This window comes from Paenibacillus sp. 7541 (assembly GCF_002276395.1).
Taxonomy (GTDB): domain Bacteria; phylum Bacillota; class Bacilli; order Paenibacillales; family Paenibacillaceae; genus Paenibacillus_AQ; species Paenibacillus_AQ campinasensis.
The window spans coordinates 169,610-227,280 of sequence record NZ_NQLZ01000016.1; the positions used below are offsets into that span (position 1 = coordinate 169,610).

The 57,671-nt window shown below is 48.2% G+C and carries 50 protein-coding genes and 2 pseudogenes (2 of these 52 running past the window's edge); 27 read left to right on the forward strand and 25 right to left on the reverse strand.

Annotated elements, in window-relative coordinates; translation table 11 throughout:
• The 7 genes and pseudogenes from CHH75_RS11395 to CHH75_RS11425 form a co-directional block, all read right to left on the reverse strand.
• Positions 1-915, reverse strand: partial view of an ABC transporter substrate-binding protein gene (locus tag CHH75_RS11395; protein ID WP_095398174.1) — the 5' portion only. 375 nt of this gene lie to the left of the window's left edge; 915 of the gene's 1,290 nt are visible here — the first part of the coding sequence; the start codon lies at positions 913-915; its stop codon lies off the left edge, out of view.
• 39 nt (positions 916-954) lie between these two features.
• Complete coding sequence (locus tag CHH75_RS11400; protein WP_095398175.1) at positions 955-2,121, reverse strand: efflux RND transporter periplasmic adaptor subunit; 1,167 nt, start codon at positions 2,119-2,121, stop codon at positions 955-957.
• Positions 2,122-2,159: 38 nt separating this feature from the next.
• Positions 2,160-2,990, reverse strand: coding sequence for a carbohydrate ABC transporter permease (locus CHH75_RS11405; protein ID WP_095264754.1), 831 nt, complete (start codon positions 2,988-2,990; stop codon positions 2,160-2,162).
• Positions 2,991-3,049: 59 nt separating this feature from the next.
• The gene (locus CHH75_RS11410) at positions 3,050-3,958 is read right to left on the reverse strand and encodes a carbohydrate ABC transporter permease (RefSeq protein WP_155618014.1); all 909 of its coding nucleotides are present in this window, start codon (positions 3,956-3,958) and stop codon (positions 3,050-3,052) included.
• A gap of 101 nt (positions 3,959-4,059) precedes the next feature.
• A complete protein-coding gene (locus CHH75_RS11415) occupies positions 4,060-5,166 on the reverse strand; it encodes a sensor histidine kinase (RefSeq protein WP_095398176.1) in 1,107 nt (368 codons plus the stop codon).
• A complete protein-coding gene (locus CHH75_RS11420; protein ID WP_095264753.1) occupies positions 5,156-5,854 on the reverse strand; it encodes a response regulator transcription factor in 699 nt (232 codons plus the stop codon). Before CHH75_RS11420 ends, CHH75_RS11415 begins: the two co-directional genes overlap by 11 nt.
• A gap of 238 nt (positions 5,855-6,092) precedes the next feature.
• A pseudogene (locus CHH75_RS11425) lies at positions 6,093-6,965 on the reverse strand (M15 family metallopeptidase); the annotation flags it as partial.
• Between the two features lie 404 nt (positions 6,966-7,369).
• On the opposite strand from CHH75_RS11425, the gene CHH75_RS11430 reads away from it, so the two are divergent.
• The 8 genes from CHH75_RS11430 (at position 7,370) to CHH75_RS11465 (ending at position 15,077) form a co-directional block, all read left to right on the forward strand.
• Positions 7,370-8,107, forward strand: coding sequence for an HAD family hydrolase (locus tag CHH75_RS11430; protein WP_176475529.1), 738 nt, complete (start codon positions 7,370-7,372; stop codon positions 8,105-8,107).
• On the forward strand, positions 8,088-8,957 hold the full coding sequence (locus tag CHH75_RS11435) for a MurR/RpiR family transcriptional regulator (protein WP_095398178.1): 870 nt from the start codon (positions 8,088-8,090) through the stop codon (positions 8,955-8,957). The genes CHH75_RS11430 and CHH75_RS11435 overlap by 20 nt, the downstream gene beginning before the upstream one ends.
• Positions 8,958-8,998: 41 nt before the next feature.
• A complete protein-coding gene (locus tag CHH75_RS11440; RefSeq protein WP_095398179.1) occupies positions 8,999-10,582 on the forward strand; it encodes an ABC transporter substrate-binding protein in 1,584 nt (527 codons plus the stop codon).
• A 12-nt stretch (positions 10,583-10,594) separates the two neighbouring features.
• Positions 10,595-11,557: an ABC transporter permease gene (locus CHH75_RS11445; RefSeq protein ID WP_176475530.1), complete on the forward strand. Its 963-nt coding sequence runs from the start codon at positions 10,595-10,597 to the stop codon at positions 11,555-11,557.
• The gene (locus tag CHH75_RS11450) at positions 11,554-12,351 is read left to right on the forward strand and encodes an ABC transporter permease (RefSeq protein ID WP_095264602.1); all 798 of its coding nucleotides are present in this window, start codon (positions 11,554-11,556) and stop codon (positions 12,349-12,351) included. Before CHH75_RS11445 ends, CHH75_RS11450 begins: the two co-directional genes overlap by 4 nt.
• Complete coding sequence (locus CHH75_RS11455) at positions 12,351-13,421, forward strand: ABC transporter ATP-binding protein (RefSeq protein ID WP_095264601.1); 1,071 nt, start codon at positions 12,351-12,353, stop codon at positions 13,419-13,421. The genes CHH75_RS11450 and CHH75_RS11455 overlap by 1 nt, the downstream gene beginning before the upstream one ends.
• Positions 13,396-14,187, forward strand: coding sequence for an ABC transporter ATP-binding protein (locus tag CHH75_RS11460; protein ID WP_095398180.1), 792 nt, complete (start codon positions 13,396-13,398; stop codon positions 14,185-14,187). The genes CHH75_RS11455 and CHH75_RS11460 overlap by 26 nt, the downstream gene beginning before the upstream one ends.
• Before the next feature lie 155 nt (positions 14,188-14,342).
• Positions 14,343-15,077 carry an MBL fold metallo-hydrolase gene (locus tag CHH75_RS11465; RefSeq protein WP_095398181.1) on the forward strand — a complete coding sequence of 245 codons (735 nt, stop codon included), beginning with the start codon at positions 14,343-14,345 and terminating at the stop codon, positions 15,075-15,077.
• A gap of 141 nt (positions 15,078-15,218) precedes the next feature.
• Here CHH75_RS11465 and CHH75_RS11470 read toward each other — a convergent pair whose 3' ends face one another.
• Positions 15,219-16,019, reverse strand: coding sequence for an SDR family NAD(P)-dependent oxidoreductase (locus CHH75_RS11470; RefSeq protein ID WP_095398182.1), 801 nt, complete (start codon positions 16,017-16,019; stop codon positions 15,219-15,221).
• 242 nt (positions 16,020-16,261) lie between these two features.
• On the opposite strand from CHH75_RS11470, the gene CHH75_RS11475 reads away from it, so the two are divergent.
• Together CHH75_RS11475 and CHH75_RS11480 are read left to right on the forward strand one after the other, a co-directional pair.
• The gene (locus CHH75_RS11475) at positions 16,262-17,113 is read left to right on the forward strand and encodes a helix-turn-helix transcriptional regulator (protein WP_255223018.1); all 852 of its coding nucleotides are present in this window, start codon (positions 16,262-16,264) and stop codon (positions 17,111-17,113) included.
• 96 nt (positions 17,114-17,209) lie between these two features.
• Positions 17,210-18,082, forward strand: coding sequence for an SDR family oxidoreductase (locus CHH75_RS11480; protein ID WP_095398184.1), 873 nt, complete (start codon positions 17,210-17,212; stop codon positions 18,080-18,082).
• A gap of 240 nt (positions 18,083-18,322) precedes the next feature.
• Here the strand turns inward: CHH75_RS11480 and CHH75_RS11485 are convergent, their stop codons facing one another.
• The 3 genes from CHH75_RS11485 to CHH75_RS11495 form a co-directional block, all read right to left on the reverse strand.
• Entirely contained in the window at positions 18,323-19,246 is a 924-nt protein-coding gene (locus CHH75_RS11485) for an alpha/beta hydrolase (RefSeq protein WP_095398185.1), read from the reverse strand.
• 581 nt (positions 19,247-19,827) lie between these two features.
• On the reverse strand, positions 19,828-21,012 hold the full coding sequence (locus tag CHH75_RS11490; protein ID WP_095264582.1) for an MFS transporter: 1,185 nt from the start codon (positions 21,010-21,012) through the stop codon (positions 19,828-19,830).
• A gap of 129 nt (positions 21,013-21,141) precedes the next feature.
• Positions 21,142-21,444: an ArsR/SmtB family transcription factor gene (locus tag CHH75_RS11495; protein WP_095264581.1), complete on the reverse strand. Its 303-nt coding sequence runs from the start codon at positions 21,442-21,444 to the stop codon at positions 21,142-21,144.
• A 587-nt stretch (positions 21,445-22,031) separates the two neighbouring features.
• Here CHH75_RS11495 and CHH75_RS11500 point away from each other — a divergent pair.
• Genes CHH75_RS11500 through CHH75_RS25595 form a run of 4 tightly spaced genes read left to right on the forward strand, consistent with a single transcriptional unit; the run spans position 22,032 to position 30,901 of the window.
• The gene (locus CHH75_RS11500; protein WP_095398186.1) at positions 22,032-22,823 is read left to right on the forward strand and encodes a ParA family protein; all 792 of its coding nucleotides are present in this window, start codon (positions 22,032-22,034) and stop codon (positions 22,821-22,823) included.
• Entirely contained in the window at positions 22,813-23,862 is a 1,050-nt protein-coding gene (locus CHH75_RS11505) for a ParB N-terminal domain-containing protein (RefSeq protein WP_095398187.1), read from the forward strand. Before CHH75_RS11500 ends, CHH75_RS11505 begins: the two co-directional genes overlap by 11 nt.
• Complete coding sequence (locus tag CHH75_RS11510) at positions 23,846-24,292, forward strand: DUF6075 family protein (protein ID WP_176475531.1); 447 nt, start codon at positions 23,846-23,848, stop codon at positions 24,290-24,292. The genes CHH75_RS11505 and CHH75_RS11510 overlap by 17 nt, the downstream gene beginning before the upstream one ends.
• A gap of 33 nt (positions 24,293-24,325) precedes the next feature.
• Positions 24,326-30,901 (forward strand): helicase-related protein, encoded by a 6,576-nt coding sequence (locus CHH75_RS25595; RefSeq protein ID WP_483310925.1) that lies wholly within the window; start codon positions 24,326-24,328, stop codon positions 30,899-30,901.
• A 54-nt stretch (positions 30,902-30,955) separates the two neighbouring features.
• On the opposite strand, the gene CHH75_RS11535 is transcribed toward CHH75_RS25595, so the two are convergent.
• Complete coding sequence (locus CHH75_RS11535; RefSeq protein WP_095398192.1) at positions 30,956-31,900, reverse strand: Rpn family recombination-promoting nuclease/putative transposase; 945 nt, start codon at positions 31,898-31,900, stop codon at positions 30,956-30,958.
• Between the two features lie 197 nt (positions 31,901-32,097).
• Here CHH75_RS11535 and CHH75_RS11540 point away from each other — a divergent pair, with 197 nt between their 5' ends.
• The gene (locus CHH75_RS11540) at positions 32,098-33,078 is read left to right on the forward strand and encodes a DUF3991 and TOPRIM domain-containing protein (RefSeq protein WP_176475532.1); all 981 of its coding nucleotides are present in this window, start codon (positions 32,098-32,100) and stop codon (positions 33,076-33,078) included.
• A gap of 97 nt (positions 33,079-33,175) precedes the next feature.
• On the opposite strand, the gene CHH75_RS11545 is transcribed toward CHH75_RS11540, so the two are convergent.
• The gene (locus CHH75_RS11545) at positions 33,176-33,880 is read right to left on the reverse strand and encodes a hypothetical protein (RefSeq protein WP_141235831.1); all 705 of its coding nucleotides are present in this window, start codon (positions 33,878-33,880) and stop codon (positions 33,176-33,178) included.
• A 39-nt stretch (positions 33,881-33,919) separates the two neighbouring features.
• Between CHH75_RS11545 and CHH75_RS25600 the strand changes: the two genes are divergently transcribed.
• The 5 genes from CHH75_RS25600 (at position 33,920) to CHH75_RS11570 (ending at position 38,583) form a co-directional block, all read left to right on the forward strand.
• Positions 33,920-34,135: a DUF8195 domain-containing protein gene (locus CHH75_RS25600; RefSeq protein ID WP_483310926.1), complete on the forward strand. Its 216-nt coding sequence runs from the start codon at positions 33,920-33,922 to the stop codon at positions 34,133-34,135.
• A gap of 21 nt (positions 34,136-34,156) precedes the next feature.
• A complete protein-coding gene (locus tag CHH75_RS11555; RefSeq protein ID WP_095398195.1) occupies positions 34,157-34,837 on the forward strand; it encodes a hypothetical protein in 681 nt (226 codons plus the stop codon).
• Between the two features lie 3 nt (positions 34,838-34,840).
• Positions 34,841-35,662 carry a C39 family peptidase gene (locus CHH75_RS11560; RefSeq protein ID WP_176475533.1) on the forward strand — a complete coding sequence of 274 codons (822 nt, stop codon included), beginning with the start codon at positions 34,841-34,843 and terminating at the stop codon, positions 35,660-35,662.
• Positions 35,663-35,680: 18 nt separating this feature from the next.
• Positions 35,681-37,492: a VirB4 family type IV secretion system protein gene (locus CHH75_RS11565; RefSeq protein WP_095398196.1), complete on the forward strand. Its 1,812-nt coding sequence runs from the start codon at positions 35,681-35,683 to the stop codon at positions 37,490-37,492.
• Between the two features lie 95 nt (positions 37,493-37,587).
• Positions 37,588-38,583, forward strand: a complete 996-nt coding sequence (locus CHH75_RS11570) for a hypothetical protein (RefSeq protein WP_255223019.1) — start codon at positions 37,588-37,590, stop codon at positions 38,581-38,583.
• A gap of 129 nt (positions 38,584-38,712) precedes the next feature.
• Here the strand turns inward: CHH75_RS11570 and CHH75_RS11575 are convergent, their stop codons facing one another.
• Both CHH75_RS11575 and CHH75_RS11580 read right to left on the reverse strand, forming a co-directional pair.
• Entirely contained in the window at positions 38,713-39,630 is a 918-nt protein-coding gene (locus CHH75_RS11575) for a helix-turn-helix domain-containing protein (RefSeq protein WP_095398197.1), read from the reverse strand.
• A gap of 344 nt (positions 39,631-39,974) precedes the next feature.
• The gene (locus tag CHH75_RS11580; protein ID WP_176475534.1) at positions 39,975-40,979 is read right to left on the reverse strand and encodes an alpha/beta hydrolase; all 1,005 of its coding nucleotides are present in this window, start codon (positions 40,977-40,979) and stop codon (positions 39,975-39,977) included.
• Between the two features lie 164 nt (positions 40,980-41,143).
• Between CHH75_RS11580 and CHH75_RS11585 the strand changes: the two genes are divergently transcribed.
• From CHH75_RS11585 to CHH75_RS11600, 4 genes are all read left to right on the forward strand, one after another.
• The gene (locus tag CHH75_RS11585; protein WP_095398199.1) at positions 41,144-41,695 is read left to right on the forward strand and encodes a helix-turn-helix domain-containing protein; all 552 of its coding nucleotides are present in this window, start codon (positions 41,144-41,146) and stop codon (positions 41,693-41,695) included.
• Between the two features lie 2 nt (positions 41,696-41,697).
• Complete coding sequence (locus tag CHH75_RS11590) at positions 41,698-42,054, forward strand: PH domain-containing protein (protein WP_095398200.1); 357 nt, start codon at positions 41,698-41,700, stop codon at positions 42,052-42,054.
• Positions 42,055-42,187: 133 nt separating this feature from the next.
• Complete coding sequence (locus CHH75_RS11595) at positions 42,188-42,622, forward strand: hypothetical protein (RefSeq protein ID WP_141235832.1); 435 nt, start codon at positions 42,188-42,190, stop codon at positions 42,620-42,622.
• Between the two features lie 122 nt (positions 42,623-42,744).
• The gene (locus CHH75_RS11600; protein ID WP_095398202.1) at positions 42,745-43,455 is read left to right on the forward strand and encodes a DNA alkylation repair protein; all 711 of its coding nucleotides are present in this window, start codon (positions 42,745-42,747) and stop codon (positions 43,453-43,455) included.
• A 119-nt stretch (positions 43,456-43,574) separates the two neighbouring features.
• On the opposite strand, the gene CHH75_RS11605 is transcribed toward CHH75_RS11600, so the two are convergent.
• From CHH75_RS11605 to CHH75_RS11625, 5 genes are all read right to left on the reverse strand, one after another.
• Positions 43,575-44,720, reverse strand: a complete 1,146-nt coding sequence (locus CHH75_RS11605) for an ABC transporter permease (protein ID WP_095398203.1) — start codon at positions 44,718-44,720, stop codon at positions 43,575-43,577.
• A 1-nt stretch (position 44,721) separates the two neighbouring features.
• Positions 44,722-45,843 carry an ABC transporter permease gene (locus CHH75_RS11610; protein WP_095398204.1) on the reverse strand — a complete coding sequence of 374 codons (1,122 nt, stop codon included), beginning with the start codon at positions 45,841-45,843 and terminating at the stop codon, positions 44,722-44,724.
• Positions 45,844-45,876: 33 nt separating this feature from the next.
• The gene (locus CHH75_RS11615; protein ID WP_095398205.1) at positions 45,877-46,812 is read right to left on the reverse strand and encodes an ABC transporter ATP-binding protein; all 936 of its coding nucleotides are present in this window, start codon (positions 46,810-46,812) and stop codon (positions 45,877-45,879) included.
• Positions 46,813-46,880: 68 nt separating this feature from the next.
• Positions 46,881-48,023 (reverse strand): sensor histidine kinase, encoded by a 1,143-nt coding sequence (locus CHH75_RS11620; RefSeq protein ID WP_095398206.1) that lies wholly within the window; start codon positions 48,021-48,023, stop codon positions 46,881-46,883.
• Entirely contained in the window at positions 48,024-48,698 is a 675-nt protein-coding gene (locus CHH75_RS11625) for a response regulator transcription factor (RefSeq protein ID WP_095398227.1), read from the reverse strand.
• Between the two features lie 532 nt (positions 48,699-49,230).
• Between CHH75_RS11625 and CHH75_RS11630 the strand changes: the two are divergent.
• The 3 genes and pseudogenes from CHH75_RS11630 to CHH75_RS11640 all read left to right on the forward strand — a co-directional run bounded on the left by CHH75_RS11630 (position 49,231) and on the right by CHH75_RS11640 (position 52,166).
• Positions 49,231-50,141 (forward strand): annotated as a pseudogene (locus CHH75_RS11630) (SDR family oxidoreductase).
• Positions 50,142-50,408: 267 nt separating this feature from the next.
• Positions 50,409-51,686 carry a serine--tRNA ligase gene (gene serS, locus CHH75_RS11635; protein WP_095398207.1) on the forward strand — a complete coding sequence of 426 codons (1,278 nt, stop codon included), beginning with the start codon at positions 50,409-50,411 and terminating at the stop codon, positions 51,684-51,686.
• Positions 51,687-51,761: 75 nt separating this feature from the next.
• Positions 51,762-52,166: a DUF2268 domain-containing putative Zn-dependent protease gene (locus CHH75_RS11640; RefSeq protein ID WP_155618008.1), complete on the forward strand. Its 405-nt coding sequence runs from the start codon at positions 51,762-51,764 to the stop codon at positions 52,164-52,166.
• 275 nt (positions 52,167-52,441) lie between these two features.
• Here the strand turns inward: CHH75_RS11640 and CHH75_RS11645 are convergent, their stop codons facing one another.
• The 5 genes in view from CHH75_RS11645 to CHH75_RS11665 are tightly spaced (at most 37 nt apart) and all read right to left on the reverse strand, a layout consistent with a single transcriptional unit that may run on beyond the window.
• Positions 52,442-52,759, reverse strand: coding sequence for a Fur family transcriptional regulator (locus tag CHH75_RS11645; RefSeq protein WP_095398209.1), 318 nt, complete (start codon positions 52,757-52,759; stop codon positions 52,442-52,444).
• A gap of 14 nt (positions 52,760-52,773) precedes the next feature.
• On the reverse strand, positions 52,774-54,171 hold the full coding sequence (gene sufB, locus CHH75_RS11650) for a Fe-S cluster assembly protein SufB (RefSeq protein WP_095398210.1): 1,398 nt from the start codon (positions 54,169-54,171) through the stop codon (positions 52,774-52,776).
• A gap of 21 nt (positions 54,172-54,192) precedes the next feature.
• Positions 54,193-55,533, reverse strand: a complete 1,341-nt coding sequence (sufD, locus tag CHH75_RS11655; protein WP_095398228.1) for a Fe-S cluster assembly protein SufD — start codon at positions 55,531-55,533, stop codon at positions 54,193-54,195.
• Between the two features lie 26 nt (positions 55,534-55,559).
• Positions 55,560-56,339 carry a Fe-S cluster assembly ATPase SufC gene (sufC, locus tag CHH75_RS11660; RefSeq protein WP_095398211.1) on the reverse strand — a complete coding sequence of 260 codons (780 nt, stop codon included), beginning with the start codon at positions 56,337-56,339 and terminating at the stop codon, positions 55,560-55,562.
• 37 nt (positions 56,340-56,376) lie between these two features.
• Positions 56,377-57,671 carry the 3' portion of an ABC transporter ATP-binding protein gene (locus CHH75_RS11665; protein WP_095398212.1) on the reverse strand. The gene runs 451 nt beyond the window's last position, so only the last 1,295 of its 1,746 coding nucleotides appear in the window; its start codon lies off the right edge, out of view — the gene reads right to left on this strand; its stop codon occupies positions 56,377-56,379.

Below are 57,671 nucleotides of genomic sequence, written 5' to 3' on the forward strand. Positions count from 1 at the left end.
AATGGCGAACTGGGATGAGAGAACAATTCTTGTTCCGCCGGTTTGTTCCGGTTTTTGCAGTAACCTCGGATTGGGGAAGTATGCATGCAGATCATTGATAAAATCTGCTGGTGATCCCAAAACCGTCGAATAGAACATTTGCTTGCCTACATCCGCCGATTCGGAAGTCATGACCTTATGATCATACATCTCTTTAATTTGTTTCATCGCATCCAGGAATAACGGTGAGTCGAATATGGCCGTCTTCCCTTCGGTATCCACAAACTCGGCATACCTGTCCACCATCAATTCTTGCATGCGGAAATCAGGCGCTTCATTCGCCATGGCATACCGACGTTCTGCACCGTTCGCCCCCAGCTCCTTCGATATCTCCTCAAACTCCTTCCAAGTCCAATGCTTATCGTCGATACTTGTCATCTCAAGAATATCTCCATCACCTACAAACGCTCGCAGTCTAAATCCGAAAGGCATGGCGTACAGACCATCATCTGACTTAATGGCATCCATAATGTTTATTTGCCACTCGCTTTTGTTTAGCGTTTCGTCCTGCTCTATGAAACCATCCATATTCAGGAGAAGGTTCTTATTCACATAATCTTTAACAGGCAAACCGTTTGTTTCAAAAATATCCGGACCCTTGCCCGATAGTATTTCTGTACTTGTTGCCTTCTGGTATTGCTCATAATCTTCTATAACCTTAATTTGCAAATCGATGTCCGGATACTTCTCCTCGAACTTTTTTTCTGCTGTCTCGTATAGGGGGCTGGCCTGCTGCACAGATAAAGTAACGACGGTCTTTCCCTCCTGATTCACGGGGCGCTCCGGGCTTTCCGCTTGTTCGCCGCCTCCGGAACTGCATGCTGTCATCAGCACAATTAACATTATGGTAGTGATTATATATAGCCGCTTCTTCATCGAATGAATTCCTCCTGTCATTTTCGGATCGTTACTGCCTTATTGCAGGCGAACTCGGTTTCCATCCTGCAAAGGCTCACTGCTTTCCAGTATCACAAGATCGCCCTCATAGAGGCGATCGGATTGAATCACCGTTAGATTGTCATTCCTTTCAGTAGACTGAACATGCACTTTGCGGGCAACAAACTCATTTCCCAATGGACCTCTCTGCTCGTCGATTGTATATATAAACAGCCCGTCACGATCCCGATGAATGGCCTCGCCCGAAACGACCAGTCCTTCCAGGCGGGAGCGTTTCTCGATGTTGACCCATGCTTGCTCACCCCCTTTCAGTTCAGGATCGATGACCTTGATCCGAAGCAGCGTCCGAGGAACCGTTCGGGTCAAGTCCGCTACTTCTCCGAACTCGGATGTGCTCTCTATTCTCGGCTCAGCGTCCTTCATCTCGGTAATCGTACCCTCGATGATGCGGCGCTGTTGTTCCTGAACGGTGTGTATTTCAACCTCTGCCTTCGCTCCGACCATGATTCCCAATTGATTCAACAGCGCGGAGTCGGCCGGAATATCCAACCTATAGCCCTGACTGTTATTAGTGATCACAACATCCGCTTCTCCCGATGATGCCATTCCTTCGATGGCATTCAATTGTGTTACGATGCCGTCGAACGGTGCGGTCAGTTCTTGTCCGCTTCTCAAATCGTCTCTCAGCTGGTTGATTTTTCGTTCCTGCATTTCCAGATCAAGCTTAAGCGATTCAATTGCCCGTTCTGTGCTGCGAATGCCAAGCTCATCCTCTTCCCATGTCGATTGAATGAACTGATCATGTAGATTTTCCAGCTCTATATTCATCTTCTTCAAGTTGACGATTTCATTATCTAATTCTCGTTGGGCGGCTTTGCTGTCGTACTCAATAAGCCTTTGTCCCTTCTTCACGAGGTCTCCTTCATTGACCACAATCTTTCGAACGCTCCAGCCGGCGGGATTCGTTAAACGCTCTTCGGTGATCGGCTGCAACATGCCACTGCCCTCGACCGTAAACATAAGACTCCCGTTTGCCAGCGCCTCCGTTCTCACTTTCGGCAAAGTCAAGGATTGGAGTGTGTTGCTGAAAAACGTAAGGAATACGAGCACTCCCATAAAGATCATGGACACGATTTGAATCATTCGTTTGCGATTTCGATCATCCTGCCTGTTTACGAACTCCATATCCGCTCGTTCTCCTCCTAATCACTTTCTCATTTAAATCAGCCCTTGATGCCGGACAATTGAACACCTTTAATGAAATAGGTTTCCGCATACAAAAATAACAGCACCATCGGAGTCATGTAGAGCACGGACGCGGCGAAGGCAATCCCCGGTTCATCATTGATTCTCGATAAATACACGGATAGCGGCTGTCTGAATGGATCGTCCAAAAAAATGAGAGGCTGCTCCACCATGTTCCAATAATCGACAAATAAGAGAACAACAAGCGAGGCCAAACCCGATTTCACCATGGGGACGATGATGGTGAAGAAAATCCGCAAATGGCCTGCTCCGTCAATCTTCGCCGCTTCGATGTAGGCATACGGAATATGCAGCATGAATTGCCGCAGCATAAATACACCGAAAGCTGAGAAAATGCCGGGCCATATAATGGCACTGGCACTATGCAACAATCCCAACTTGTCCGCCATAATGTAGTTCGGTACGAGTGTCACCTGAAACGGCATGAGCATCGTTATGACATAGACAAGAAACCACTGGTCCCGACCGGGGAACCTCAGTTTGGAGAATGCATAAGCGGCAAGCGCCGCTACCAGGATTTGTCCTGCAATGATCGGTACCACTAAAAATACCGAATTCCAGAACATCTTCAGATATCTCGGGCTGCCTATCAGGACTTTCCCATACTGCTCCATGGTTACTTGGTCCGGCAGCAATTTTAGATTCGCAAAAGCATTTTTATCCCTTGATGCCGGTTCATTCATCTGCCCGATGGGCCCATAATTTATTGCGATCTCCTGTGCTGTCATGAACGAATTGATGAACGTAATTACAATCGGAAATAAGAATAGAACCGCAACTGTGACCATGAGGACCGTAAGTCCGATTTTTTTGCAATACCTAAAAACAATGTTCAATGACTCCACCTCTATTCCATGAACTGCCGATATCGGCGTTCAAGCGCAAACAATCCCATGACGATCAGAAGAATACAACTGGCCATGATCGTCGCGGCGGCAGTCAGCTTCTGAATATCCAATGACGTGAACATGTTGTTCATATAATGCTGCATCATGTAGATACTGTCATGCGGATAATCACCCGCGATCAAATACGTTTCCCGAAATACTTTGAACGAGTTCATGATCGACAGGATAACAACAAAGAACATCGTCGGTGTGAGATAGACAAGGGTTATGCTGCGGAACTGTCGCAAACGCCCCGCTCCTTCCATTTGGGCGGTTTCATAGTAATCCTTCGGTATTAGCTGCAACCCTGCCAAAAATAAAATGACGTTATAGCCGATGTTCTTCCATAAATACACAACAATGATGACGTACCGGGCTGCCTCGGTCTTCATCCAGTCCACGCGGTGCATTCCGAAGCCACTCATCCATGCGTTCACAGATCCGTTCCAATCAAACAGCATCTGCCAGATGAACACAATCGAGGCGACGGGAACGACAAGCGGCAGAACATAGGCGGTCCGCAACCATTTTCGCAGATATAGGTTCGAATTCAGCATCCATGCCAGACCTAACGATAGTACGAGATTAAGCGGAACACTCACCGCGCTGAAATAAAGCGTATTGAATGCCGCCTTACGGAAGGAGCCGCTGGCAAACAATTCGCGGTAATTGTCCCATCCCGTAAAATGGCGATCTAACGAGCTGTCCGCAAAGGAATAGAACACTCCCATAACAAACGGAATCAGGTAGAACAGTGCGAATCCGACCGCGCTCGGTGCAAGAAATAACCATGCAACTGGTGCATCCTTGCGCATCCAGTTCATGATCTTCGTGACAGCGCCAACAAGCGCAAAAACCCACTTATTCATTCTCAGTTTCCTCCATCTATCCATATCTCTAGAATGGCGAAGACTGTTTAAAGAATAAGTGGGGTAAAAATAAAGTTTTTATTAAATGATGGATATTCTAGTTAACCAGATTCTGAAGGTAAGAATTGCGGGAGATGGACTTCAAAGAGCGTACGAATGGAGTCGCTTTGAGCCGAGATCGCGCCTTGATGCTGCTCTACAATATTCTTCACAATGAACAGGCCGATGCCTGAGCTGCCCTCCCGTTGCGTCCGCGCTTTATCGCCCGTGTAAAACATATCGAAGATATACGGAAGCTCTTCCGGGGGAATGCTGTGACCATAATTGATCACCTGGACTACTGCATTTTCCGAATCCGGACGGCATTGAATATCGATATATCGGCCGTCTTTGCCATAGCGGATCGCGTTCGTCAGAAGATTCTCAAATACGCGCGCCAACAACTCTCCGTCTCCCCAAATCATCACATGCGGAGCCACATGCAATCGGGTAGTCAAGCTGTTTTTTTCTAATGCAGGGTATAGCTCTTCATTTAATTGGATGAGCAGCTCGCTAAGATCGATGGGTTGTTTGTCCATCTTCAGCTTGCCGTAATTCATGCGGGCGATTTCAAACAGCTCGTCCACTAACTTCTCCAGCCGTTGCGACTTGGAAAAAGCAATGCCCGTATAGTGCTTGATTTGTTCCGGTGTCAGCTTTTCTCCCTGAAGAATGAAGTCCAGGTAGCCCAAAACGGAAGTAAGTGGCGTGCGCAAATCATGTGCCAAATTCAACACCAATTGTTCTTTGCTGTTCTCCGCAAAGTCCCCCCTCTCCAGCGCTTGCTGCAACTTTTCACTTGCCAGATTAATATCACGTGCAATGTCTTCGAACTCGTCATTAGAACGAATGTTTATTTTACTGTTGAAATCGCCGTTGGCCAACAGGTTGATCCCTCGTGATATCTCCTGAAAATAAAGCGAATACCGTTTCGTAAGGAGAAAGAAGAAATAAAATGAGAGGGGTATAAAAATAATCAAAAAAACGTTGAGGTCCCCGACTTCTCTCATGAAGTAACGGAATTTCGTCAACGGATCTTCAAACCTCGTTGTGTGATAATAGAACTGGAGAACCTTATAAATCAGAAAGGTGATCGTACCGGAGCAAAGTAAGCTTAAGACAAATAGCTGAATCATTTTAAACCGGAAACTTCGGATCTTATTCGCCATTGAACGTATATCCCACTCCCCAGACCGTCTTGATCCATTGGTTTTTATGCCTGTCTTCCTTGAGCTTCTTCCGCAATGTTCGTATATGCACCATAACTGTGTTACCGCCTTCGTAATAGGTCTCTCCCCATACATGTTCAAAAATATTTTCAGAGCTGAAGACCTTCTTGGGGTGGCTCGCCAACAGGTACAATATATCAAACTCTTTAGGGGTCAGTTCAATGGGAGTATTATACAGGAAAACCGTTCGTTGTTCGGGATTGATGACCAGGCCACGCGCTTCCAAAACGGATGTGTTGGATGAAGCCGATGGATTAAACTGCGTCGCGCGTCGCAATTGCGCATTTACGCGGGCGACCAGTTCCATCGGGTTGAACGGTTTGGTCACATAATCGTCCGCTCCTCTGACGAGTCCTGTAATTTTATCGAGATCGGTCGCTTTAGCGCTTAAAAAAATAATAGGCAAATGGTGGTGCTCCCGGATCAATTCCGTCGCTTCGTAGCCATCCAGATTGGGCATCATAATATCGAGAATCGCCAAATCGACCGACTGCGTCCGAATGACCTGAACAGCCTCTAGCCCGTCAGAAACTTTGATGCAGCGATAGCCCTCTTTAATTAAATGCAGTTCAATCAAGTCCGCAATTTCCCGCTCGTCGTCCGCTATTAAAATGGTGCTCGGTTTCATCATCCACCTCAGGCAAATAAAGATAATAATTTCTATATTGTATCAGATTTCCCACGACACAGGCGTATCCGGTTTCTCACCCGTCCTCTGGAGCCGCACTCGACGGCTTCTGAACTTGCGGCTTCTCGTCCGCCGGAACCGTATCGGCCGGATTTTCAACCGCCGGAACGGTGTCCGCTGGAGATTCATCTGTGGAAGCATCCTTGTTCAGGTCCTCGTTTGTTGAGGCATCGTCCTCACCGGAATATACCGTCACAATTAATCCGTCTATATTGTTGCCTGAAATCTCATAGTGAAGATTCACCGGCACCCGGATCGTTGTATCCTCGATGATAGGATAGTAATCAATTGTATATTTTTGGCGGTTTACAGTGATCGTCATGGACTTCTGTTCTCTCAAATAATCCAAGTATTCCTCCAGCACAAAATGGTTCTCATACATAATAGCGCTGTGTGGCAAACCGACATAGCGAAAGTGCCACGGTTCAAACTGTATACCCGTGATGGCTGTTTTGTCCTCCGGGTAACGCAAAACAAAACCGTATCTCCAGGCGTTGTCCATCAACCACTTGCCTTCGGCGGCGTATTCCATCTTCCCTTCCGTTGACCCAATATCCAGCGCCAATCCGAGATTGTGCTCGCTGTAGCCTCCTGGCAGCGCGTAGTCAGGGCCCATTTCCTCGTATAGCTCGGTTTGTTTCTTCTTGTCCCGATAGCCGCTGGTAATCATAAACCGGTTAACGTCGTCTTTTTGTGCCGCCTTAGTCATTGTTGAAAATTTTTGTACCAAGAAGGGCGTCAACCGGATCGAATTATCCAGCAGTACGAAGCCGTTTATCAGCTCCGGATGTTTAGACAAATTCACTGCATCGGACGCTTCAGCCACCGGTGACACAGGATGATCCTTATTGACCAATACCAAATTTCCTTTGTAGACCTGATCCTTTGTTACCTGAATTGAATGCATGTTCGTTCTATCGTTCCCATCCTGCACTTGGTGGTTTTCTTCCGACAATTTCTCGTTATCGGTTTTCTCCTTATACTGAATAACGCCATAGCTTAGAATTAATAGTATTACAAGCGCAACAACCCCATACAGCCGTTTCTTCATACTCCGTTATCTCCTTACCCTTCATTCACTTTAGAATAAGGAACAATATTTAAAAAGAAATGGGGGTAAATATAAATTTTTTCTTAAAACGAGATGAGCAACCCACCGAGCCGCTCCTATTCATCAGCACCGCCCTCGGGAATGACTCAGCTGGAATTTCGCTCACGAAGCTTCATAGATGAACTGTCGTACTTCGCTTGATAATCCGTCGTAAACAAGAAACCCGCCTCGACTGATTCTTTACAAAAGCTTATTCCCCTATTAACTCTCCCCTTACATATGGCCGGTACAATGGTTTTGTAATGAAATATTTCAAATGATCCATTTCTGAAATTCTCATTACAACAAGTTGTTTGATTAGAAAAAGCTTGGCCGAGCTTTCTATCCACCAAAGGAGTGAGCATGTGAATTGGAGCAACAAAACCATCATCGCTTTTGACCTGGGTTACACGTTGGTTACCAATGATCGAGTAAAGCATTATCACCAATATTTGAAGGAAAAGAACATCGATATGAACGTCAGTGAAGTGGAACAAGCTTTCCATCTCATTGACAAGAAGTTTATGCGCGAGTATCCGAAAGTGATCTCTACCGGCTGGAATGCGTATTTCCCTTGGTTCCTCGGGCTTGTCAATTTCCACTTAAAGCTGACTTTCGACCTGGTGGAGCAATGTGATTTCATCAAGCAAGCGGCGGTCAAGCAAGGCCCGCCATTCTGGAAGCCGTTCCCGTGGACGTTCGAAGTGTTGGCGGCATTGCAGGCAAGATCGTATCAGCTCGCTCTGCTGTCCAATTGGGATCACAGCGCGCGTCCCATCCTCGGAAAGCTGGGGCTGACGGATTATTTTGAAACGATCATTATCTCTGACGAATTCGGCTGCGAGAAACCGGACGTGGAAATATTCCGCGAACTGCTGCGGCAGACCGGCAGTCCACCGGAGAACATCTTATATGTGGGCGACAATTATTACGATGACGCTGTCGGCGCGCTGCAGGCCGGGATTGATACGGTCATTCTGAACCCTTACGAGCGGATCGGGATCGAAGAAACAGATCATCCGCATGTGGTGAACAGCATCCGTGACCTGCTGACACTTTTGCCAGCCCGGGAGGAAGAAGGACATGTCCACCAGCATCGGTAATCTTTCTGCGGACAACCATGTCAAAGCCAGAATTGATCGGCAGTTTGAGAACATGAGCCCGGCTCTGCAAAAGGCGGCAGCGTGGCTGCGCAAAAACACGTACAAGGCCGTGTTCATGTCGATCAAGGACATCGCGCTTGCGGCGGAAGTGAGTGACGCGACAGTACACCGGCTCTGCTCGGTATTAGGCTACTCCGGCTTTAATGAACTGAAGAAGGACCTCAAGGCGGATGAACTCTCGCTTCGAACGCTCAGAAGATTGGAGAAGAATCTTGAGGCACCTCCCTCTTCCTTCATGCAAAAAGCCATCGAGATCGAGCTGCAGAACCTTCAGCAGACCTTCACACCCGAGCTGGAGTCATCGCTTCACGAAGCAGCCGATATGCTGATCAGCGCGCGCAGAGTCTATGTTGTCGGGTGGCGCATGACATTATCCGTCGCTCATTCACTGTACTACCAGCTCCATCTTGTGTTTGGCAATGCGGTGCTCATTCCATCGGCAACGGAGATCACCGAGCATCTGGCATTTATCGGGGAAGACGATGTGCTGCTGGCCATGCATTTCCCCCGCTATTCACGCATCATTACCCAAACTGTCGACGAAGCCAAGGAACTTGGAGCCCGCTGCATTATAATGACCGATTCGCCGCTGGCCCCCTCATTCTCCCGAAGCGATGCGGCCCTGGTCGCCGCAACCGACTCGCCCGGATTTCTGGATTCATATGTAACACCGCTGCTCATCAGCCAATTGCTCATTCAGCTTATCGCGTTGAAACAGCCGGACCAGATCAAGGCCCAGCTGCGCAAACAGGAGCAATTGTTCGAAGATTTCGGTATGTTCCGCCCATAAGGAAAAAGCCAAACGAACGTAATCACAAGGAGGATATGGACATGAAACGTAATCTGAGGATGATGCTGTTCATCACTTTGTTAACCTTGGCTGGATTGATTACAGCCTGCGGCACTGGCGACACCAACAACAACGCATCGGGTGGCAATAACCCCGTCACGAGCAACAATGGCGCTTCTTCCGATTCCTCGAACAATGATAACAGCAGCAGCGGAAGTCAAAGCGGAGGCAGTCTCGTCTATGCGATGGCCAACGATGTGGACGGGCTTGACCCGCAGCGCACCGTATCCGCCTCCACTTTCCTCGTCACGCATAATTTGTTCGAAACGCTGATCTCCGTCACGCCGGAAGGCGAACTCGTTCCCCAGCTCGCCACTTCCTGGGAGCCGTCCGAAGACGAGCTGGAATGGACGTTTCAGCTGCGGGACGACGCGCAGTTCCATAATGGACATGTCATGAACGCAGAAGACGTCATTCGCTCGTTTGAACGTCTGAGAGCGGCGGACAGCCCAAGAGCAGGCGAATATGCCAACATTGCGGACATTCGTGCCAATGGCGATCATGAACTTGTATTCACGCTGGCGAGCGCTGACGCCACGTTCCTGTCGCAATTAGCCAATCCTTGGTCTGCGATCGTGCTCGAGCAAGACGGCGATGTGATCGGAACCGGGCCGTTCAAGCTTGTACGTTACGAACCTCAGCAATATATTGATCTTGTCAAAAATGAATCCTATTACGAGGAAGGCAAACCGTACCTGGATGAAGCACGGCTCATGATCATCCCTAACGCAACAACGCTGCTCGCCAATTTACAGTCGGGCACAGTGCATATCGGCGGCATCACCGGAGCGCAGCTGCCACAGGTCGAACAGCTGAGCCATCTTAAAACCCAAGGCGCTGCAAACAACAGTGTACAGCTCATGGCGATGAACAATGACCGCGAGCCGCTGAATGATGTGCGCGTCCGGCAAGCGATTGCCCTCGCCGTGAACAAGCAGGATGTCATCGATGGGGCAACATGGGGCTTTGGCACACCGCTTGGCAGTCATCTGCCGCCGCTAAGCAGCTATTTCGTGGACACGCTGGATGTTCTTCCTTATAACGTGGATCAGGCCAAAGAACTGCTGGCCGAAGCCGGTTACGTTGATGGGCTCAAACTAACGCTTTCTCTGCCGGAAGGTTACGACACGCATATCAATGCCGGTCAGATTATCGCTGACCAATTGTCCCGCGTTGGCATCGAACTGGAGATTGAAATTGTGGAATGGGGAACGTGGCTTGAAGATATTTATGCAGGACGCAACTATGATCTGACCGTCATCAGTCATACGGGCCGCCTTGATCCGCATGCGTTCCTGAGCCGCTACCTGTCCGACTCGAGTGAGAACTACTTCAATTATGTGAACGAAGAAGTTGATCAGGCCCTTCTCGAAGCTGCTGTCACTTCCGATGTTCAGAAGCGTGAGGAGCTGTACTCGTTCATCCAACAAACGCTCGCGGAAGAAGTGCCCGCACTCTACCTGCAATCGATGGAAGGCATCACCGCTCTGCATGAATCGGTGCAGCAGTACGAATCCTTCCCGATCGGCATCATCAACTTAAAAGACGTATATCTTGACCAGTAAAGGATGTCATCCATGAGCTATCTAGCACAGCGTCTGTTAATTGCAATACTGCTTGTCTTTCTTGTATCATTCGCTTCCTTTGCTGTTCTGATGCTCTTGCCTGGTGATCCTGTACGGCTCATGCTCGGTACCGAAGCTCCTCCTCATCTTGTCGAGGAGCTTCGTGCCCAGTACGGGCTGGACCGCCCTTGGCTGCTCCAGTATGCCGATTGGCTTGCCGGCGCCGTAAGCGGCAATCTGGGCGAATCGTTCATCTATAAGATGCCTGTCACGCAAATTATCGTAGACCGGCTGCCTATGACCTTGTCCTTGACGATCTTCGCCTCACTCATGGCGCTTCTGATCGCCCTTCCGCTGGGCATATGGGCTGCCGTTAAACGCGGCAGCTGGGTAGACGGGTTCATCCAGGCAGTTGTACAGATATGGATCGCCATTCCTAACTTTTGGCTTGGCATCTTGTTATTGCTCGGTTTCACAGTCATGATTCCCTTGTTCCCGCCGGGCAACTTCGTTCCCATATCCGAAGGGCTTGGAGCGCATCTTCATTCGCTGTTCTTGCCCGCGCTAACACTGGCGATCGCAGAAGCAGCCGTATTGATCCGGATGTTCCGCGCTTCCCTCGTGGAGGTTCTCAATAAAGACTTCATGACCTTCGCTCACACCAAGGGGCTGCCGACCCGGAAGAAATATATCCGCTATGCGCTGCGCAATAGCTTGATCGGACCGATAACCGTCATCGGGCTGCAGGTGATGAGCCTCATCAGCGGTGTCATCATTATCGAACAAATATTCAATCTGCCCGGACTCGGACGTTTGCTGCTCATCGCGGTTCAGCAGCGCGACTTGTTTTTGTTGCAAGGATTGGTGATCTTCATTACCGTTACCGTCATTCTTGTCAACTTGTGCGTGGATCTTCTGTACACGAGGATCGACCCGCGCATTCAATTACACGCTACAAAAAGGAGAACAACATGAAAACACTCATTACAGGAACCGTGATGCTGAGTGTCATTGTCATCATGCTGCTCATCTCCTGGATTGACCTTCCGAGCGACCCGAATGCGATGAACATCGCGAACCGGTTCGCCCCGCCAAGCGGCGAGCATTGGCTCGGCACCGACCAATACGGACGAGACATCCTCAGCCGGCTTCTGCTGGCCTCGCAAAGCGCTTTGACAGTATCTCTCGGCGGAGTGGGCAGCGGAATGCTGATCGGCTGCATACTGGGAGCTGTTGCCGGCTACATGAAAGGGCTGATTGGCAGTGTCATCATGAGAGCGATGGATGTTCTGTTTGCCTTTCCGAACCTGCTGCTTGCCTTGATGCTGGTTACCGTGCTCGGCACGGGCCAAGTCAACGTCCTGCTCGCGATTGCCGTGTTCAGCGTCCCGTCCTTTGCCCGGCTCATGTACGGTTTTGTGCTTGAAGCCCAGTCGTACGGTTATATCAAAGCCGCGAGATCATACAATGCAGGCCATGCTGTAATTCTGTTCCGCCATCTGATTCCGGCAGCGCTCCCGCGAATTGGCGTTCAGATGTCCCTGGCACTTGGCTCTGGTATTTTGACCGAGACAGCTCTCTCCTTCCTCGGACTCGGTGTCCAGCCGCCGCATCCAAGCTGGGGAGGCATGCTGAATGAAGCGCAAAGCTTCATGTACCTGGCTCCTGCATATCCGCTTATTCCGGGCTTTGTCATCTTCCTGGCGGTCGCCGGATTTAACCTTCTCGGAGACGGAATTGCGGCACGCCATAAGGAGGCGGTATCATAATGTTGGAAATTCAAGATCTTAGTCTTGAGCTGTATGTCGATAAGACGTGGAAGCCGGCACTTCGTCCGTTAACCTTTCGCCTGGAGCCGGGAGAGATTACTGGCATTATCGGCGAATCGGGATCCGGCAAATCACTGCTTGCCAAAGCGCTGATGAACATCCTGCCAGCCAGAGCACGCGTCGCTTCAGGCTCTATCCGCCTACACGGCACAGAGCTGCTGTCGCTGCCCCGGCATCGCTTTCGCAGTGTATACGGGCGGCAATTGGCTTATATATTCCAGAATCCGGCCGGTGCGCTCAATCCGTTAATGCGCATCGGGGATCAGCTGCTGGATGCTCTGCTGGCGCATGAAGAGGTGCCCAGAAAAGAAGCGGTCCGGCGGGCATTGAAGGCGCTGGAAGAGGTAGGGATCAGCGACCCGGAACGGGTATTTCGAGCATATCCGCATGAGATCAGTGGCGGTATGAAGCAGCGGGCAGTTATTGCTTGCGCAGTCATCCATGAACCGGACCTGCTGATTGCCGACGAGGCAACCACCGCGCTGGACGCTACCATTCGTAAGCAAATACTGGATCTGTTCCTGGTGCTCAGCAAGAAAAAACGCATGTCGATTCTATACATCAGCCACGATATCGCCGCTGTACAATATGTAGCGGATAAGATCATGGTGCTGTACGGAGGCATGCTGCTTGAAACGGGCGCGCGCGGTGATGTGCTTGATCGTCCGCTCCATCCTTACACCGCCGATCTGCTCCAAGCCGTTCCTTATCATGTCAAGCCTGGCACGAAGCTGGCCGGCATACCCGGGAATGTGCCTCCCATTACCGCCAAACCGCCCGGATGCATATATGCTCCGCGCTGCGGTTATGCAACCGAGCGCTGCAAGGAGGATCTCCCGCCGATGGTGGTAGCCGAAGATCCAAGCACAGCAGCTGATAAGATTCCGCATACCCATGCATGCTTCCATCCGCTGCTCCGGGACAGTCTGGGCAAAGAAACTCATCTGAACACAAATCCATCTTCTCCGGAAGGGAGAGAACGCTATGTCCAGCAACCCGCCGCTCATTGAAGTAAAGGGGCTGAGTAAATCGTTCGCATTGCCAAGACCCGTATTGTGGAAGCCGGCGCAAGCACTGCAAGTGCTGCGGGATATCCATCTTACGATCCAGGAAGGCGAGATTGTTGGGCTCGTTGGTGAAAGCGGAAGCGGTAAATCGACGCTGGGAGAGTGTATCGGCGGTCTGCAAACTGCGCCGCCTGGCACGATCAAGTTCCGCGGGACATCGCTCGAACAGCTGCAAGGTGCTGGCCTCAAGGAATATCAGCGCAGCGTACAGTATGTGTTCCAGGATCCTGTTGAAACGCTCAATCCAAGGTATACCGTCGAGCAGATCATTGCCGAACCGATCCGCGCTGCCGGCTTGATCAAACAGCCGAAAGATATCCGCGAAGCCGTGGAGCAGCTATTGCAAGACGTGGGATTAGACGCCGCCTACATGAAGTCGCGCCCAGGCCAGCTTAGCGGCGGACAATGCCAGCGAGTCGCTATCGCCCGCGCGCTGTCCACAAAGCCTGCGCTGCTCATATGCGATGAAGCCGTATCCGCTTTGGATTTGTCCGTACAGGCCACCATTCTTAACCTGCTTGGTGAACTGCGGCGCAAGTATCGTATCAGCCAGCTGTTTATCTCTCATGATTTACATGTCGTCAAATATCTGGCGGACCGTGTCGCCGTCATCCATCAGGGCACCATCGTTGAGTCCGGCCATACCGAGCATGTCTTTAAACACCCGGAACATGCCTACACGCAATCATTGATCTCAAGCGCACTATAGTAAGGTGCAGCGGTTTGATAGCCTGAATATGATTCAATGGTCGATCGGCCGCCGTCCCGCAGCGAAACACCCATGCCGGGAACTGCGCGGTGCGATAAACCGTAGACGCATCGATGCAGGAGTGCAAATTTTATATTTTCTTGGAGGAACGAATAATGAAACTTACCGTTATTGGACACTGGGGCGCCTTTCCACCGGCGAACGGTGCAACCTCATCCTATCTGCTGGAAGAAGGAGACTTCTCTCTCCTTATCGACTGCGGAAGCGGCTGCTTATCCAGCCTGCAGAACTACATCCCGCTACAACGGTTGGACGCATTGATCGTTTCCCATTACCATCACGATCATAAAGCCGATATTGGCTGCTTACAATATGGCATGCTGATTCAGTCCCAACTGGGACATCGCACCGGTACTTTCCCCATCTATGGCCACAGCCAGGATGCTGATGAATTCTCGTCTCTCACCTTCCGGGGATATACGGAAGGCCATGCCATCAGTCCGGAACATCACACGGTTATCGGGCCTTGGGAGGTATCTTTCTGTCCGACTACGCATCCTGCCTATTGCTTGGCGATGCGTTTCACCATCGGGAATAAATCCCTGGTTTACACGGCGGATACCCACTGGACCGATGATCTTGTGGATTTTGCCCGCCATTGTGATCTTCTGCTATGTGAAGCCTCTGTACTGGATGACAATGTCGCTCAAAGCTCCGGCCATATGACTCCGGAAATGGCAGGTCAACTGGCCGCACAGTCCGGCGCTGCTTCGCTGGTCCTCACCCACCTGCCTCAGTACGCACCCGGTGAAGTGTTGGTAGAACGAGCTCGCCAAGTGTACTCCGGCAGCATTCAACTTGCCTCCAGCGGTCTTCAACTGGAGCTATAACCAAGCGTAATCAAGTCATAACGATGAATACTCCGCCCCTTCTCTTCCCTTGAGGAACTAAAGGGGCGTTTGTGCTTGAATAGAAAGTTCTTCGGGTTGTAAATGACACCTGATCTTCTGTCTGGTCAATCTCTTTACTCGCTATCCGTGCCTTTTGGGCCTTGACATGCGTTCCATGATCAAGGCTACCCTGCGCCTGCTCAAAAATCGAATCATTTGAGCCATAAAGTAATTGTTACGACCATCAATGATGTAACTTCGTCCCTGGTCAATCCCGCGAAATCCGGCCTGTACAACCTTCTCCGGGGTCGAGAGCTTTTGGCCCGCCCCCATTTCCTCACTGCCGACCGCATCGAAAAACCCCGTCTCGGTTGCACCTGGACACAGTGCGAGCACGCGAACGCCTCTCCCGCGCGTTTCCGCCCATAGTGCCTCAGAGAAGGACAATACAAATGCTTTGGTAGCCCCATAAACGGCCGAATAAGCACAAGGCATGAACGCCGCCATCGATGCCACGTTAACGATGACTCCGTCCTTTCGCCTCAGCATATCGGGCAGCAACCGATGCGTAAGATCGACTAACGCAGCCGTGTTCAGCATGATCTCCTCCTGCTCGCGCTCCGGGTCTATTTCTTCGAAACGGCCATAGGTGCCAACGCCTGCGTTGTTGATGAGAATATCCACGGACAAGCCCAGTTCGGAAATTTGTTCGGCCAGTTGGCGCGGGGCGTTCGCTTTGGACAAATCGCAAGCGAGTGCATAAGCCTGTACGCCATACTGGCGGTTGATTTCCCTAGCCATTAACTCCAGTTTGTCCTTGGAGCGCGCTACCAGAACGACATGACAGCCTTGTGCCGCCAGTTCGTTGGCATACGCTTTTCCAATTCCGGATGAAGCACCGGTGACTACTGCTAGCTTGTTTCGATAAGTATACCTGTTCAAGAAAAAAACCTCCTATTTAGCACGTCTCTGACATAAACTATCTTCATCGTACTGCGATAGGCATGGGTTAACCACATCATGTTTATACTATTAGCGGGATTAATAGCCTCAGTACTCGTTATGGTTCTCTTTTGTAGAAACGGCATTCAGCAGACTATAATATGTATAGAATGCTTATCGTCTATTGGGTTAATAGCGATATCTATCTTCCATATGATTAAATAGAGGTGACCCACTTGAAAATGAATAATTCCTCATCCGCATTAGGCGACTTCCTTAAATCTCGCAGAGAACGGTTGCAACCTTCAGAGGTCGGGATTCAGCCGCTGCCCGGACGAAGACGCACGCCGGGACTTCGAAGAGAAGAAGTCTCTTATCTTGCCAATATAAGCGTGACTTACTATGCCTGGCTGGAGCAAGGCAAGGAGGTTAATCCTTCGCCGGAAGTGCTGCTAAGTATCAGCAAAGCGCTTCAGCTTGACGAAGACGAGCAGAAGCATCTATTCGATCTGGGCAATGTAGATGTGGCGAGCGTCGGCGTCACAGTGCCAAATAACGGAGGGCCGGATACGGGAGTTCTGCAGAAAATCGTAAATCAACTGCATTATCCTTCTTTTATCACAGACGAAGGTACGGATGTTATCGTCTGGAATCGGGCGGCTGAACTGATCGTAGCCGATTTCGGCAGTCTGCCGGACAACGAACGGAATATGATGGACATTATGTTTTTAAAGCCTGATTACCGCAACAGACTGGTGAATTGGGAAGGCGCTGCCCGTTACGCTGTGGCCGTTCTGCGGGCAAGCTTCGATCTTTACAAGAACAACCCGTTATATATGGAAAGGTTTGAACGCTTGAAGCGGGAAAGCATGGAGTTCGTACATTTCTGGGAGCTATATGAAATCAAACAAAAACGCGTAGCCACTGCTTTATTCCGCGTTCCTGACGCGCAGGAGATGGAGTTCGAGCTCCATTCCGCGGCTGTAATCGATAATGACCCGGGACTGCACTGGTGTTTCTTTGTTCCGGTGCCCGGTTCAGGCACGGAGGAGAGATTATTGCGTTTACTCGAGCAGGACAGGCAGCTACCGTAGACTGTTACTCCTATTAATAGAATAGACGTGCTGTGGCTAGCACCCTCCAGTTGTTTGTATGATTCAGTAGAAGACAACGATTGGAGGGTATTTATCATGCAAACATGGTTCATTACAGGAGCGTCAGGAGGCTTGGCTTCAAGTATAACTCGCCGGTTGCTGGATAGAGGGGACCGTGTAGCGGCAACGGTACGTAAGCCAGGGGTGCTGGATGATCTGCAGGCACAGTATGGCTCTAGGCTATGGCAGGCTAATTTAGATCTGACAAACTCTCAGCAAATTGCTGAAGTTGTGGAACGTGCATTTTCAGAACTGGGCACGATCGATGTGTTTGTCAATAATGCAGCCTATGGCTTGTATGGGGCAGTGGAAGAAGCAAGCGACAAGCAAATTGAACACCAGTTTATGACCAATGTGCTTGGCTCCCTGCGTGCAGCACGTGCAGCCCTGCCCTTTTTCCGCAAGCAGGGTGGCGGTCACATCGTACAGATTTCGAGTATGGCGGGGCATTATTCGATTCCGGGTATGGGACTGTATTGCTCTTCGAAATGGGCGGTCGAAGGAGCCTTTGAAGCGCTAGCTAAGGAAGTGGCTCCGTTCAATATTAAGACCACGATGGTGGAGCCCGGCGGAATCCGAACGAATTTCATTATAAGCAACGCCGTATTCGGCGAGCGGATGGACGAATACCGGGACACGGAGGCGGGCCAATTCGTTAGCCTGATGAAGGGAGAACTGCCTGGTATAGATATGAGCATGTTCAATCAAATGGTTGTCGGCGACCCGGATAAAATGGCGCAGCAGATTATCCGACGTGTTGACCAGGGAGAGGGTCCGATACGTATGGCGTTGGGCAGTGACGCCTATGAGAAGATCCGGGAAGCCCTGCTGGACAGACTGGCCGCTCTGGAAGCACAGAAAGAGCTGGCTTACTCCACTGATTCAGATGATGTGGTAAAACAAGTTTAAAGGACACCAAAGAATTCGACATCCACGGCAACTGATATATGCTCCTCTGAAGTAGCCGGTTTATTTATTTAACCTGCTTACTTCAAGGGGAGCATTTTTAAAACTTGCCGTTACTTATGATATAGTTCTCCGTTTCACCTATAGAACAAAATGAAAAGACATCCGCGCGGATGTTTTGATTCATGCTGAATGAGACTTCTGATTGCCCTCCTATACTAAAGGTTACAAAAGTTATTTACTTTAATTAAATTCCATTTTAACAAAGTCAATAAGCTTGGACTTTAAGGCATCACCGTGCTCTCCTCTATGGTACATATCTGTTCCGTGATAGCCACTCTCATCCACAATTAGTTCTTTATCCGTTGCTCCGGATGCTTGATATAATTTACGCACTTCTTGTTCAATTGAGCCTCCATAATCGCCAGGTGAAAAAACAAACATGGACGGTGCTTTAATCTTCTCAACGCTCGGAATGGAATCAAGGGGCCCGCATTGTGCAGGAGAAGAAAGAATAATCAGCCCCTCAATAGGCAACGCCTGACGAACGCCTGCAATGATTGCTGTACTACCGCCACATGATGCTCCCGCCAAAAACACTCTTTTTGCACCCAATCGTTCGAGTTCACTTAAGGCAGCATCTGCATCACGATCTATATTCTGATTATCCTCCGGAAAATTCTGTGAGGCACCATGATTACGATATTCAGGAATAACAACCAGATACCCACTGTCAGCCAGTTCAGTTCCCATGTCAAGAAAAGAGCAAATGTTATAACCTTGCTCGTGTGCAAGCAGGACTCCTTTATCTCCGCTGCCAAGCACAAGTGCAGACAGATACACCCCATCACTGGTTGTTAATGTAGTTGCTTTATTACGCAGCTCATCCGGAACACAACTATTCACAAGATGCCCGTTAGAAGACTTCACTGAACGATCCGGCCAGGCAGGATCATATTCAACCGGTGGGTTTGGGGGTATGTTCTTCTTTTCGGCAACTGGTGTTTCAGGTACAGCATTTTCTACAGGTTTCGTATGTTGAGGTTGATCAGATAGAGCTTGATTTTCATTTGAAGATATCGGCATTGATGTGGTGCATCCTGTAATCGTTACTAATAAAATGAGCAATACAAATACCATTTTTGTTCCTTTAGAAAATACGTTCATTGATTTTTTACACCTCCAACTATTACTGAAATTATAAGTGATTATTGAGCTCACCTACAAATCGGAAGACAGATGCACTAAGTAATATAAGGAGTGGCAGTTGATCTCGGAAGGAACCTCCTCCCAGGTCTGCCCCTATCTTTAAGAAGGACGAACGTCATATTGGATGTCATCCAGATTAGGCGGTATTTTCATTTCTGAGAAAGAAGGTACTTTACGCTCCGTTTCGTTCCGCAGCTGCAGACCGGCGATGCAGGGATAATGAAATAATAGCCGGCATGAGTCCAGTGGTAACAGAAGCTCCGCCAAGAGAACCAACGGATGCAAGCGAGATGCTTTCTATAACGATGCCTCCGATTACGGCCCCCCCCCCCCATAGCCATGTCCAACTGCACAATGCCGTGAGCGTGAGGCAACTGAATCATATCGAGGGAGCTTAACAACCTGACTTGGTCTATGAATCGAATGTCCTCGTGTCGTTTAGTTGTCATGCATCATCTCCCGAAGCCAGGAGATGATGCATTTTAGTCATTTGCAGACAGGTGCAATTTCAATTCATTTAATGGACACCTGTTTGGACTTTATCTCAGGGCGTTTTCGACCTTGTCTGCCGGCACCATTCGCACCTTCAAGAACGATACCACCACGATCGCAATAGCGACTCCAACCATCCCGACCCATGTAATTGATGACAGAGACACCCGGCCGACCATGACGCCTCCGATTGCTGCTCCCGCAGCCATAGACAACTGCATCATGGATTGGTTCAGGCTCAGCATGATTCCAGAATAATTCGGTTCAATCCGAACCAGATTGACTTGTTGCGTTGGACCGGAGGTCCATGCCGCAAACGACCACAAGATCAGGAGGATGACAATCGGCAGCCACGAGTGCGTATAGGTAACGGCTAGAGAGAGAAGCAGCAGCGCTATGACGTGCAAGAGCATTCCCCCTGACAGTGTCGGGAATACCCCCCATTTATCCGTACTGAAACCGCCAAATTTGGATCCGAGCAGGCTGGCGATACCGAAAGCCAACAGCACTCCGCTCAGCATCCCTTCTTTCAATCCGGCAATGTCAAGTAGATACGGCGAAATGTACGTGTAGGCGATCGAGTATCCGCCGAGCCAGAAAAAAGTAATCGCAAGCCCTAGCGCTACGTTTCCGTTTTTCAAGAAGGCAAGTTGCTTGGATAACGGCATCGGTTTATCCCCTTGAACTCGAGGGATGATGGCGTACAGAACGAACATAGCCACCAGACCGGCCAGTGCCAATATACCAAAAACCGCTTTCCATCCGAGTTGTGCTGCAACGATACGACCAAGAGGCACGCCGATAATCAAGGAAGCCGTAAAGCCCATCACCACAGTAGCAATCGCGCTGGCTTGTTTGCCTGGTGCGGCAATTTTCGCGGCGATGTCCAAAGCGGTTACTACAACCATTCCCGCGCCTAAAGCCATGATGACGCGAGCTGCAAGAAACGATGCATAGCCCGGCAACACAAATGATAGTACATTCCCAATTACGAAGATACCTAGCGCCAAAACAAGCAGTTTATGTCTTTCCACTTTAGCAGTCAAAGCCATAAGGATCGGGGTGCCAATGGCGTATACAAAGGAAAAAATCGTGACTAACTGCCCCGCAGAAGTAACGGAAATCCCCATTGAATCCGAGATCTTATCCAAGATGCCGGAAATAACATACTCGGATGTACCCACCAAAAAAGTAACTAAAGCCAATAAATAGATCTTCCACGTGTTAAACAAAGCATTCACTTCTCCTTCTTTGTTGTTTTAATAGTTACCGATATGAGTTTTTATAATATATTTATATATCGCGATATGTAGATATGTTAGTCCAAAAAAACTGAATACGTTTGAGGTATTCAGTCATGATTAGAGTTTTTGATTCAAGAAAGCAGCCAACTCGCTTATCTTTTCTTCGTCTCGTTTGTAGTACGTATATTTACCAATTCGTTCGGTTCGAATCAGTCCGGCCCGTTGCAGTATGGACAAGTACTGCGAAGCGGTTGACTGTGTCATATTCAACTTATCCGTAACCTGACTAACGCACACCCCGATTGTCCTCATATCCACTCCTTCATGGGGCACAAAATGTTTTTCGGGCTCTTTGAGCCACTGTAAAATCTGCAGCCTCGATTCGTTGGACAACGCCTTGAACACTTCAATTGGATCCATATTTCATATTATATCGATACTTTCCGATATGTCAATATAATCGTTACTGATATTCCCGAACAACAAAGTCGAGCCGCTCCTTAACGTCTGCGTTCTTTTCTCGCCGAACGGCACGGTCGTTCAAAACATTGTAAGTGAGGTGCAAAAATAGCAAAAGCAACTCACTATACAAATCGTGAAAGGGCACTAAGATTGGGCTAGCTGTAATACTATGAACCAGGTCGTAAAAATATAAAAAAGCCCATTAGAATCATCTAATGAGCTTTCTTCTTGTTAGTAATACCGGTGAGAGGACTCGAACCTCCACGGGTCTCCCCACTCGATTTTGAGTCGCACATGCTATTCGGAATATAGCAGAACCTAAGTCAAAGAAGAGGAATCTAAAACCCGCGAAAAGCCTTGTAGAATCAAGGTTTTTCGCGGGTTTTTTCGTTAAATTCAAGCGCCGCAAGGCCTCCCGACAACGTCCCAAAATGAAGCCATTTTGGGACGTTGGGGAGAACTCGGAGAGAACGACAACAGAACCAGCCCGCTCCCTACCATTGACAAATTAACATGAAGCAATTGCTTCAGGGAGGATAAATGAAATGACCAAAACAACGGTGATCACCATCGCCAATCAGAAAGGTGGTACAGGTAAAACCACTACCGCCTATAATCTGGCTTACGTCTTATCTAATGAAGGAAAAAAAGTGCTGCTGGTCGATTTTGACCCGCAAGGCAATCTGACCATGTGCTTTGGGATTGAGCAGCCAGATAAACTCCAGTTTTCGATGTTCAATGTGATGAATGCTATGATGACGGACGAGCCGCTGCCATCGCCCGAAGAGTACATTCATTCGCATGGCAACATCGACCTGATTCCTAGCAACATTGAATTATCCGTTGCTGAAATTAACCTGCGCGATGAGATAGGTGGCGAAAAAACACTAGCCTCTCTGCTGGAACCCATGAAACCCAAGTACGACTATATTATTATCGATACCAACCCCTCGCTTGGCTTGCTGACCATCAATGCACTTGCGGCAAGCGATAGCGTATTGATTCCAGTGAATCCACAGCTATGGTCTGCAACAGGTTTAACCCAATTGCTCAAGATCATCGTAAAGGTAAAGAAGCGAATCAATCCGCGAATCAGTATTGAAGGCATCTTGATGACCATGTGCGATACCCGCACCAACCTGTATAAGGAAGCATTTCGTCTAGTGAAAGTGTATTATCGTGAAACCTTCCGTGTGTTCAATATCCAAATTCCTCATTCCGTCAAGGTCGGGGAAGCCAACTTTTACAGCCAGAGCATTATTGAATTTCATCCGAAATCGAAGGTCGCAGTAGCTTATCAGGATTTAGCCAAGGAGTTGATGGCGAGTGGCAACTAAACGCCCCGTTCCCAAGCTGGCCAGCATCGACGAATTGCTGCTTCTATCAGAACAACCACAGGAAACCTCCGACCCAAAAGGAGGTATGCAAACTATTCCGATAAATAAAATAAGATTTTTCAAAGATCATCCGTTTCGCTTATATGAGGGCGAACGGCTGACGGATATGGCGAACAGCATTGAGAGCAACGGTATCCTCGTGCCGGTCATCATCCGCAGAATCGAGACGGATGAGAATAGCTGTGACTTCGAGATGCTTGCTGGACATAACCGGATGAATGCAGCACTGCTCGTCGGTCTGGAGCATTTGCCCGCCATCGTAAAGGAAAATCTCACAGATGAAGAAGCACTCATGTATGTAGTGGAGACGAACGTGCTTCAGCGCTCATTTAGCGAAATGCTTCCATCTGAAAAATCCAAGGTGCTGTCTCTTCGTTACTCCGATATGTTCTCCCAAGGGAAGCGCAACGACATTATCGACGAACTTAAAAAGCTGGAAAACCCGCAGTATGACAAGGAAAGCTCAACTTCTGCCCTAATAGGGCACAAGTTAAATAGTAGAGAAATTGTAGCCGCTGAATACGGATTATCTAAAAATACGGTTGCCCGATTATTGCGAATTGACCATTTAATAGTTGAGTTAAAAAGACGTGTTGATGATGGGGAAATTGGCATCTATCCGGCAGTCAGCCTCTCGTATATACCGGAGACCGAGCAAAGCTTCGTTGAAGAAGTTCTCACTCGAAACGAGTATAAAGTGGACATGAAGAAAGCCGATTTGTTGCGTTCTTATTCCGGCAAGCTTACCACCGAGCAAGCTGCAAAAATCTTATCCGGCGAAGCCACTCGCAAGCCGCGCAGCAAGTCCCCTACTCCCTTTAAGCTCAAGCATAAAGTCTATGCCAAATATTTTTCGCCTGGTGCCAAAGCATGCGAGGTAGAGGAGATTATCGACAAAGCGCTGGACATGTATTTCTCTCATCAACGTCAGCAACCCAATCAAGAACCGAAGGAGGATGACCATGATTACAAAGTTTAAAGACCTTGAACATCATCAATTTTATGAAGGCATGATTCGCATGACGCACAGCCATACCGACCCGTATCGCCAAGCGCTGTTTTATCTGCTGGGCCTGACGGAACAAACCCGTTCCCATGTTCGTGACCTGTACGATTTCGATGAAAACAGCATACGCCTGGAAGGCTTGAATAAAGGCTGGCAAACCAGTTCCAGCATCAAATTAACCCGCTTGGCGTTCAATTTGTACAACGGCTATGCCGGGGATGATGATCGAGACGCCGCCCGAAACTACAGCCCGTACTTTTTGTTCGATACCCATCTCTTACCATACTTCTTTGAAGCTGCCAAATTGCGCTATTCCGAATATGCCAACTTGCACGCCTATGATTATATGGAGGTTCCTACTGTCGTAGCGGACAACCGCGTGGATTACGACTTGGAGCATTAATCATGTTGCAATCCAATGGAAAGGAGGCCCATCATGCGTCGAGTCGAACGATTGCGGAATCTATACGAGTCGGCCATTGCAGAACTGACCCAAAGCGAAGAAGCCTGGAAAAGCTATTTGCGCTTTGCTTCTTCCATTTATAAATACTCCTTTGATAACACGTTGCTGATCTATAGCCAAAATCTTGAAGCCACCATGCTGGCTCCTTTGCCTGTCTGGAACCAAATCGGTCGTCGCGTGAAACACGGTGCAAAAAGCATCGCCGTCTGCGATTTCCGACAAGACCAACCTTCGCTCGTTCATTTATTTGATGTCACACAAACGACAGGCCGACAGCTTCACGCGCTTTGGAGTCTGGAGTCCATTGATCCAAATGAACTTGCCGGACGATTGACTTCTTATGATACGACCCATTTGAGCGAAGCCATCACCAGCTTGTCAAGGGAAGCTGCTATATCAACTATGGACGAGTTGTTCCAAGATATTGAACTGGATATTCAGGAACATTGGCTTGGTTCCATTCCTTGGCGCGGGCTGGAACAACACATGCAGGATTTGGTTCAAGACAGTATCCGTTTCCTCGTTCATTGCCGCTGCAAGCTGCCGGAACCGGAAGATGTGGACTTCTCCACCATTGTCCATTTCGATTCGCTGCCGCTTGCCGCCCGATTAGGGCATCAAGTGACGACAATAGCCCACGCCATGTTGAAAGACATCGCCCGTCACATCAAAATCCTCCATAACGAAAGGAGTTACTCTCATGAGCAACAGCAAGCCCAACTTGAATTATCGCCAGATCGACGGCCTGCTCTATCCCAATCTGCAAATCTCGAACGAACCGACAGCGGACGAGCAGCCGCTGGGCCGTTACGGACGGATGGCGCTGAATTACCTCCGCAACCATCACCCGCAGCGCTTTCTAATTCTTCAAATGCAAGGCGACCTGATGAAGAAAATGAGCGAAGTCGAACAAGAGGCCCTGAGCAAGATGGAATCCCTGACCGAACAGCTTCTCCGGCTCCGCCCGCTGCCACAGACCGACGATACACTGGAGAGGACGCACCATTTGAATCAGATCAGAGAGACCGCCGAGGAACTGATCTTGAACGACATCATATTCAAACCGAGATAACTTCATCCGAATCATCCCAGGAGCCGCTGGACAGCGGTTCTTTTTTTTCGCCTGAAACCGAGGATGACTTTGCCGAAAGCCGTTCTGCGGACGAGATGCTGGAAGTTCTGCTGCAAAGCGGCAAAGGGGGAGTCAATTTTAAAGCAAAAGTGTATCAATTCGTGACCGACAATCATCCTGTCAAAGCAACCGATCTTGCAGCCAGGCTTAAAACAATATTCGGTATTGGCGGTGCGTTAGGCGGATTTGATCATGGCTTACGCGGATACAACTCCAACAACAAAGGCATGGAACTGGAATGGATAGATGGCTTAGGCAGGCACGAAGCCACATTGACTTGGAACAAAGTCGCTGCCAAAGCTCTGCAACTGATTCAGGAAGGAAGATATAGCGAAAGCCTCCCTCCCTTTCCACCGAAAGAGCCGGAATGGACGTTATTCAGTTATACGGAGCAACTCGTAGAAAACGAGCAAGAGGAGCGGCGGGTTAGAAATGACTCGCCATTCGCCACGACACAAACCGAATTGGAACCCGCTTCATCTACGCCAGCGCCGCTTTCTCCTTCTCACGGCTCGGTTTCTGTCGCCACCGCTCCAGACATTGCTGTTCCCGCCGCAACCAACTACCGTTTCGAGCCGTCCCGCTCTCCTTACGTCTCTGGCCCAAAAAGCAAATACAAGCGCAACGTGGAAGCTATTCGGCTGCTCAAGCAATTGGAGACGGAGCAGCGCCAAGCGACACCAGAGGAGCAACATGTATTGGCCGGTTATGTCGGCTGGGGCGGCTTGGCCAATGCGTTCCATCCAACCGCATCGGGTTGGGAACAGGAATATGCGGAGTTAAAGCAATTGTTGGATGAAGGAGAGTACGCCGCAGCACGAAATTCCACGATTACTGCTTTTTATACGGAACAAACGCTGATCCGCCCCATTCACGACACATTGAAGCGCTTTGGATTGGCGGAAGGCGCAGGACGCAAGCTATTGGAGCCATCGATGGGTTCAGGCAACTTCTTTTCCGTTCTGCCGCCGGAATGGGAAAAAGCAGAGCTGCATGGCGTGGAGCTTGATTCTTTAACCGGACGAATCGCCCTCCAGCTTTACCCGAGTGCCAACATCCGTCTGCAAGGCTTCGAGACAGTGGACTGGGAGAGCACTCGCTTCGACGCCATATTCAGCAACGTGCCTTTTCACAATGTTCGTGTTTTTGACAAACGTTACACGAACAATTATCTCATCCACGATTACTTTTTCATCAAATCACTGGACTTGCTAAAACCCGGCGGCATCTTGGCCTTCATCGTCAGCAAGGGCACACTGGATAAACAAGATGCCAGTGTACGCAAGCTATTAGCTCAACAGGCTGAAATGATCGGCGCAGTCCGTCTTCCGAACACGGCCTTCCAATCGCTTGCCGGGGCAACCGTTACAACGGATATCGTCTTCCTGCAAAAACGTGCCGCGCCCATCCACTTCTCCAATGAAGAATGGCCCGAGTGGGTCGAAATTGGAAAGACAACAGACGATGTTCCCATTAATCGCTATTATTTACCTCATCCCGAAATGGTGCTTGGTCGTATGGTATGGGATCGCGGCATGTATGGCGCGGAGCAAACCACCGCTTGTGTCCCGCTGGAAGGGCAAGATTTTCTCCCTGATTTGGAACAGGCGCTTCATTCCTTGCAAGCAACCATCCCGCCTCCGGCTGCTTCATTCCCCTCTTTTCGATCATCGGAACACATGGATACCGTCGAACCAGAACGCCGCGGGGCACCCGTTGATGCTAAAAATTTCACGTATATCATCGAAGAAAACCGAATTTACTACTGCGAGAACGGTGAATTGCTTCTCCAGGATATCCAAGGCAAAAAAGCGGAGCGAATTAAAGGCTTATGCGAGATCCGAACCGCGCTGCTTGATGTCATTCACATTCAATCGCGGGAAGACGGATATGATGAAACCGAACTGACCACAGCACAACGGCGGCTTAATCAAGTGTATGACCGCTTTGTCAACTCGTATGGTGCGATTAACGAACGGGCCAACACCAGCGCATTTGCCGATGATGACCAACTGCCGCTTCTGCGTTCCATTGAAGATTTTACTCCCGAGAAAACATGGGTAAAAGCGGCAATTTTCTCTCGCCCGACCATTCGGCCGAATCGTCTTCCCGATCATACCGAATCTGTGCTTGAAGCGTTGCAAATTTGCCTCAACCAGCGACTGCGCATCGACTTGCCCTATATCGCTCATCTGTGCCATAAAACGACGGACGATGTTCGTGACGAACTGGGCGAACGCATCTATCTGAATCCGCAAACGTATACCGGTGATCTTGATGAAGGCTGGGAACTTGATGAAGAATATTTGTCCGGCAACGTGAAAGACAAGCTGGCCTATGCCACGTTGAAAGCGCAGGAACATCCTGACCTGTTTTCCCGAAATGTAGAAGCGCTGAGCCGTGTCCAACCCGCCCCTCTCCTACCCGGCGATATTGATTTCCGCATCGGAAGCCCCTGGATTCCGGTGCGGGTTTACCGAGCGTTTATGTATGAAACCTTCGGTACATCCAAGGTGTTGCAAGACAGCCAAACCGTAGATGTGGATTATCTGGAGTATACCAATACGTGGCGCGTGTCGGGCAAATCGCTGGAACGCTCCTCCATCCAAGTCAATCAGAGTTACGGCACAAGCCGCGCCAATGCGTATGAAATTTTTGAAAACAGCCTAAATCTGCAAAGCGTTACCGTTCGCGATCCCGTCACCTATTTGGATGCAAACGGCAACGAGCAAGTCAAATATGTCGTGAATGCCAAGGAAACCATGATCGCCCGTGCCAAACAGCAACAAATGCGGGAAGCCTTCGCGTCCTGGCTGTTTCGGGACAAAGACCGCGCCGATACGTTGCTGAAGATTTACAACGACAAGTTTAATACCATCCGTCCCCGTCACTATGACGGTGATCATCTGGTGTTCCCCGGTATGAACGAGGAAATGGCGCTGCGCAAACATCAGAAGGATGTTGCCGCTCGCATCCTCTATTCCGGCACTGCTCTGATGGCACACGAAGTCGGAGCTGGCAAAACGGCGGCCATGATCGCCGCCGGCATGGTCCTAAAGCGCGTTGGCGCGGTTCAAAAACCGATGTATTGCGTTCCCAACCACCTCACCGAGCAGTGGGGCCATGAGTTTTTGCGCTTCTTTCCAAGTGCCAATATCCTGGTCACCACCAAAAAGGATTTTGCACTGGCTAACCGCCAACGTTTCGTCTCTCGCATCGCGATGGGGGAGTACGATGCGATTATCATTGGGCATAGCCAATTCGAGAAAATCCCCATCTCCCGCGAACGGCAGGAACGCTTGCTGGAGGATGAGATCCGCAATGTCGCCCACATGATTGACCAGATCAAAAAGGAAAAGGGAGACAATTGGAGCATCAAACAGATGGTCGTCTTTGAGAATAATCTGAAATCCCGGCTTGCGCGACTGGTCAATGAAAAGAAGAAAGATGACCTGCTTACCTTTGAGCAACTTGGCGTCGATATGCTGTTTGTCGATGAAGCTCACGCCTATAAGAATTGCTTTACATTTACGAAAATGCGGAATGTTGCCGGAATCGGCAAAGCCAGCAGTCAGCGAGCGACGGACATGATGCTCAAATGCCAGTACTTGCAGGAAATGAATCAAGGCCGTGGCATTGTATTTGCCACAGGAACACCGATCAGCAACAGCATGTCTGAACTGTTTGTGATGCAACGTTATCTGCAACCCCAGCTTCTGCAAAAGCTTGGACTGAACTTCTTTGACAACTGGGCCGCAACCTTCGGAGAAGTGGTTACCTCTTTGGAAATTACGCCGGAAGGCAGCGGCTATCGGATGAAGTCCCGCTTCGCCAAGTTTCACAATTTGCCTGAACTGATGAACATGTTTCGGCTGGTGGCAGATATTCAAACCGCCGATATGCTCAATCTCCCGACTCCTCAGTTGAAAGACGGCCAAGCTACCGTTGTCGTCAGTGAGTGCTCACCTTTCCAGCAACAGATTATGGACGAGTTTGTGGTTCGTGCCGAGAAAATCCGCAACAATGACGTGGATGCGTCCGAAGACAACATGCTTAAACTCACGCATGAAGCCAAACTTATGTCGATTGATCCCCGCTTGTTGGACGAAGATGCTCCCGCCGATCCGCTTTCCAAACTGAATCGCTGCATCGGCCATGTTTTTGACATCTGGCAGCAAACGCAAGCGGATCGACTCACGCAAATGATTTTTTGTGACAGCGGTACGCCCAAGCCTGGACAGTTTAACGTTTATAATGAAGTCAAGACACAATTGATGCTGCGCGGCGTGCCAGAGCAGGAAATTGCTTTTATTCATGACGCCAAGACCGATGTACAACGAGAACAGCTTTTTGAAAGTGTGCGAAGTGGAGCCGTTCGTGTTCTGCTTGGAAGCACAGTGAAATTAGGAACGGGAACCAATGTGCAGGACCGGCTGATTGCCGCGCACCATCTGGATTGTCCTTGGCGGCCAGCCGACATTACGCAAAGGGACGGGCGTATTTTGCGCCAAGGCAACCGCAACGAAACCGTTCAAATTTTCCGCTACGTAACCAAGGGTACCTTTGATGCGTATCTCTGGCAAATTCAAGAGCAGAAGCTGCGCTACATTTCCCAAGTGATGACGGGTAAAAGCATTTCCCGCTCCTGTGAGGACTCTGATGAAACGGTGCTGACCGCAGCCGAAGTGAAAGCTGTAGCCACGGGGAATCCGATGTTGGCTGAAAAGATGCATGTGGACAACGAGGTTGCCCGCTTGAAGCTGCTAAAAGCCAACTGGCAAAATGAACGCATCATGTTAGAAAACAGAATCAAGCAGCAGCCGCAACGGATTGAAAACATGCAACAAGAGATGCAGGATTTACAGGCGGACATTCAATTATCCCGCACAACCATGAACCACCCATTTGCCATCGAGCTGGATGGGAAAACATTTACGGAACGCCCAAAGGCAGGCGAAATGCTTCTTCTTCTTTTCAAGATGACAGCCTTGCAGCCCGATGAATCCCTACGAATTGGGGCTTTTCGAGGGTTTGACCTCAACTTTACTCGGCAATCGCTGTATAACATGTATTTGGAGATAAAGGGAACCAAAAGCTACGCCGTCGATTTAGGAGATTCCGAGCTGGGCAACCTTTCCCGAATTGAGCATGCCATCGATAAAATCCCTGCCTTGTTAACAAAAGCGGAGCAAAAATACAACGATGTTCATGATCAGTTCATCGCTGCCCAGAACGAAATCGATAAACCGTTTGAATTCGATCAAAAGTTACAGCAGATGGTAGCGCGGCAATCTGAAATCAATTCGGCACTGGAGTTTGAGGAATTGCGAGGACAGGAAATCGTAATGGATGCAGGAGAAGAACGTTCTGAGCTTGAGCACCAGGAACGTGCAGAGGAAATGGTGATGGAGGATTAGCTAATCATAACCAGCAAAAAAAGACCGCTCGAAGATGAACGGTCGTCATTTTACTCAATGCGATTTTTCCCGTAATTGATCGATTTTGTCAGGAGAGAAGCCAGTAGCGGCAGCGATGACCGCGGCGTCCACCCCCAAGTCAATCATACGTTTGGCCACTTCTTCTTTCCCTTCGATTTTGCCTTCGTATCTTTCTTCTTTTCTTATCTTTTTTAACGTTTGTTCCAAACCCATAATAGCTGCGCCTCCCTTCACGTTTTTCACAAGTTCTTCAATATACGATTCGCCTTCAGGCAACTGTTGTTTCAAAACATTCGACATCCAGGCCACAAACTTCTGCTGGCTGTCTTCCGGCAATTGTTGAATCGTATGCATCAGCTTGCCGAGTCGTTCCAATAATTGTGCCTGATCTTCCGTTTGATCGAGCAAAAAAACTGAACCAATCGTATTGGACAAGGACAGCAATTCTTCTTCGGTATATCGAGCCACATCAATGAGTAAATATTCAAAATCCAGCAATTCAGAACCAAACATCTGTTCATGGTTCAGCAACTTTCGGAACTGCCGCTCAGCGCCCCATCTCTTCTTTCCATTATACAACACAATCGGCACAATGGGCGGTAGACGAAACGTTTTTCGATTGGCCCCAGCTTGTTTGTCGTCATTCAACAAGTATCGCCAAATCTCCACCTGATAAAGCAACAGACGATAAGGCATCCGAAAATCTACGCTGGACTGCATTTCCAAAAGCAAATAAAATACAACGTCCTGACCATTCAAGTTCACCCGATAAACCAAATCAGCTTCCTGACGCTTGAAGTCCTGAAGGACAAAGGAATGCGGAATCTCCTGTACGTTGGTTTCATCGATATTCTGCACCCATCCTTTATGAACAAAAGAACGGAGCAATTCTACAAATAGCTTCTTGCTGGAAAGCAGAAAGCGATACGACGTATCATGACGCTGGTGTATTGTTTCCTCACGGTCATCGGCATTCAATCGTATCACCCCAATCGGTTTCTTTCCTTTATTATATCGTTGATCTTATGGAATAACAACGAAACAGAGACGACAGAACAAGGCAAAGCTTTTATCTTGTACCCAAGCAAAGGATTCCGGCTAACCGCGTCGCGTTAATCGCATTTGCCTCTCAAACGAATCCTTTTTCGTTTCGCATGGATATGGAGGGAACGACGATGAAAAAAGGAATGCCCTTTAGCAAGGAACAAATTTCCAGAGCAAATCGTGTCAATCTCATCGACTTTGCCAAGTCAAACGGCTATATCCTCGAAAATGGAGGCCGCCGCGCCTTACATGCAAAGCAAAGCGGCGGCCTCTACTTCTTTAAAGACAACAACAAATACTATCATTTCTCGACCGATACCCACGGTGGGCCTATCGATTTTGTCATGCAGTTCTGGAATATGGAGTTTAAAAAAGCTGTGGCTTATCTCTTGGAAAGCGAGTTGCCACAATACCAACCGACATCTCAACCTGTTAAAGAGCAAGGCCAACTTGTACTTCCTGAAAAAGCGCCTAACTTCAGGCGGGTCGCTTGGTATCTCATTCATGTTCGAGGCATTGATCCAGAAATTGTGTCTTGTCTGATGCATGAGAAAAAGTTATATCAAGACAAATCCGGAAATTGTGTTTTTGTCGGATACGATCATGAAGGAATGGTCAAATATTGTTCCCTGCGCGGCACAAGATTGGAGCACCCTTTCAAGCAGGATCGACCTTATTCAGATAAAAGCTATCCGTTTCATATCGTTGGGAACAGTCATAAGGTTTATGTATGTGAAAGTCCTATTGATGCCATGAGCCACGCGACTTTAGCCAAATTAGCCAGTCAGGATTGGAAGACTGATCACCGAATTTCGCTAGGATGCCTATCCGATCAGGCTTTGAAACGCTTTCTACACTACTATCCAAACATTGCAGAAATTGTTTTTTTCCTTGATAATGACAAGGACGCCACATTCCAAAACGGCAGCCCTGCCCCTAATTGGGGACAAGAGGCCGCCTTAAATTTTGTAAAGAAATATCTTGATTTGGGTTATACTTCCGTTATAGCAACACCCGTTACTGAGGATTTGAATGGAGACTTGCTAGCTTATCATAATATAATTCATAATAAAGAAAGATGTGGAACCCTAGATTACGGTATTGAGTTATAAATAATGAATTTAGAGGCTCATATCATTATAATTTTATAGAAAAGCAGTTTCTTTAATGTTGTCAATGTACTCTCACTTTTTTGAGCTCTGTCTTTTATTAACTTTTGACTTCCACAAGTTCGGCGTCTAATAGTTTAATAATAGTTTCCGCTTCTTTTTCGAAGTCAAAATCTGGTTGACCTTGGCGAGCATAGTACGAAGAAAATCTGCCAAGAATATCTTTTACTATTGAATCTTGTATTCTAAGTTCTGGAGGATAGAACTCAACGTTTAATTCTTCAGGTGAATAATTAATTACTTTTCGAAAATTAATGTATCCACCTTCAAAAATACTGTTCTTCGGGAGCCAATGATAGTATTCTCTACCGTTATTTTTTATAGCTGGTAATAAGGCTTTTTTTCTTTTGGCTGCACCTGTAGAGCCTATAGCTTCGAGACTAACAATTTTATAATCATCAATTTCACAAAGCATTACTCTATCAGTTTTCATCTTTCCATTATGTACAGCCAAATCACATGGAGGGGATAGAACTACATAGTAAAGATCATCCTTTTTATTTTTCAAAATACATCCTGTTCTAACTCTAGTTGTAAGCGGAGGAGCAATATAAACTTCTTCTGTGCTATACAAAGGTGTGTTATCTTCAAGTAGTTCATGAATGTGCGCAATTGCATAACGTAACAATATAGTTTCTGTGTCATTGCCTTCTTCCTTCAATTTTTTCCATGTATCTATTTTAGGATAGAGGTTTTTCCAAAACACCCGCTTCATTGTTTCTTCAAGTATTCCTTTTCCACCCATTACTTTAAATAGTCCAGTATTCGATATATCTATTATGGATTGAACGCCAACCTCTGGTTAAAGCCGAATGTCTTCTCCACCTACCAAAGTCGGGTACACTTCACGCCCATCTGGTACCCCGGTGGTTCCTATACCCCGATTACGCGTGTATTGGATGCTTGGACACCAGACGGGATGCTCACGTTACAACTTCAAAGTTCAATCACAATATCTGATAACTTGTTCTCCGATTGGCATATCGCTCCACTAAAATAATGAAAGGATGGTGCTGCTTCCATGCTGCTGCCGATCCTCATCCTGCTCTTCTGCCTCATAGGCGGAGGAGCAGTTCTATTTTTCCTCCGAACCAGCAAGCGACGATCGCAAGCGACGAGTGATGCGGCTGATCAAACGGCGCAACAATTCGTCAACGTTCAAGATATTCAAGGACATTTCCTGTTTACATTGGACGGCTGGGTACTGTCTTACCTTCGCCTCTTTCCAATCAGCCTTGACCTGTTAAGCCTCGCAGAAAAGCGGCTTCTTATCCGAAAGCTAACCGCCGAGCTTTCTTCTATTCGATTCCCCTTTAAATTTCTGGCTGTCAGCCGACCGGTCGATATTTCCCCCTTAATTACCGATCTTTCCTCCTTGCTCCCCTCCGCCGATGCTACACAAAAAGAACTGCTGCGACAAGAATTGATGGAGATGAACACGTTGTCTCTATCCGGTGAAGTGGTTGAGCGGCAATTTTATTTGACGCTCTGGCAACGACAAGAACAGGGCGATGAACGCAACTTATTGGACAAGGCTAAACGACTTGTCCAGCATTTTGAAGATGCCGGAGTGCAGGCTCAACTTCTTAAGCAGCAAGAGATTGTTCGACTATGCAATTTGGTGAACAATCCGGCTTACAGTCACCTCGATCAAGATGACCCAGAGGAAGCCATCCCATTTTTATTTTTCAGGGAGGGATAACGCATGGACCCATCAACGGCTAAGTTACTAGCGCAACTTGCCGCAAAATTGGCTGCTGACGAAGAAGCGCGCAAACGTCTCCTCCTTCTAATCGCCGTTCCTATTGTCGCGCTTTTGCTTCTCGTCGCCATGATTTTACAACTGTTAACTTCACCGATTGAATCCCTCAAAATCTGGCTCACTCCCAATGAAGCTCCAATTGTTGAAGATTTACGCTCCGATTACGGATACACGCAATTGTTGCAAGCAGATGAAGAGGGTTACAAGGAAAGCAATGGCCAGCAATACGAAGGTGTCGTATTCCAGGACGGCGGCCGAGAAGTCGTGTACTTTAACCAACTAGATATCCGATGGGCAGACAAGCCTTACGGCCCAAACGATACGATTGGTGTTGCAGGTTGTGGCCCGACTTCTCTTTCCATTGTGGTCTCCACGCTAACCGGTCAAACGGTTGATCCGGTCACCATGTCCAAGTGGGCCTATGACAATGGCTATTTGGCAGAAGGCACCGGCAGCTACCACAGCTTGATTCCAGACGGAGCCAAACATTTTGGGTTACAGGTAACTGGTGCGACCGTTAAGGATAAGCAGACCATCGTCGATGCTCTGGGTGCCGGTAAGCTCGTTATCGCCATTATGGCCAAAGGGCATTTCACTTCATCCGGCCATTTCATTGTTCTGCGCGGCGTTACGGAAGATGGGCACATTTTAGTCGCTGACCCGGCTAGCAAGAAAAGGAGCGAGCAGTCTTGGGATTTCAATATCATCCTAACTGAAGCCCGACAAAACGCTGGGGCGGGCGGACCGTTTTGGATCATTTCATGAAAGGAGTTGGCACTTCTTATGTCACGCAATGCTAACGTATCCTCTAATGCATCTCTGTTGAACGCCATTACACCAATGGGCCTTGGTTTTTCACGTGCGGGCCTTACCGTCGGAGAAGAGGCAGCTAAAATGTATGGCGTCATCCAATACCCGCAAAAAGTGGACATTGGCTGGCTCTCCCCTCTCACCAATCTGCCTGCTACGATGGTCGCCATCGGTTTTCAGCCGATTGACAACAGCGCCTTAATCAATGCTATTTCCAAGTCCATTACCCAAAAACGCAGTCTGGCCGACAGCGCCAAAGACCCGCTTACCCGCCAGCGGGCAGAAAAAGCGGCAGCGGACGGCGAGCAAATCATGCTGCAAATTGACCAAAACGGCGAAACGGTAGGACTCATGAACATGGTCGTCATGCCGTTTGCCCATGAAGAAACGCTATTCAACCGAGCTTGTCGCCGCGTTGAAAACACATTCAGCATGATGCGCTGTAAAATTCGCACGCTTGCTCATCTTCAGAAAGAAAGCTACACCCATTTGTCGCCTTTATATCCTGCTCAGGAGCCAATCGAAAATGTATTGAACAAAATCATGCCGATGAGTACCTTCGTGGGTGGTTTTCCGTTTGCCAGCAGTGGCTTCAATGATGGAACCGGCTATTACCTAGCCAAGGACGCCAGCGGCGGACTGATTATTGTTGATCTATGGCGGCGCGGCGGGGATCGAACGAATTCCAACATCGTGGTGATGGGCATAGCCGGTGTGGGCAAATCGACGGCGGTTAAACATATTGCGCTTAGCGAGTACATGAAAGGAACCAAAATCATTTTCGTGGACCCCGAATCCGAGTACAAAGAGCTAACTCTGCGCTTAAACGGCGATTGGATCAATGCCGGCGGCGGCGCAGGCGGAAAGATCAATCCGTTGCAAATTCGCCCAGCTCCTCGTGACGATGATGACGAGGAGCATCCGCTCTATAAGGATGAAGGAAACGGCATGTCGGATATGGCCTTGCATCTCAAAAATTTGGAGATATTTTTTAATCTTTACATCCCTGACCTTACAATGATGCAAAAAGCCGTTCTCAAGCAATGTTTAATCGAGCTATATCATCAATTTCAAATCACATGGACCACCGACATCACTAAACTGAATTCCGTGGACTTTCCAACGTTTTCTGATCTCCACAACCTTATCTCTGCCAAGGAACAAGCGACACAGGATGACATCTATAAAGAATTATCCCTGCTGTTGCACGATATTGCACACGGCGGGGATTCTTTTTTATGGAATAGCCACAGCACCATTCAAACCCGCAGCCGCTGCATTTGTCTGGATACGCATTCGCTTCAAAATACGTCCGATAACATCAAGAGAACGCAATACTTCAATTTGCTATCCTGGTGCTGGGAGCAGATGTCGCAGGATCGGAATGAACGGGTACTGCTAATCTGTGATGAATCCTATCTCATGATCGACCCGAACGTTCCGCAAAGTCTAGTTTTTCTTCGGAACGTCGAGAAGCGAGCACGGAAATATGAAGCGAGTTTGGCCATTATCTCTCACAGCGTCGTGGATTTTCTGGCTCCTGAAGTGAAGATGTACGGTCAAGCGCTGCTCGATATTCCTTGCATCAAAATCCTGATGGGAACCGATGGACAAAACCTCAAAGAAACTCGGGAACTGTACAACTTAACTGAAGCTGAAGAGGAGCTTCTCGCCAGTAAAAAGCGCGAACACGCTCTGCTTATGATCGGCTCCAAACGAATGCACGTTCACTTCGAGATTCCCGAGTACAAGTTTGCTTATATGGGAGCCGCAGGAGGACGATGAATGATGAATAAAAAGAAGCAACTCATCGAGCTTTTCATTTATATTGTCATCGTAATTGTAGGATCAATCCTATTGTTTATGAAAGAAGGATGACCATGATTCTGTATCTGACCAGCAATACGAATGTGAATTTACTGGATCAATTAGAGACGGAGCAAGAATTGCCGGTAAAAAAGCTGACCGGACAATTCTCGCTTCTATCCTTTGTGGTGAAAGACATGCGGCATTTTAGTCACGTTCGATACGTAACGATTGATCGGAAAGCCGTAATGGAATCTGATGAGGAAATGCTTCAAGCTCTGTTATCGTTTCAAACGATGTATGAAATTCGAATCATTGTCATTGCCGAAGGGCTGCCGGAGAGTAGCCCTTTTCTTCAACAACTGATCCGGGCTGGAATCACGAATGTAGTAACTTCAAAAAGTATTGAGACGATGTTATTAGAAATACAAGATTGTTTTTCGGAGCAAGGGATGCAGCGTTATACTCATTCTGTTTCCTTTGAACCAGTAGAGGCAACGTCGGAAACAAATCAACCTGATGAAGAGAAATATATTTTTGACTGTAAGAACATTCGAATTGCCATAGCTGGTAGCGATCGACGGGTAGGCGTTACGACAACGGCAATGAATTTAGTTTTTTGGATTCAAGCCCATGGAGGGAATGCCTGTTATTTAGAAGCCAATACGAGCAAGCATTTGGCTCACATTATCCATCTGTTCGAGCCGGAGAAATCGGGGAACTCTTATGTAATTGAGGGGGCTAATTTTTATTTAACCCCTGAGTTTGATCGCGATTATAACTTTATTGTGACGGATTGTGGAGTTTTGGGTGATCCTAGGGTACAAGAATCCTTTATACAAGCAGATATTCGTATACTTTGCGGCTCGGCTATGCCTTACGAATTGCCGATGTTTTATCGGGCTATAGAGCGATGCAAAGACCTGCCTGTACATGTAATAGGATTATTTGTACCTGAAAGTTTACACTCCTACTTGCTTCAAATGATAAGAAACGACATTCTTTTCGGAGATAACTCTCACGACCTATTTGATTCTGTAGTAAACAGTCGGATATATAGACTATTTTGAAAGAATATACGTTGCGTTATTCAAAATCAGATTGATACAAATATGAGTATTAGTATTTTCAAAAAAGCATGCTTGGAAAGTTCCTTGAATCGTGGAGGAAGATGTCAGAATGGACTGCCATCTTCCTTTTCAATCTTTACTACTTTTCCATGCAGTATAAGCGATTGTAAAAACGGCGGCAACCAGAAACACCAACCACCCAGGATGCCAAGCATTCCAAATAAAACCGATCGCCAGGAAAACAACAGCTGCCAAGGGCCAAATTACCGCATGAATCCAGCCATGTTTGCTCGATTCCTCATCTTTCTCATATTCCTTTACATATTCTTCATTGTTGGTAACCAATCGTTCGCCCTCCAATGCCGACCCTGCAATAATGAACAAGTACACAGCAGATGCCCATGCCAGCGGCATTAGCACTAAGAGGGGATCTCTATCAGCCTGACCAGTGTCGTTAGTCAAAAAAGGGATCCCAAAACTTAATATAATGATCACAATTCCGGTGACGATTAATATTCCATACCTTTTACGATTGACCAAGTTTTTCTGTCTAAAATCTTTAATAAACGAATCATCAAAAACTAATGGTTGTGTTTCAAGTTCCTTGTACGCTTTTACGCTAAAGCCTTGCCACACCAAGATAGCCACTCCAACAGCAACGACCATCATAAACAACACATAGCTAAACGCTTCTTGAAAATACATAGGCAATAAGATTGAGGCTATAAGAATAGCCACTCCGGCGGCGATTTTTTTGGCACCCTGCTTCTTACTTAAAAGATAGGCTTCCACAACTTCCTGACTGGCATAATAGCCTTCCTCAGTCGTTCCGTGTTCTCCAATGGACTGATCTTCATCCTTTAACAGGTAATCGAGCGAAACCTGGAATAGCCTGCTCATTTTCACCAGTTTTTCTGTTTCCGGAAATCCTTGACCGTTCTCCCATTTACTAATTGCTTGTCTGGAGACTTGTAGCTTTTCAGCAAATTCCTCTTGGGACCATCCTTTTTGTGCCCTCAGCTTTTTTAGTTTTTGATAAAATTCCATTCTCTTCACCTCACCCTTATCGTAAACCGACAGCCACTATTTATCTATCTATCAGAGGTTGCAACCTTGCCATTTTCCGGTTGCACCTTCGCTTTTTTTGCGTAGCATCGCGATTTTACTCGTTGCAAACACTCGTTAAGCGAGTTTTTGCAGGTGAGATAGCTAGATAGTAATTCTGTAATCAAACCCATGCAGTTACTAATCCGGGTTGTTGCCTCTCCATTCGAATTCCTCCATCCATTTCCACGCAGGTGCGTTCTACGAAAGGCAGAGCTCGCCTGTCAGTCGGTCAGTCGAATAGCCAGACAAACACAGCCCCTCTTGTTAACCGCGAGTTGCTCCTTTCATTTTTGAAGCAAAGCTTTTGTCAGATTCGAAATTTCCTCGATGATAAGTCCAGGTTCATGGTGATGCACATAGTGGCCCGCGCTATCTAATATTATTTGTTTGCTGTTTGTAGACCATTCCGCCAACGCTTCCTGAGACTCCGACCACCCCTGGATCGCTTGCTGATTGATTCCCGATGTGAACCAAATTAGCGGAAGATCCCCAAGATGACCGGCCTCGATTACTTTTTTAGCATTAGACTGCAGATGCAGCATTTCGTCAATGACTGTGTCATTCGAAAAATTTTTCAAGAACATCGCAAGCTGCAATTTCTTGAGCGACTCAGGAATATGTTGCCCATATCCTTCTTCTGGCTGAAGCAAGGTATCGGTAACGGAATCAATATGGGATAGCATACGCAGCACGCCGGTGTTTTTCAACGTTTGCATGATCTTTTGAGCTGCTTTCGAAGGTGTCTCATAGGTCTCGTAAAATGTTGGATTGCCAGCATCAAGCAGAACAATACCCGCAACTTCTTCCGGATGTATCTGGGCAAAGCGAATAGTTTCCAGAGATGCAATGGAATGTGCGACAAAAAGATAAGGGCCCTTCTCCCCGCTCTCATGCAATAAGGTGTGCAATTCTTGCGTAATGATATCAATATCCCTTGGAACCGATGTTTGATCACTCCAGCCATAACCAAAGCGATCATAAACTACCACCCTGGCCTGCTCCGAGAGTTTCTCATGCAACGGGTAGAAATCCACATATGGATTTTCCGTGCCATGCCCCGAAGCCAACACAATGGTCATATCTCCTTCACCTTGTGCGTACACATGCATCTGTTTCTCTTCGACCTCAACCATTGTGCCCAATGGCGGATATCGGGTGGCTTCCGCCTGCTTGCTTCGATCTTGGTAATTGGAACCCGCGATTCCTGACACTACAAGCACCAACACGATAATCAGCACTACTTTCGGCCATCGCTTCTTAAACAACTTTGATTTTTGTTCTGATGCCATACTCAACCCTACTTTCATTTGTTGTTCGTTCATCCCGTTCCAACGAGCTTCATTTGCAATCTTATCTCAATCATGCTATTATCATTATATAAAATAATAATAGATAGTCAAGCAATCCTTATCGTTGCACTTTCAGCAACCTATACAAATACGAGGTGATACTTGTGAAAAAAACCGATTTACTGCTTCATCCTGTACGGATGCGAATCATTCAACAGCTGCTTGCGGGAAAACCTCAAACCATTATGCAATTGGTGGAAGCACTTGGGGATGTGCCGCAAGCAACCTTATACCGCCATATGAAGCTGATGCTGGAATCCAACTTGATTGAAGTTGTCCAAGTCAACAAAATACATGGACAAGAAGAACGCGTCTATGCTGCCGTACAAGAAAATTTGTCCATTTCAGAAAGTGAAGCATACTCCGCTTCTCAAGAGGACCATCTGCGGTACTTCTCCGTCTTCCATACCAATCTGCTGCAACAGGCAACCGCTTATCTGAGCAAAACACCGGTTAAGCAGTACGCGGCAGACGGATTCGGCTACTGGAATGCACCGCTCCATATGACGGATGAAGAATTTGCGTCCTTCGTTGCAACCATCAATGAGCTGCTGGACAAGGTTGCGGCGAATAAGCCAACTTCTGAGCGAAAAACGCGACTTTTTGCTTCGATGATGATTCCGCAACCTCAAAAACCACCAAGTAAAGGAGAATAACGATGAATACTCAATTTCATTTTGACGCTGCTGAAGTCGTCTTGTCGTTTTCCGGGTTAGCAGCCATTACAGGTTTCAAGCGCAAATTGACAATTCCTTATTCCGCGATTATGTCCGTGCAGACAGGACCATTCCAAGAGCGCGTCACGGCATTGCCAACTGGAGGGGTATCTCTGCCCTTTTATCGGACTGGACGCTTTCTCCATAACGGAAAACGCACCTTTATGGCCTACTCGAAACGACATTCAGTCGTCATTCTCGAATTAGCTCCTTCGTCTTTATACCAGCGTATCGTTGTGGAAACCGAACAGCCTGAACAAATCAAGCAGCAGTTAACGGCCCGCTGTCAGCATTTATAATCTGCCTATTCTGAAACATAACTTAACGATTTTCGATAATATGACACGTATGCAAGTCCGCGTCGACGACCCGTTTGCATCCGTCTATCTGAAGTATGTCAATGAAGAAGAAATTTATGAACTGATCCGTAATTTGACAAAAGATTATAGCTACTATATACTCTTCCTCATTGAAATTGCAAATGGAGGGGATTTTTTGATCAAGGCTGGAAAATGGCTATTCTTTCTCGTCGGTATAATCGTTTTAGTGTCATGTGCATCATATTTGGAAGCTGAACCTGAAGAAAAAGAATTTGAATTTGACGGAACTACATTAAACGTGATACAGAATAGTATTCCAACCGATCTTTTTGCCGAAGAACGTGAAAATGTGAAGGTAGTGAGAAAACTACACGTTAAAAACGGCTCGGTTGACGCAGACTGGAGCTTGGTCGACAATACGTTGAACTTGAAAGCCACTTGTTTTGGTCTAGCAAATTGTGATGCACGATTCGAGGTCTACGTTCCTCTTGATGTGGAGGTTCTCCGCAATGGAAAGCCGACGCAGCTTACCGGAAAAGCTGAATGATCTACAATGTGAATATCAGTCGTGCTTGAGGATTTCTTAAAGATTGTAGCAATCTACAAGAAATATAGGAATCGTCAATATGGCATACTATTATCCTGTCAATGGAAAGGAGTTTTGAAAATATGACCAATCCTACCGCTGAACGTTTTATACAAGAGTTGCAGCAACATCAAAATGAAGCGGAAATCGAAAAAATGAAAAAGTTTTTTAAAGGTTCCGATGAAAACACAAAGTGCTTAGGTCTCAACATGCGCACGGTATTCCAAATTGCTAAGCAATTTACGGATATGCCTTTAACCGAAGTCGAACAGCTTCTGGAAAGTGATTATTATGAAGTGAGAATGGGCGCCGTGAGCATTATGGATTTTCAGGCCAAGTCCAAGAAAATCTCCGACGATCAAAGACAGGCACTGTACGAACTGTATATAAGGAGACATGATCGAATCAACAACTGGGACTTTGTTGATCGTGCCGCGCCATCTGTAGTCGGAAACTATTTGCTGGATAAACCGAAGGATAAACTGTACGAAATGGCACACTCCTCTGATATTTGGGAACGAAGAACAGCTATGGTAAGTACGTATAGCTTTATCAAACAAGGAAACACCGAGGACACCTTTGCCATCGCTGAAATACTGGTAAACGATCCGGAAGAATTAATTAACAAGGCAGTTGGCAGTTTTATTCGTGAAGCCGGCAAAAAAGACGAAGAAAAGCTGAAGTCTTTCCTGAATAAGCACGCTCGCACCATGCCCAGAACCACCTTAAGGTATGCAATCGAGAAGTTTGATAAAAGTACAAGAGACTACTACTTAAATTTAAAGAAGAGTTAGCGTTATAATAAAGTAGATCATTAAAGGCAGCCCTTCTTGTCCAAAAGGGCTGCCTGGTTTTATTATGTCGCCCATGAATGCACATTTTTAGCCGATGAGCGCATGACAGAACAGAAAGCTCAGTAAAATGTTTTTAATTCCCGACTTCTGCTAAACTTATATGCGGCAATCAGAAAGAACATCAATGCGAAGGCCAGCAAAATAACAAGATTCAACAAGACGTCACTGAGCATACTGCCCTCCTGCAGTTGACCAATCGTTTCAAGCAGCCAATATTGCGGCAAAAATTCTGCGATACTTTGCATGTAAGTCGGCATGACCTCTACCGGGAACATGCATCCGGCCAAAAGACTAGTCGGAATAATGATCAAGGTCTGCCAGGCGTTGGCCTTCATCGAATTGTCCGCAAGTGCAACGATCATGAGAGACAAGCTGACCGCTACCAGGGCAAAAAACATCAAAACGATAAACAGCAGCCAAGCCGATATGCCCGGGCTCATTTGAAAAAAGACCATCATAACTAGCAATGTAACTCCAATTTGGAGCATCATGACCAGCATGTTTACAATCATATTGGATGCTGTATACATATTGCCCGTCACAGGCGCGCACAACAGTCGCTGATAAGTTCGGTTTTCTTTTTCCTTGATCATTATTCCAGATAAACTGACCGCGGAAAACATCATCAAAATAAGCAGATAACCAATCGACTGTTTAGACATGCTGTTTGATACGGATTGATCTTCAATTTGAACAGTAGACAACTGAAAATCACTTTCGTTATATTGTTCGTACAGCACCCTGAAATCCTCCTCGCCTTGCGCCACGTCACCTATAGCCGCAATTCTGGCGATCCACATGTTGAAATACGACTTGACATATGACGTGACCGCTTGTCCTTGGATCGATACGATTCGAACGTTCTGAGGATTTCCGCTGCTCAAAGTCGAGGCAAATCCGTCTGGAAAAATGAATACGGCATCCAGTTCTCCCGCCACAAGGCGTTCGTTCATTTCCGACTCGCTGATGATTTCTGTAGATACATTATCCAAATTGTCTACGAAAGAGATCGCATCTTTCGTAAGACTTTGCTCGCCATCTTGATTGACGATCCCAATGTACAATGCACTGGTAGACGAATTTGCAAACATTAGAGAGGCAAGTACAATACCGATGACGGGCAACAGCAAATAAACAACCCAATTTCGATAATTTTTAAATGTCGTTATCAAGGTTTTTCGTACAAGCCAAATCGTTTGTTTCAATTTACAGCCCCTCCCGCCTGCGCAGTAAATATGTCGTCGCAATTAATAACAATGCGGCGCCGCAAATATTAAACAGCATAGCCTGAGTGGCGGCAGAACTCGCTTCTGTGTATATGGCTTGGAAGATACCTTGATTCGTCCAGCCAAGCGGAGACATATTCGCCAACACCCCCAGAAAGCCACCAGCATCTTGAATGGCAAAATAAGCGCCGCCGAAAAAAGCTTCCAGCTGAACGATGATCATAAGCACCACTCCAGATGCGCTGCCTTGAAGCAAATAACCCATCCCGATGCCGAGCGAGAGAGCAAACACAATTTGCGAGAACAAGACAGCAAATACCAAAGCAAGTCGCTCGCCCCAATAGGCTTCGAACATCATCGAGCTAAAAAAAACAATAAGGATAACAAACATGGCGTTCAAGAAAAACGTTCCGGCAATTTTACCGATAAAAATTTGCAGTCTTGTAACAGGTGCTGCCAGCAACCGCAGCGCTGTATTTCGCTTCCGTTCGCTCTCCATTAGCTGCCCGGCCGTCAAAGCACTAAAAAGGATGATTAATGTTGTCATGGTGATCGCATAATAGTCCATTGCACCCGGCTGCCTGTCGGCATGTATGGAAACCTCCTCTACATGATTGATTACATTGTCTATGCTTTGCGCCGCTGTATCGTCCACTCTTTCCCTTCCTGTGATCACGGTTTCGAGATTGTATCCCATAGCAAATGCGGTAAGCATTCCTTTAACCATACTATTTTCAAGTTCGCTGCGATCGTTGCCATAGTATTCTATCCCGTCGCCAGAAATCGTCACATACCCCGTGTAGCGACCGTTCTGTACATCCTGTACGGCTGCTTCATAGCCCCTCCCCGCTTGTTCAAAAAAGAACCCGGACTGCTCCGCTACTCGAACAAACGACTCCCAAGATTCCTGAAGCATACTATCACCGGTTTCAAGCTGAGTAAGCAACCTTATTTCATTAATCTCAGCACTACTGTTAAAGGCATTGCTGAGCACCGTCCCCAAAATGAACATAAGCAAAAGGGGAGTCGCCAGCATAAATACCAACATTTTCGGATCACGAAACGTCTTCAGCTCTTTCAGTGCGATTCGTAAAACGTTCAACGGCTGCACCTCCTTAACTTCCAGTTTTCATGTTTATTCACGCAAACTTCGGCCTGTCAGCGTCAGAAAGACCGTTTCCAGACTAGGCCGCATCGTCTTTATAGAAACAATTTTCACATTTTCACTGATCAACATGCGAATAATGTCATTCATGTTGTTCACTTCCGCAGCCGTACTTATAATGACTTTGTCATCTGTCATATGGGCGGTATTCACGCCCACAATGCCTTGCAATTTTTCTGCGCGAAAGTGTTCCGCAGATCGAACCTCGATTTCAATTTGAGTTTGCTCTGCAATAATGCTCTTGAGCTGTTCTTTGGTCCCTTCCACGATGATTTTCCCATGATCGATAATGGCGATGTGTGAACAAATTTCCTCTACTTCATCCATGTAGTGGCTTGTATAAATAATCGTGCAGCCCGCTTCATTCAACTTTTTGACGGATTGCAAAATATAGTTTCTCGTTTGTGGGTCGATCCCCGCAGTCGGTTCATCCATGATGATCAATTGAGGCTGATGGGCGATGGCACAAGCAATATTCAGTCTCCTCTTCATACCCCCTGAAAATTTTTCCGGATAAACATGCTGTTTGTCCGTGAGTCCGACAAAGTCCAGCGCCTTTGCCACACTCTTCTTCAATTTATCTCCTCTTAATCCATACAACCCGGCAAAAAAAGCTACATTGTCATAGGCGCTCATGTTCTCATATATAGCCAGTTCTTGAGGTACAACGCCAATGTTCGCCTTGGCAAATTTACGGTGCTTGGCGATATCCTTTCCAAGTAGCTTGATCTTCCCATCCGTAACGGTCAGCAGCGAGACGATCATATGAATCGTTGTGCTTTTTCCGGCTCCGTTCGGACCAAGAAAGCCGAAAATTTCTCCCTCCTTTACGGAAAGGGAAATATGGTCTACGGCGATAAAATCACCGAACTTTTTCGTTAATTTCTCAATCTCAAGCACATTCATCTGAGCATCCTCCCCTCCATGATAGGGTTATCATATAAAAAAGGATGCACCTGTACCAGTGCACAAGTTCATCCTTCCCCATGAGATTCTTCACATTTTTTATAAGGGATCAGCGTTGTTACCGAAAAGCCGCCTGAACCGTCGACAATAACCGTCCCTCCGATGGTGGAAGCCCTCTCTTCCATCCCGATGATACCCATTCCTTTGATTACTTGCCTTTCTCCATTGCCGTTATCGGAGACCATACATTTAATCATCGTATTCAACACCTGAATATGGACTGTCACGACGCTGGCCTGTGCATATTTCATCGTATTTGTTAACGATTCCATCATGTTCTCCTCGAAGATCTTCCAGTGAATCGGGGCAATCCTATCGAGATTGCCTTCATGCGTCAAGAATATTCGAATCGGTTGCGTTGCGGAAAATTGCTCGGTAAGCCGTTTCATGCGGCGCAATCCAAGCTGTTCCGTCAGCGGCTTCATATTTTTGAGCACGAGACGAATGCGCTCAATGCCTTCTTTGGAGATATGGATGGCATTCTGCAGCAATTCGGCCGTTTTTGCAGGATCGTTATCCATCAGCCGCTTTGCTGCCTCCATTTGAATCAAGGCTCCTGTCATGGAGTGGCCGATTTGATCATGAACCTCCTGCGACAGTCGGTTGCGTTCCTCCAGTTTATAAGCATGCTCCGCTTGCCTCATAAATTCTTCATTTTGCGCCAACCGCACCGTTAGCTGATGTATATCGTTTCTCATCCGGTCCGTTTCATCAGATAAATACTGCACCTTGCTTTCGTAAATGTTTAGCATCGTCAAAAACACAAACCCCAGTGCGGCAAACAATCCGTAGTCCAGCAGCCATTCATTGGGCAGGACGACAAGCGGGATGAACACAATAGCCGCTCTGAGCCAATGATTTCGAAACAGCTGTGCGGCCAACTCATACAAATTAACAGGAATAAGCACAACCAAAAGCGGATACAGAGCATAATGGAAAACAACCAGAACAGCGATGGAGCATGCTATCATGACGAGCTTCAGGTATCTTCCGATCAAATGAAAGGAAATATTCAAGCTTACATAGATCAGGATAAACAACTTCATCCATGGTGATACAACAGCACCGGACATAAAGTATGAAACGACCGCATAGAGCAGCATCATGACTTTGAGGCTGATGATCCACAATTCCAACTGGTTATGCTTCATCTACTTACCTTCCCCGGTCAAATAATAAATCGCGATTTGGGTACGATGCGCGAAGCCGGTCTTGCCCAATATCGAAGTAACGTGGTTGGCAACCGTCCCTTCAGATATAAACAGCTTTTCTGCAATTTCTCTGTTAGTCAAACCTTTCGCGATCAAAGCCATAATCTTCAGTTCTCTCTCGGTGAACGGGCTAGTGTCAAAGCTGTATCCCGCATTTTTCGCCCCATCTTCATATCTCGGACTAAGGCTAAATCCGGATCTCATCTTATCCAAAACCGTATCTTGCAACACATGGTGGCCGTTGTACACTGTTCTTATCGCATCGCGTATTTTTTCAGGATCGTTATTTTTCAGCAAATATCCGCTGGCACCGTATTTTAATGCATCCTCAATGAAGGTGTCGTCATCAAAAGTGGTCAATATTAAACACTTAGCAGAAGTGCGTTCCCTGATAAGCTTAGTTGCTTCCAGCCCATTCATGTTAGGCATACGCACATCAAGCAAAGCGACATCTACAGTATATTGCTCACAATACTTGACGGCTTCCTGTCCATCCATAACCGTCGCAAGAACCTCAAACTCCTCAAACGTGGATAAAATGATTTTCATCCCCTCACGTATAAGGGAGTTGTCATCCGCGACAATAACTTTTATTTTCAATAAGTCCACCCCCATTCCGATGATTAACAATAGGATAACACCCTAACTAGAACATCGCATAGTGGTAGGCGAAATAGAGGGGAAGTTCTTTATGAGCAACAGTTGTTACTGTCAGTCAACTTCAAGATCCACCTCCCATTGCATCCTGCGGCGAAAATCCAAAGTAATGTGTTATGTATGGATGCAAAAAAACATTTATATATGTCAATAGATGTCGTATTAGGCTTCTATAATGTGAATAAGAAGAAAGGAGACCTGAATTTTGAGCTGATCCGTAATTGGACAAAATACTATAGCTACTATATACATTTTTCATTGAAATTGCCAGGGTTGACATCAACCTCTCTCTGAGCCGATGTTTGATCCCTCCACTACAAAATCGAACAACTGAAGTTGGAACGGCTTCTGGGAAGTGATTGTTTTGGGATGCCCATACCACTTTAAGATACGCAATCGAAGAAGTTTGATAAAAGCACAAGAGACTACTGCTTAAATTTAAAAAAGAATTAGCCTTAATGTTTAAATTGAGCGAGAGAGGTAGAAAGTGATGAAGCCTTTATCAGGAAAAGTAGCTTTGGTTGCTGGAGGAACCCGGGGAGCGGGCAGAGGCATCGCCATTGAATTGGGAGCAGCAGGTGCAACCGTCTACGTGACAGGCCGTACAACACGGACGAGGCGCTCTGAATACAACCGACCGGAAACGATTGAAGAAACCGCTGAACTCGTTGATCTGGCCGGCGGCACCGGAATTGCGGTGCAAGTCGATCACCTCGATCCCGTTCAGGTTCAGGCTTTAATCGCAAGAATTGAACGCGAGCAAGGTCAACTGGACATTTTGGTTAACGATATTTGGGGCGGCGAATATATGGTGGAGTGGAATGTCCCCGTGTGGGAACATTCATTGGAAAACGGGTTGCGTATGCTCCATCTGGCCATAGACACCCATATCATTACAAGTCATTACTCGCTGCCGCTACTCATCCGCAAGCCGGGCGGGCTCGTTGTGGAAGTCACGGACGGCACGAAAGCCTATAATGAAACAAACTACCGGTTGTCGTTATTTTACGATTTGGCGAAGAACTCCGTCATCCGAATGGCCAAGTCTTTGGCGCATGAACTTGCCCCTACCAAGGGAGTGCCCTCTCTGTATCGCCAGGCTGGCTACGCTCAGAAATCATGCTGGAGGAATACGGCGTAACCGAAGCAAACTGGAAAGATGCGCTCGTCCGCGAACCGCATTTCATCATTTCCGAAACGCCACGCTTCATTGGTCGCGGGATCGCGGCATTGGCTAATGATTCACAATCCGCTCGCTGGAGCGGACAATCGACATCAAGCGGTGAGCTTGCCAACGAATACGGGATAACGGATCTCGACGGCTCACGGCCGGATGCTTGGCGTTACATCGTCGAAGTTCAGGATGCGGGCAAGCCGGCAGATGCTAAGGGGTACCGGTAAATCTCAGCCCCTTGATTACATTGAGCAGTCTAAGATATACTATAAAAATAATGACATCAGGCCGATGATGAGAATCCAACTCGGAGGCGTTTTCGTCAAGGGGAAAAATTCCCCCTAAGTTAACCGGGTCCGCCCGTTACCGTGGAACTGAGTGGATTGAGCAGTTTATGCTGTTCGATCAATTTGGGTGGCACCGCGAGAATAGCGCTCTTCGTCCCAATCGGACGAGAGCGCTTTTTATATTCTCATTAAAAGGAGTTCGTTGCCATGTTGGACATCAAATGGATTAGGCAAAATCAAGCGGAAGTGCAAGCCGTCGCGGATCAAAAAGGGATTTCCCTCTCGATCTCTCAATTGGTCGCATACGATGACAGACGGCGGAGCCTGCTCCAGCAGCTGGAGCAGCTGCGGCAGGATCGCAACCGGCTAAGCCAGGAGATCAGCGGGTTGATGCGGAGCAATGAGCGTGAGAAGGCTGACCGCAACAAACAGCAGGTGAAGGAAATCAATCAACGCTTAAGTACCGTGGAAGAGGAACATAAAGAAGTCGAAACCCATTACAGACAGCTCATGCTCCATGTACCTAATGTGGTGTCGCCGGATACGCCTGCGGGCAGCTCCGATCATGACAATGTAGAGGTAAGAGGGGCAGGTGAACCGACAAGGTTTGATTTCGAGCCCAAAGATCATGTCGCGCTTGGCGAGCTCCATCAGATGATCGATATCCCCCGCGGCGTTAAGATCGCCGGCAGCCGCAATTACTATCTTACAGGCATGGGAGCGCTCTTGCACCGGGCGGTCCAGCAGTTGGCCCTCGATGTGCTCATCCAAAGAGGGTTCACGCTGCTTGAGGTGCCGCTCATGGTCCGGACAGAGGCATTGGTCAATACCGCACACTTCCCGCTAAGCCAAAGTCAGACGTTCAGGATGGCAGAAGAGGATAAATGGCTGGTGGGTACATCGGAGGTGCCGCTTGTGTCGTATTACGACCATGAAATCGTGGATGTCACCGAGCCCATCCGACTCGCTGCCATCTCAACCTGCTTCCGCAATGAGGTAGGATCGGCAGGAAAAGACGTTCATGGCTTGTACCGGTTGCATCAGTTCTCAAAGGTTGAGCAAGTCATTTTGTGTGAAGCCAGTTTGGATACATCGGAACAGCTATTGCAAGAGATCACAGCCAATGCGGAAGAGATCCTGTCGTTGCTTGAGCTGCCTTATCGCGTCATGGCTGTATGCACAGGCGACATGTCTCAAAAAACCTACAAACAATGGGACATCGAAACCTGGATGCCAAGCCGCCAAGCGTACGGTGAGACTCACTCCGCCTCCAATCTGCTGGATTTTCAAGCCCGTCGTTCGAACATTCGATACCGGAATGCGGACGGCAAGACGCAATTTTGCTACACCTTGAACAATACTGCCATCGCTTCGCCCCGTATATTGATCCCACTGCTGGAGAATCATCAGCAGGAAGACGGATCCATCCGGATTCCGGAAGCGTTGCGGAGATACATGCAAGGGCTGGAATTTCTGAAGCCCTGATAATCTAAGGCAGCCCTTCTGTCCACAGAGGGGCTGTAGGTTTTATGATCACTAGAAGTGCGCTTTGATAGGAGGTTGGGAAGCGGACACATCGAGCGAGGGAGTTTGCCCGATGAAAATCTCGATATACTGCCGTCAATCGTGGCCCATGAATTCCACCATACCGTCTTGTTTGCGAACGGCAAGTGGGATTTTATGGATATTACTGTTGCCAAATATTTGGCGGTGAAGGGGCTTGCCGAGAGATTTGCTGAGAACCTGTACGGCTTTGAATCGCGGCGACCCTGGGTGAATAGATTAGCTTGCGATGAGTTGGAGCAAGCGCGGCGTGTGATTAGGAAAGCGCTTGACGTTAAGGGGTTCGGTGAAGTACGCAAGTATATGTTCGGAGACCAGGCGAGCTACGAGGGTGCCGAACGTACGGGCATCCCTCCTATAGCGGATATGCCATTGGGTACCGTGCTGTTCAGGCCTTCCTAAAGAAGACAGGGGATTTCCGTTGAAGAGGCTGCACTATTGAGCGGAGAAGAAATCATGAAGAATTCAGGATACTTCCAAAATGTTTAATGTTCCCTTCGTAGTAGAACAACGAATATTGTTCGGTGCAGAATGCGAGAAGCGGCGTTGAAGACCAAATCTGATTGCAGCACCGAAAAGGAGGATAGCTTGTATGTTCACAAGCCACCCTCTTCCTTTTCATAGACCAATCTTCTTGTCGGCATGAAGTCTCTCTAATACTTTTCCCAATCTACTAGTTATAAGGAATGGATATCCCCATTCATTTCAAATGGGCAAAGACAGTATCTAGCTGTTCGGTCATTAAATATCTTGCGTAGTAAACGTACTTTAACACACAGTTCCAGGGTACGATACACCGTTGCCATTCCTAGCTTGGGAAGCTTTCTCTTAGCCGCTAAAAATACCTCTTCCGCCGTTAAAAGCCCTACACCTTTTACTACAAATATATTTATTATTGCAGCGCGCTGCTTTGTCCATCTTATACCGCACTGCTCCATTCTTGCTTTCAACTGATCCATATATTGATCTGGCACGGGAGCCATATTCATCATCATGGAAACCCTCCCTATCACCCGATGCTGCCTTCCATTTCAAACTTGATAAGCCTGTTCATTTCCACTGCGTATTCCATCGGAAGCTCCTTCGTGAACGGTTCGATGAATCCCATGACAATCATTTGCGTTGCTTCAGCTTCGCTTAAGCCCCGACTCATCAGGTAGAACAGCTGATCTTCTGAAACCTTGGAGACGGTGGCTTCGTGCTCAAGCGTAACATTATCATTCATGATCTCATTGTACGGTATCGTGTCCGATGTGGACTCGTTGTCAAGGATCAGCGTGTCACATTGGATGTTTGCTTTGGAACCAACGGCTTGTCTGCCGAACGAAGCCAATCCTCGGTAGGTCACTTTGCCTCCATGTTTGCTAATCGATTTGGAAACAATTGTGGAAGTTGTGTCCGGTGCCAAATGAATCATCTTCGCACCCGCATCCTGATGCTGATTTTTGCCTGCAACTGCAATAGAAAGAACCATTCCCTTGGCGCCACGTCCCTTCAGAACAACAGACGGGTATTTCATCGTAAGCTTGGAGCCGATGTTGCCATCCACCCACTCCATGGTTGCATTATCTTCAGCCATTGCCCGCTTTGTAACCAAATTATAAATATTGGGCGCCCAGTTTTGAATCGTTGTGTACCGAACCCGGGCATTCTTCTTGCAAACAATCTCGACGACCGCGCTATGCAAAGAATTCGTACTGTATACCGGCGCTGTACAGCCCTCCACATAATGCACAAAGCTGTCTTCATCCGCAATGATCAACGTGCGTTCAAACTGACCCATATTTTCTGAATTGATGCGAAAATACGCCTGCAGCGGAACTTCACATTTCACTCCTTTGGGCACATAAATGAAGCTGCCTCCCGACCAAACAGCACTGTTAAGAGCAGCAAATTTATTGTCGCTTGCAGGGACAACTCGACCAAAATACGCTTTGAATATCTCAGGGTGCTCACGCAATGCGGTATCCGTATCAGTAAAAATAACGCCCTGTTTCTCCAAATCTTCCTTCATGCTGTGATAAACAACCTCGGACTCATACTGCGCTGATACGCCCGCCAAAAATTTTTGTTCCGCCTCCGGAATGCCCAACTTATCGAAGGTCTCTTTAATTTCGGAAGGTACCTCTTCCCACGTTTTCCCCTGTTTTCCCGAGGGACGAACGTAATATTGAATGTCGTCAAAATCCAGATCGTCCAGCTTGCCTCCCCAATTGGGGAGGGGCATTTCTTTGAATTGCTCCAGTGAATTCAGCCGGAATTGGAGCATCCAATCCGGTTCGTTCTTGATTTTGGAAATGGTGCGCACGATTTCCGCCGTAAGCCCCTTCCCGGATTGAAATACGGCCTTATGCTCGTCGCGGAATCCGTACTTGTACGCTTCGATCTCCGGCATTGTCTTGGTCATCGTTGTCATCCTCCTTCGTTATCATCGCAGCTGTCCCTCGGACGATTGCGTTCCAGATTGAAGCTTCGTCTCGAGCAACCGCTTCAACCGCTCTCTGACGCTCTGGGCCGGTATCCCGGACACAATCGGCGCGAGAAAGCCCTGGACTACGAGACGTTCCGCTTCCTCCCTCTGAATGCCGCGTGACATCAAGTAATAGATCTGCTCCGGACTAACCTTGCCTACGCTCGCAGCATGACCCGCCGTTACGTCGTCCTCGTCAATCAGCAGAATCGGGTTGGCGTCGCCGCGCGCTTTCGGACTGAGCATCAGTACCTTCTCCGTCTGCTCTCCGTTCGCCTTCGACGCCCCCTTCTCAATCTTCGTAACGCCATTTATAATTGCCGTGCCCCGCTCCTTCATGACCGCCCGCGTCACCATCTGGCTGTCGGTGCGCTTGCCGAAGTGAACCGCTTGTGTCGTCAGACTCAACTGCTGCGATCCCGCTCCGATACTGATCACCTTCGCATCGGACGTTGATCCGCTGCCGTGGAGACTTGATCGTGTGTCGGAGAATACATTGCCGTCGCTCAGGTCGCCGATGATCCACTCGATTCGGCCACCCTGTTCCACAATCGCCCGACGCAACGTCAAATCGACGACATTGTCGGCCAAATGATGAATGGATGCGAACTGCACCCGAGCCCCGGGTTTCACAATAACCTCCACAATCGATTGATGGATAGCTGGCGGCAGTCCGTCGCCTGGCTCAGACACGACATGATCGATGTAGGAGATCCTGCTATGGGAGTCGGCCACGATCAAGATGTGTGGCGCGAATGCAGCCTCCGCATCGTCACTGAACAGCAGTGCCTGAATCGGCAGCTCAAGTTCCACATGCTTCGGCACGTAGACGAAGATTCCGCCGTTCCACCACGCTGCGTGCAGTGCCGTCAGCTTGTTCTCCTCCCAATTGACGGCGCTGAACAGATGCGTCTTGAGCACTTCCGTATGCTCGCGCGCCGCAGTCTCCAGATCGGTGAGGATGACTCCTTTGCTCTTCAACTCCACGGAAAGCCGCTTCAGCACCACGCTGGAATTGCGCTGCACGATCAAACCGGACGCACTATCCTCCGGCGCCAGGCCCCGAATCGAACCGGGAAGCTCCTCGCTGTCGCACATCTCGTCAGCCGGCAGATAGCGACCGCGCGCATCCAGCGCCCAGCGGTCGAGCCGTATTTTGTCCGGCTTCGGCCACTCCAGTCCTTCCGCAGCCTGCGCCGCATTTCCGCGCAGCCGCGTCAACCATTTGGGCTCGCCCTTGGATCTCGAGAGCGCCTCTGCCGCAGCGCTCTGAACAGATTTCGATACCGGTTTGTTCATCATATTCCGTCGCTCCTCTTCCATGCTCACAGCCGACCGACCGTTTCATCGACGATCCCGAGCTCTTCTTTGATCCATTCATATCCTTCATTCTCCAGACGCAACGCCAGTTCAGCTCCGCCCGACTTGACGATGCGGCCCTGCATCATCACATGCACATAATCGGGCGTAATATAGTCGAGCAGACGCTGATAATGCGTGATGATCAGAAAACCGCGGTCCTCGGCGCACATCGCGTTGATGCCTGCCGCTACAACCTTCAGGGCGTCAATGTCGAGCCCCGAATCAACCTCGTCGAGAATGGCGATCTTCGGTTCCAACAGCTTCATTTGCAATATTTCATTGCGCTTCTTCTCCCCGCCGGAGAATCCTTCATTCAAGTAGCGGTGAGCAAACTCCGTGTTCATCTCCAGCTCTTTCATTGTGCCTTCCATCTGACGGATGAACTTGATCAATGACATTTCATTGCCCTCGCCACGACGTGCGTTAATGGCGCTTCGCAAAAAGTCGGCATTGGTTACGCCTGCAATCTCGCTCGGATACTGCATCGCGAGGAACAATCCGGCTCGGCTGCGTTCATCCACTTCCATTTCCAACAGATCCTCACCATTAAGCAAAGCCTCGCCCTCGATCACCTCATAGTTCGGATGGCCCATCAATGCGGAAGCAAGCGTGCTTTTGCCGGTGCCGTTCGGGCCCATTATGGCGTGAATCTCCCCGCCCTTGATTGCCAGATCGACACCCTTCAAAATTTCTTTTCCGTTAATAGCGGTCTTCAGACCGCGAACTTCAAATTGTGTAGTCATGGTTCGATAGCTCCTCTCAATAATAATGTAGAACGCGTTAGGAACTTTCCCGTTCGGCAATATGCCAGCTGCGGGCCCGCTCGTACTGACCATATAGCTTGGCAAACATTCCGTCTGCGACACGAAGCTCCGCCGGAGATCCCATCTCTGCAATCCGTCCTGCCTCAAGCGCGATGACTTGATCCGCCGCCGCAAGCGTAGCCGGTCTGTGGGCAATGACGATGACCGTTCTGCGGCGGTCGCGCGCGAGCCGCGCAATCGCTTCGCTTACGGCCCGCTCGTTCTCCGGATCAAGCGCGGACGCCGCTTCATCGATCAGTACGATGCGCGCTTGCTTAAGGAAGGCGCGCGCAATCGATACACGCTGCCGTTCTCCGCCGGACAGCCGCGATCCCCCTTCCCCGACACGGGTATTCCACCCATCGGGCAGCCGTTCGATGACTTCGTCCAAACGGGCAGCGCGTGCGGCTTCGTTAAGCTGCTCAAGCGAAGCGTCCGGGCGCGCAAGCCGAAGGTTCTCTTCAATGGAGGAATCGAACAGATATACCTCTTGGAACACGATGGCGATATCGTTCAACAACACACCGGGATCAAGCTGCCGAACATCCACGCCGCCGACCCGCACGCATCCGGCATCGGCATCGAAGAACCGGGCAATGAGCCGTGTGACGGTCGTCTTGCCTGAGCCAGATGGTCCGACCAGCGCTGTCGTACTGCCTGCCGGACAGCGGAATGTAACGTCGTTCAGCACTGGCGTATCCCCGTAGGAGAACGTCACGCCTTCGAACTCGATCCCCGCATGCTCCAGTGCGGTCGCTGCATTCGGCAAATGCGGTAGAGTAGGCGTATCCAGTATGGACTGAACGCGGACAGCCGCATTTTCCATGGCGCGCAGCGCGCCGATCAGCTCGATCAAATTGCCGAGCGGCTCCAAAAATCGGACCGCAAGCACCAGCAGTACGATCGTATCCGTGAGTGCAAGCGAACCGGACAGAAGCAAGTATACGGAGAAGGCCAGGATTGCGATAAAGCCACCGAGCACAATAGCCGTATACGACAGATCCGGCAGCATGACACGTCTTAGCCCTCGACGGTACGAGGCCCGATGTTCATCCAGCGCTTCCCGCATGCGCATGCCCCCCGACTGCCCCTGTCCCGCCGCCCGCAGCACCGTCTGGGCTTGACCAAGCTCAATCGCGCGGCCGGCGATTTCCGCGGCCGCTTCTTCGAGCTCGATATCCGCCTCCGATGCAATACGTCCGGAATGCCGAAGCGTCAGCAGCGCAACCGGAATAATCGCCAGAAATACGAGCGCCACTCTCCATTCCAGCG

Excerpts from the sequence above, each read along its gene's own strand:
- CHH75_RS11480 (WP_095398184.1), top strand. The coding sequence starts at position 17,210 with ATGCAAACATGGTTCATTACAGGAGCGTCAGGAGGCTTGGCTTCAAGT.
- sufC (WP_095398211.1), bottom strand. The coding sequence starts at position 56,339 with ATGACTACACAATTTGAAGTTCGCGGTCTGAAGACCGCTATTAACGGA.
- CHH75_RS11495 (WP_095264581.1), bottom strand. The coding sequence starts at position 21,444 with ATGGATCCAATTGAAGTGTTCAAGGCGTTGTCCAACGAATCGAGGCTG.
- serS (WP_095398207.1), top strand. The coding sequence starts at position 50,409 with ATGTTGGACATCAAATGGATTAGGCAAAATCAAGCGGAAGTGCAAGCC.
- CHH75_RS25595 (WP_483310925.1), top strand. The coding sequence starts at position 24,326 with ATGCGTCGAGTCGAACGATTGCGGAATCTATACGAGTCGGCCATTGCA.
- CHH75_RS11460 (WP_095398180.1), top strand. The coding sequence starts at position 13,396 with ATGTCCAGCAACCCGCCGCTCATTGAAGTAAAGGGGCTGAGTAAATCG.
- CHH75_RS11445 (WP_176475530.1), top strand. The coding sequence starts at position 10,595 with ATGAGCTATCTAGCACAGCGTCTGTTAATTGCAATACTGCTTGTCTTT.
- CHH75_RS11405 (WP_095264754.1), bottom strand. The coding sequence starts at position 2,990 with ATGGTCACAGTTGCGGTTCTATTCTTATTTCCGATTGTAATTACGTTC.
- CHH75_RS11465 (WP_095398181.1), top strand. The coding sequence starts at position 14,343 with ATGAAACTTACCGTTATTGGACACTGGGGCGCCTTTCCACCGGCGAAC.
- CHH75_RS11475 (WP_255223018.1), top strand. The coding sequence starts at position 16,262 with ATGAATAATTCCTCATCCGCATTAGGCGACTTCCTTAAATCTCGCAGA.
- CHH75_RS11620 (WP_095398206.1), bottom strand. The coding sequence starts at position 48,023 with ATGAAGCATAACCAGTTGGAATTGTGGATCATCAGCCTCAAAGTCATG.
- CHH75_RS11560 (WP_176475533.1), top strand. The coding sequence starts at position 34,841 with ATGGACCCATCAACGGCTAAGTTACTAGCGCAACTTGCCGCAAAATTG.
- CHH75_RS11415 (WP_095398176.1), bottom strand. The coding sequence starts at position 5,166 with ATGGCGAATAAGATCCGAAGTTTCCGGTTTAAAATGATTCAGCTATTT.
- CHH75_RS11565 (WP_095398196.1), top strand. The coding sequence starts at position 35,681 with ATGTCACGCAATGCTAACGTATCCTCTAATGCATCTCTGTTGAACGCC.
- CHH75_RS11590 (WP_095398200.1), top strand. The coding sequence starts at position 41,698 with ATGAATACTCAATTTCATTTTGACGCTGCTGAAGTCGTCTTGTCGTTT.
- CHH75_RS11540 (WP_176475532.1), top strand. The coding sequence starts at position 32,098 with ATGAAAAAAGGAATGCCCTTTAGCAAGGAACAAATTTCCAGAGCAAAT.
- CHH75_RS11600 (WP_095398202.1), top strand. The coding sequence starts at position 42,745 with ATGACCAATCCTACCGCTGAACGTTTTATACAAGAGTTGCAGCAACAT.
- CHH75_RS11625 (WP_095398227.1), bottom strand. The coding sequence starts at position 48,698 with ATGGGGGTGGACTTATTGAAAATAAAAGTTATTGTCGCGGATGACAAC.
- CHH75_RS11500 (WP_095398186.1), top strand. The coding sequence starts at position 22,032 with ATGACCAAAACAACGGTGATCACCATCGCCAATCAGAAAGGTGGTACA.
- CHH75_RS11645 (WP_095398209.1), bottom strand. The coding sequence starts at position 52,759 with ATGATGATGAATATGGCTCCCGTGCCAGATCAATATATGGATCAGTTG.
- CHH75_RS11555 (WP_095398195.1), top strand. The coding sequence starts at position 34,157 with ATGCTGCTGCCGATCCTCATCCTGCTCTTCTGCCTCATAGGCGGAGGA.
- sufB (WP_095398210.1), bottom strand. The coding sequence starts at position 54,171 with ATGACCAAGACAATGCCGGAGATCGAAGCGTACAAGTACGGATTCCGC.
- CHH75_RS11400 (WP_095398175.1), bottom strand. The coding sequence starts at position 2,121 with ATGGAGTTCGTAAACAGGCAGGATGATCGAAATCGCAAACGAATGATT.
- CHH75_RS11435 (WP_095398178.1), top strand. The coding sequence starts at position 8,088 with ATGTCCACCAGCATCGGTAATCTTTCTGCGGACAACCATGTCAAAGCC.
- CHH75_RS11615 (WP_095398205.1), bottom strand. The coding sequence starts at position 46,812 with ATGAATGTGCTTGAGATTGAGAAATTAACGAAAAAGTTCGGTGATTTT.
- CHH75_RS11455 (WP_095264601.1), top strand. The coding sequence starts at position 12,351 with ATGTTGGAAATTCAAGATCTTAGTCTTGAGCTGTATGTCGATAAGACG.
- CHH75_RS11485 (WP_095398185.1), bottom strand. The coding sequence starts at position 19,246 with ATGAACGTATTTTCTAAAGGAACAAAAATGGTATTTGTATTGCTCATT.
- CHH75_RS11510 (WP_176475531.1), top strand. The coding sequence starts at position 23,846 with ATGATTACAAAGTTTAAAGACCTTGAACATCATCAATTTTATGAAGGC.
- CHH75_RS11440 (WP_095398179.1), top strand. The coding sequence starts at position 8,999 with ATGAAACGTAATCTGAGGATGATGCTGTTCATCACTTTGTTAACCTTG.
- CHH75_RS11575 (WP_095398197.1), bottom strand. The coding sequence starts at position 39,630 with ATGGAATTTTATCAAAAACTAAAAAAGCTGAGGGCACAAAAAGGATGG.
- CHH75_RS11580 (WP_176475534.1), bottom strand. The coding sequence starts at position 40,979 with ATGGCATCAGAACAAAAATCAAAGTTGTTTAAGAAGCGATGGCCGAAA.
- CHH75_RS11545 (WP_141235831.1), bottom strand. The coding sequence starts at position 33,880 with ATGGGTGGAAAAGGAATACTTGAAGAAACAATGAAGCGGGTGTTTTGG.
- CHH75_RS11420 (WP_095264753.1), bottom strand. The coding sequence starts at position 5,854 with ATGAAACCGAGCACCATTTTAATAGCGGACGACGAGCGGGAAATTGCG.
- CHH75_RS11570 (WP_255223019.1), top strand. The coding sequence starts at position 37,588 with ATGATTCTGTATCTGACCAGCAATACGAATGTGAATTTACTGGATCAA.
- sufD (WP_095398228.1), bottom strand. The coding sequence starts at position 55,533 with ATGAACAAACCGGTATCGAAATCTGTTCAGAGCGCTGCGGCAGAGGCG.
- CHH75_RS11410 (WP_155618014.1), bottom strand. The coding sequence starts at position 3,958 with ATGAATAAGTGGGTTTTTGCGCTTGTTGGCGCTGTCACGAAGATCATG.
- CHH75_RS11450 (WP_095264602.1), top strand. The coding sequence starts at position 11,554 with ATGAAAACACTCATTACAGGAACCGTGATGCTGAGTGTCATTGTCATC.